The 55,221-nt window shown below is 32.7% G+C and carries 47 protein-coding genes and 1 pseudogene; 42 read left to right on the forward strand and 6 right to left on the reverse strand.

The genetic code is table 11. From position 1 onward, the window contains the following. Positions 1 to 621 precede the first annotated feature (621 nt). Positions 622 to 783 carry a hypothetical protein gene (locus tag HALSAC_RS17100; protein ID WP_156924134.1) on the forward strand — a complete coding sequence of 54 codons (162 nt, stop codon included), beginning with the start codon at positions 622 to 624 and terminating at the stop codon, positions 781 to 783. A gap of 282 nt (positions 784 to 1,065) precedes the next feature. Here the strand turns inward: HALSAC_RS17100 and HALSAC_RS0110330 are convergent, their stop codons facing one another. From HALSAC_RS0110330 to HALSAC_RS15665, 3 genes are all read right to left on the reverse strand, one after another. Continuing rightward, the gene (locus tag HALSAC_RS0110330) at positions 1,066 to 2,745 is read right to left on the reverse strand and encodes a recombinase family protein (protein ID WP_027340200.1); all 1,680 of its coding nucleotides are present in this window, start codon (positions 2,743 to 2,745) and stop codon (positions 1,066 to 1,068) included. Between the two features lie 243 nt (positions 2,746 to 2,988). Beyond that, positions 2,989 to 3,312: an ImmA/IrrE family metallo-endopeptidase gene (locus tag HALSAC_RS15660; RefSeq protein WP_051412183.1), complete on the reverse strand. Its 324-nt coding sequence runs from the start codon at positions 3,310 to 3,312 to the stop codon at positions 2,989 to 2,991. Continuing rightward, positions 3,302 to 3,742, reverse strand: coding sequence for a helix-turn-helix domain-containing protein (locus tag HALSAC_RS15665; protein WP_051412184.1), 441 nt, complete (start codon positions 3,740 to 3,742; stop codon positions 3,302 to 3,304). Before HALSAC_RS15665 ends, HALSAC_RS15660 begins: the two co-directional genes overlap by 11 nt. A 163-nt stretch (positions 3,743 to 3,905) precedes the next feature. Here HALSAC_RS15665 and HALSAC_RS0110345 point away from each other — a divergent pair, with 163 nt between their 5' ends. The 23 genes from HALSAC_RS0110345 (at position 3,906) to HALSAC_RS0110465 (ending at position 25,864) form a co-directional block, all read left to right on the forward strand. Beyond that, on the forward strand, positions 3,906 to 4,154 hold the full coding sequence (locus HALSAC_RS0110345; protein ID WP_027340201.1) for a helix-turn-helix domain-containing protein: 249 nt from the start codon (positions 3,906 to 3,908) through the stop codon (positions 4,152 to 4,154). A 73-nt stretch (positions 4,155 to 4,227) separates the two neighbouring features. Then, a complete protein-coding gene (locus HALSAC_RS16565; protein ID WP_156924176.1) occupies positions 4,228 to 5,130 on the forward strand; it encodes an ORF6N domain-containing protein in 903 nt (300 codons plus the stop codon). A 20-nt stretch (positions 5,131 to 5,150) separates the two neighbouring features. Continuing rightward, positions 5,151 to 5,411 (forward strand): hypothetical protein, encoded by a 261-nt coding sequence (locus tag HALSAC_RS0110355; RefSeq protein ID WP_027340202.1) that lies wholly within the window; start codon positions 5,151 to 5,153, stop codon positions 5,409 to 5,411. A 174-nt stretch (positions 5,412 to 5,585) separates the two neighbouring features. Next, the gene (locus HALSAC_RS0110365; protein ID WP_027340203.1) at positions 5,586 to 5,837 is read left to right on the forward strand and encodes a hypothetical protein; all 252 of its coding nucleotides are present in this window, start codon (positions 5,586 to 5,588) and stop codon (positions 5,835 to 5,837) included. Between the two features lie 42 nt (positions 5,838 to 5,879). Then, complete coding sequence (locus HALSAC_RS16570) at positions 5,880 to 6,782, forward strand: DnaD domain protein (protein WP_084804454.1); 903 nt, start codon at positions 5,880 to 5,882, stop codon at positions 6,780 to 6,782. Continuing rightward, on the forward strand, positions 6,691 to 7,503 hold the full coding sequence (locus tag HALSAC_RS0110375) for a DnaA ATPase domain-containing protein (RefSeq protein WP_169730092.1): 813 nt from the start codon (positions 6,691 to 6,693) through the stop codon (positions 7,501 to 7,503). The genes HALSAC_RS16570 and HALSAC_RS0110375 overlap by 92 nt, the downstream gene beginning before the upstream one ends. Positions 7,504 to 7,632: 129 nt before the next feature. Then, positions 7,633 to 8,055 (forward strand): ArpU family phage packaging/lysis transcriptional regulator, encoded by a 423-nt coding sequence (locus HALSAC_RS0110380; protein ID WP_027340206.1) that lies wholly within the window; start codon positions 7,633 to 7,635, stop codon positions 8,053 to 8,055. Positions 8,056 to 8,183: 128 nt separating this feature from the next. Next, positions 8,184 to 8,342, forward strand: coding sequence for an aspartyl-phosphate phosphatase Spo0E family protein (locus HALSAC_RS16885; protein ID WP_084804458.1), 159 nt, complete (start codon positions 8,184 to 8,186; stop codon positions 8,340 to 8,342). 305 nt (positions 8,343 to 8,647) lie between these two features. After that, on the forward strand, positions 8,648 to 9,220 hold the full coding sequence (locus HALSAC_RS0110395) for a GGDEF domain-containing protein (RefSeq protein ID WP_027340207.1): 573 nt from the start codon (positions 8,648 to 8,650) through the stop codon (positions 9,218 to 9,220). A gap of 289 nt (positions 9,221 to 9,509) precedes the next feature. After that, positions 9,510 to 10,421 carry a helix-turn-helix transcriptional regulator gene (locus tag HALSAC_RS0110400; RefSeq protein WP_245579463.1) on the forward strand — a complete coding sequence of 304 codons (912 nt, stop codon included), beginning with the start codon at positions 9,510 to 9,512 and terminating at the stop codon, positions 10,419 to 10,421. A gap of 175 nt (positions 10,422 to 10,596) precedes the next feature. Continuing rightward, positions 10,597 to 11,619, forward strand: coding sequence for a dynamin family protein (locus HALSAC_RS0110405; protein ID WP_027340209.1), 1,023 nt, complete (start codon positions 10,597 to 10,599; stop codon positions 11,617 to 11,619). A 51-nt stretch (positions 11,620 to 11,670) separates the two neighbouring features. After that, positions 11,671 to 11,847, forward strand: a complete 177-nt coding sequence (locus HALSAC_RS17105; RefSeq protein WP_156924177.1) for a hypothetical protein — start codon at positions 11,671 to 11,673, stop codon at positions 11,845 to 11,847. 79 nt (positions 11,848 to 11,926) lie between these two features. Continuing rightward, on the forward strand, positions 11,927 to 14,188 hold the full coding sequence (locus HALSAC_RS0110415) for a dynamin family protein (RefSeq protein ID WP_027340210.1): 2,262 nt from the start codon (positions 11,927 to 11,929) through the stop codon (positions 14,186 to 14,188). A 17-nt stretch (positions 14,189 to 14,205) separates the two neighbouring features. Then, positions 14,206 to 14,784, forward strand: coding sequence for a hypothetical protein (locus tag HALSAC_RS0110420; protein WP_027340211.1), 579 nt, complete (start codon positions 14,206 to 14,208; stop codon positions 14,782 to 14,784). 146 nt (positions 14,785 to 14,930) lie between these two features. Then, on the forward strand, positions 14,931 to 18,188 hold the full coding sequence (locus HALSAC_RS0110425; RefSeq protein ID WP_425402510.1) for an ATP-binding protein: 3,258 nt from the start codon (positions 14,931 to 14,933) through the stop codon (positions 18,186 to 18,188). After that, entirely contained in the window at positions 18,185 to 18,730 is a 546-nt protein-coding gene (locus HALSAC_RS0110430; protein ID WP_027340213.1) for an HNH endonuclease, read from the forward strand. The genes HALSAC_RS0110425 and HALSAC_RS0110430 overlap by 4 nt, the downstream gene beginning before the upstream one ends. A gap of 19 nt (positions 18,731 to 18,749) precedes the next feature. Next, a complete protein-coding gene (locus HALSAC_RS0110435; RefSeq protein ID WP_027340214.1) occupies positions 18,750 to 19,181 on the forward strand; it encodes an SMI1/KNR4 family protein in 432 nt (143 codons plus the stop codon). Positions 19,182 to 19,306: 125 nt separating this feature from the next. Next, positions 19,307 to 21,388 carry a UvrD-helicase domain-containing protein gene (locus HALSAC_RS0110440; RefSeq protein WP_027340215.1) on the forward strand — a complete coding sequence of 694 codons (2,082 nt, stop codon included), beginning with the start codon at positions 19,307 to 19,309 and terminating at the stop codon, positions 21,386 to 21,388. Between the two features lie 365 nt (positions 21,389 to 21,753). After that, positions 21,754 to 22,332, forward strand: coding sequence for a phBC6A51 family helix-turn-helix protein (locus HALSAC_RS15680; RefSeq protein ID WP_035571774.1), 579 nt, complete (start codon positions 21,754 to 21,756; stop codon positions 22,330 to 22,332). Between the two features lie 107 nt (positions 22,333 to 22,439). Further along, positions 22,440 to 23,879 (forward strand): phage terminase large subunit, encoded by a 1,440-nt coding sequence (gene terL, locus HALSAC_RS0110450; protein WP_027340216.1) that lies wholly within the window; start codon positions 22,440 to 22,442, stop codon positions 23,877 to 23,879. A 58-nt stretch (positions 23,880 to 23,937) separates the two neighbouring features. After that, the gene (locus HALSAC_RS0110455) at positions 23,938 to 24,183 is read left to right on the forward strand and encodes a hypothetical protein (RefSeq protein ID WP_027340217.1); all 246 of its coding nucleotides are present in this window, start codon (positions 23,938 to 23,940) and stop codon (positions 24,181 to 24,183) included. Between the two features lie 68 nt (positions 24,184 to 24,251). Then, positions 24,252 to 24,614: a hypothetical protein gene (locus tag HALSAC_RS0110460; RefSeq protein WP_027340218.1), complete on the forward strand. Its 363-nt coding sequence runs from the start codon at positions 24,252 to 24,254 to the stop codon at positions 24,612 to 24,614. Positions 24,615 to 24,727: 113 nt separating this feature from the next. Further along, positions 24,728 to 25,864 carry a phage portal protein gene (locus tag HALSAC_RS0110465; RefSeq protein WP_211231339.1) on the forward strand — a complete coding sequence of 379 codons (1,137 nt, stop codon included), beginning with the start codon at positions 24,728 to 24,730 and terminating at the stop codon, positions 25,862 to 25,864. A 129-nt stretch (positions 25,865 to 25,993) separates the two neighbouring features. Here the strand turns inward: HALSAC_RS0110465 and HALSAC_RS0110470 are convergent, their stop codons facing one another. Next, entirely contained in the window at positions 25,994 to 26,200 is a 207-nt protein-coding gene (locus tag HALSAC_RS0110470; protein ID WP_027340220.1) for a hypothetical protein, read from the reverse strand. Between the two features lie 1,051 nt (positions 26,201 to 27,251). Here HALSAC_RS0110470 and HALSAC_RS0110475 point away from each other — a divergent pair. The 18 genes from HALSAC_RS0110475 to HALSAC_RS0110560 all read left to right on the forward strand — a co-directional run bounded on the left by HALSAC_RS0110475 (position 27,252) and on the right by HALSAC_RS0110560 (position 53,834). Next, positions 27,252 to 27,782 (forward strand): hypothetical protein, encoded by a 531-nt coding sequence (locus tag HALSAC_RS0110475; protein ID WP_027340221.1) that lies wholly within the window; start codon positions 27,252 to 27,254, stop codon positions 27,780 to 27,782. Positions 27,783 to 27,958: 176 nt separating this feature from the next. After that, complete coding sequence (locus tag HALSAC_RS0110480) at positions 27,959 to 28,414, forward strand: hypothetical protein (RefSeq protein ID WP_027340222.1); 456 nt, start codon at positions 27,959 to 27,961, stop codon at positions 28,412 to 28,414. 320 nt (positions 28,415 to 28,734) lie between these two features. Beyond that, complete coding sequence (locus HALSAC_RS15685) at positions 28,735 to 29,331, forward strand: HK97 family phage prohead protease (RefSeq protein WP_051412186.1); 597 nt, start codon at positions 28,735 to 28,737, stop codon at positions 29,329 to 29,331. A 356-nt stretch (positions 29,332 to 29,687) separates the two neighbouring features. Then, positions 29,688 to 30,896 (forward strand): phage major capsid protein, encoded by a 1,209-nt coding sequence (locus HALSAC_RS0110490; protein ID WP_027340223.1) that lies wholly within the window; start codon positions 29,688 to 29,690, stop codon positions 30,894 to 30,896. Between the two features lie 380 nt (positions 30,897 to 31,276). Further along, positions 31,277 to 31,675, forward strand: coding sequence for a hypothetical protein (locus tag HALSAC_RS0110495; protein ID WP_027340224.1), 399 nt, complete (start codon positions 31,277 to 31,279; stop codon positions 31,673 to 31,675). Positions 31,676 to 31,922: 247 nt separating this feature from the next. Then, the gene (locus HALSAC_RS0110500) at positions 31,923 to 32,438 is read left to right on the forward strand and encodes a head-tail connector protein (RefSeq protein WP_027340225.1); all 516 of its coding nucleotides are present in this window, start codon (positions 31,923 to 31,925) and stop codon (positions 32,436 to 32,438) included. 122 nt (positions 32,439 to 32,560) lie between these two features. Continuing rightward, positions 32,561 to 32,926 carry a four helix bundle protein gene (locus tag HALSAC_RS0110505; RefSeq protein ID WP_027340226.1) on the forward strand — a complete coding sequence of 122 codons (366 nt, stop codon included), beginning with the start codon at positions 32,561 to 32,563 and terminating at the stop codon, positions 32,924 to 32,926. A gap of 169 nt (positions 32,927 to 33,095) precedes the next feature. Then, on the forward strand, positions 33,096 to 33,500 hold the full coding sequence (locus HALSAC_RS0110510) for a phage holin family protein (RefSeq protein ID WP_211231340.1): 405 nt from the start codon (positions 33,096 to 33,098) through the stop codon (positions 33,498 to 33,500). 106 nt (positions 33,501 to 33,606) lie between these two features. Further along, a complete protein-coding gene (locus tag HALSAC_RS0110515) occupies positions 33,607 to 34,125 on the forward strand; it encodes an N-acetylmuramoyl-L-alanine amidase family protein (RefSeq protein ID WP_027340228.1) in 519 nt (172 codons plus the stop codon). A 44-nt stretch (positions 34,126 to 34,169) separates the two neighbouring features. Further along, a complete protein-coding gene (locus HALSAC_RS0110520) occupies positions 34,170 to 34,544 on the forward strand; it encodes a hypothetical protein (protein WP_245579464.1) in 375 nt (124 codons plus the stop codon). Between the two features lie 407 nt (positions 34,545 to 34,951). After that, positions 34,952 to 36,832 carry a hypothetical protein gene (locus tag HALSAC_RS0110525; protein WP_027340230.1) on the forward strand — a complete coding sequence of 627 codons (1,881 nt, stop codon included), beginning with the start codon at positions 34,952 to 34,954 and terminating at the stop codon, positions 36,830 to 36,832. A gap of 12 nt (positions 36,833 to 36,844) precedes the next feature. Continuing rightward, the gene (gene dptG / locus HALSAC_RS0110530; protein WP_027340231.1) at positions 36,845 to 38,332 is read left to right on the forward strand and encodes a DNA phosphorothioation-dependent restriction protein DptG; all 1,488 of its coding nucleotides are present in this window, start codon (positions 36,845 to 36,847) and stop codon (positions 38,330 to 38,332) included. A gap of 13 nt (positions 38,333 to 38,345) precedes the next feature. After that, entirely contained in the window at positions 38,346 to 43,739 is a 5,394-nt protein-coding gene (locus tag HALSAC_RS0110535; RefSeq protein ID WP_027340232.1) for a type IV secretion system DNA-binding domain-containing protein, read from the forward strand. A 65-nt stretch (positions 43,740 to 43,804) separates the two neighbouring features. Next, positions 43,805 to 45,712, forward strand: a complete 1,908-nt coding sequence (locus tag HALSAC_RS15690; protein ID WP_051412187.1) for a phosphoadenosine phosphosulfate reductase domain-containing protein — start codon at positions 43,805 to 43,807, stop codon at positions 45,710 to 45,712. Positions 45,713 to 45,732: 20 nt separating this feature from the next. Further along, positions 45,733 to 46,602: a DUF4007 family protein gene (locus HALSAC_RS0110545; RefSeq protein ID WP_035571776.1), complete on the forward strand. Its 870-nt coding sequence runs from the start codon at positions 45,733 to 45,735 to the stop codon at positions 46,600 to 46,602. 14 nt (positions 46,603 to 46,616) lie between these two features. Continuing rightward, on the forward strand, positions 46,617 to 50,303 hold the full coding sequence (locus tag HALSAC_RS0110550; protein ID WP_027340234.1) for a hypothetical protein: 3,687 nt from the start codon (positions 46,617 to 46,619) through the stop codon (positions 50,301 to 50,303). Further along, positions 50,300 to 51,445, forward strand: a complete 1,146-nt coding sequence (locus HALSAC_RS0110555) for an aminotransferase class V-fold PLP-dependent enzyme (protein ID WP_027340235.1) — start codon at positions 50,300 to 50,302, stop codon at positions 51,443 to 51,445. The genes HALSAC_RS0110550 and HALSAC_RS0110555 overlap by 4 nt, the downstream gene beginning before the upstream one ends. 100 nt (positions 51,446 to 51,545) lie before the next feature. Beyond that, positions 51,546 to 53,834 carry a DUF262 domain-containing protein gene (locus HALSAC_RS0110560; RefSeq protein ID WP_027340236.1) on the forward strand — a complete coding sequence of 763 codons (2,289 nt, stop codon included), beginning with the start codon at positions 51,546 to 51,548 and terminating at the stop codon, positions 53,832 to 53,834. A 94-nt stretch (positions 53,835 to 53,928) separates the two neighbouring features. Here the strand turns inward: HALSAC_RS0110560 and HALSAC_RS15695 are convergent, their stop codons facing one another. After that, entirely contained in the window at positions 53,929 to 54,543 is a 615-nt protein-coding gene (locus tag HALSAC_RS15695) for a P-loop nucleotide/nucleoside kinase family protein (protein ID WP_051412188.1), read from the reverse strand. 429 nt (positions 54,544 to 54,972) lie between these two features. Next, positions 54,973 to 55,221 (reverse strand): annotated as a pseudogene (locus HALSAC_RS17525) (IS110 family transposase); the annotation flags it as partial.

A 55,221-nucleotide genomic window follows, 5' to 3' on the forward strand; every position in this document is an offset into this window, starting at 1 on the left:
GAAGAAAAGTAAATGGAGTTGGCTTATCTTAGGAGGGGTAGATGTGGGTCGTAAAATCTTAGGACGTTAGATGACCGTAAGGTGATAGAAAGAAAGGTAATAATAGAAGTGTTTTGAATATATTTATAAAATAAATTATTATTTCTTTAAATTGTTTGCCATCAATAAGGATATATTTTAGCCAATAAGGTTGGAATTAGTTGTGTACACTATACAAATATAGAATTGGGAAATAAATATATATCTTTTATGGTTTCAAAAAAATAAAAAGTTCTTTAGAAACTAATGAAGATGAAATTTTTTGATAAAGGCTGTTAGTATTTTGATATCTTTAAATATCAGATTAAGAGTGATGCGGTGACGATCTTTTGTAGTAACTGTAAGATTGAGGAGCTGCCCTATGATTATAGAATCAAGAGTAGGATTCAAAGAATGGCCGTATTGATTTAAGCACCAGAAGAGAGTGTAAGAGAGGATCTAGCCGAGAGGGAAAATAAGGAGATATTTGATAGCCTAATGACGGGATAAGAGATAAGGTGTATGAGAATGAAAGAGTAAGAGTAAGAGGTGGTGAACAGATAATAAATGAAAGTTTTATAAAGAAAAGGATGTGGTATGTTAATGGGCCAAATAATAACAATATCAATACAGATCTTTAACTTTTTAGTATGGGGAGGCTTAATTGTTGTTGGATTTAAATTTATTAAAAAGACCTTTGAAGCATTAGATGCTATTGTTGAGATAAAATATATTTTAGAAGAGATAAAGGAGAAGTTAGACTAAAAATTAAATATCTTAATAAGATTATATGAGGAGTATTGGTTATAGATTTTTTAAGTTTGCAATTTCTTTTTTCCTCAATATTACTTTTAAATACAAAAAATTATGTTATAATAATTACTGATGCATACAATAATATAGTTGATTTTAAGGAGGAAATATAAATGGTAGAAGATAAAGGTTTATACTTAATTAGAACCTACGGTTGTCCGTTTGCCATGGTAAATATGATTAAATCAACATAAATAAAAACCCCTCTAACTCCTTGGATTAGAGGGGTTTGCTTTACATTCTTCCTTTGAGTCCTTTAGCATCTTCTTCCCAAATAAACTTATGTTTAAGACCATTTATAAATTCTATCTCTGATACCTTCTTATCATCAATTACTACCTTTTTAAGTATAGTTCTCATGAAGTCTTTGACCAGATCTTTATTTTGAAGTACTAAGGCTTTATAATTCATCCCTTCTTCAAATACCTTCTTAGTTAAAAAATATTGAGGGAATTCACTGATGAAGCTTAGATCAAATATTGGATTCTGTCTTTCTTTATTTAAAGAGAAGAGTTCTTCATTAATTTCATCTATCTTATCTTTAATCTCTTTCTTCTTGATTAGATAATCTTTCTTGCTCATCGAATCATCAGAGTAGAGATATAGATCTTCAAGGCGACCAAAGGCTCTTTCGTATTTCTTCTTTTCTTTCTGTAATATTTCAATTTCCTTATTCTGAACTTGGTTGTTAGCAGAATCTTCGAAGGCTTTATTAGAGGACTGGGTTAGTATCTTGTAAGTCATAGCAAGGCTATTTGATTCTAGCCCAACTACCTCTTTAAAGTACTTGCCATCAATAAGGATATCTTGGAGTTGGCCCTCGGAAGTAATTTCCGTTTGCTTAGCTTTCTCTAAGTTAATAATATAGTCTAAGATGAAGGGACCTAAGTTGACTTCTCCAATCATATTATAGCATTTTTCATCTGAGCTCTTTGGAAAGTAATTGGCTTTGCAACGATAAGCAGAAGGTCTGTAGCCATCGCTTCTAGCTCTATCTAGATAGGCAAGGTAACTCTCTCCACAGTCACCGCATTTTAAAAGGCTAGAGAAGACATGGGTGTATTTCACCTCTGTATGCATACGATTGCGATTCTCATTTAGAATAGTGTTTACATCTTTAAATTGATCTTTAGAGATTATAGCAGGAAAGCAATCTTCAACAACTACCCATTCTTCCTCATCCTTTATATCTCCCCGGCCTGATTCTTTATAGTTATAGCGGTATGTACCTTTATAGATAGGGTTTCTTAATATTTGATTGAGTGTCTTGGTATGCCATTTTGAGTCGTTTTTAGATTTGATACCTTCTTTATTTAATATATCTTGTATTTTGAGTAGTGATTTATGTTGTTGATATAAATTAAAGATATATTTAACTCGTTGAGCCTCATCAGAGTTGATTATGAGCTTTTGAGTATCTGAATTATAGTCATAACCTAGTGGAGTAGGAGCTCCGTTCCAAAGACCTTTTTGAGCTCTATCAATCATAATAGAGGATACTCTTTCTGAAGCTAGCTTTCTTTCTAACTCAGCAAATACCAGGATAATCTTTAACATAGCCTCTCCCATAGCAGAACTGGTATCAAACTGTTCATTTTTAGAGATGAAGGCTACACTATATTCTTTTAACTCATCATACATCTTAGCAAAGTCAACCAAGTTTCTTGAGATACGATCTATCTTCCAAACGAGTAAGTGGGTAAATTCTCCAGCTTTTATCTTCTGCATCATTTCCTGATAACCAGGCCTATTAGTATTCTTTCCAGAGTATCCTGCATCGGTAAAAGTTTCATAGTCATCGATTCCTAAAGCATATTTAGAGTAATTCTCAAGCTCTTCTTTTTGAAATTTAAGTGAGTCTTTATCTATTTGATGGTGAGTGGACACCCTTATATAAAGTGCTGCTTTTTTCACTATAATCACTCCTTGGTCATAGTATATGGATTAGAAGATGAAGATATAGTATATAGTTTAAAAATTCAAATTAATATTTCCAGAAAAATATGTCTTAAATTTTCTAAATACTATTAATTATATAGTCAAGATATTATTATAATTAAAGTAATAAGTAAAAGACATATTTCGTCACTAGACGACATTTACATAAATGTTAAAAATATCTTCAACAGATAATAAAAAAAGACTACTTGTCTTAAGTTAAACTTGTATTGCAGCCATCATTTCAATAGCAAATTGATCTGCTTCCTCTTCAATGATTGTATGTTGCATATTTAAGCCTATAAAATAAGGTTGAGCAGGGGAATGCTTTAGAACATGGTGAATCTCATGGGCTAAAACCTTTCTTTGAAGCTCCAAAGATAAATTTTTATTGATGAGTATCAGATATGAGTCATAAGATGACTTATAGGTGTATCCCCATAGCTCTGGGCCAAGCTTAGCCAAGCGAGGATATATATCATAAGAGTTGGCCCAGGAGAGTAGTTCTTGCAAAGTCATATCAGCTTTAAACTTACCCTCCATAGCGTTCCCTTTCTTCTTCTTCAAAGATTTTTGAGATCTTCATTAATCGTTTAATTGTATTAGGGCTAAGCTGACTACATTGCTTGGCAAACATCTGTAAATCATCTCGCTTAGTCATCTCATCAAAAAATTCTAATAGTTCTGGCTCATCTGATAGAGCTTGTCTAATATCATCTTCAGGTTTCTTTTTATTACTATTTATTCCTGCTAAATATCCTGCTGCATCCATTAATTGTTCATATGTCACATTATTTTGGGCAACATTGGCTAAGTTTTTTAAAATTTCAGGGCTAGGAGGTTTTTCTAGACTTTCATTGATAGCTTGAGAAATGTAAGTTCTACTTACATTAGACTCTCTTGCATATTCTGAATTTGATCTATCTCCTCTAGCTTGTTCTATCAAACTTCTAAACTTACTAGCGTTAAACATTTTAACACCTCCTTATTAAATTATACTATATGTGTTAGTAATTTCAACAGCATAACTGTTTAATTTTTTTTCATTTTATTGTTTAAAATATTGACAAACATAAAATAATTGTTTATAATATTAACAGAAGCTGAAAGAGGGGGTGAGTAATATTAAAGCTAATATGAAAAAAATTGATAAGTTATTTAAAGAAAAATTCAATAGCAATGTAACTCAATTTGCTGATTCTATAGGGGTTAGTCGGACTACAGTGTCTCAAATAATTAATAGAAAACAACTGCCTAAAGATAAGTTCTTCTGTCAATTGATTAATTATTGTGAGAAAAATAATTTAGATTTTAGAGAGTATATTTTTTTAAAGAAAACCGTCAAAAAAATAAACAGTAATAAGGATAGAAATGTAGTTATATGATACCCAGAAATATAAATTTAATTTTATAGTTTACTTTAAGCAGAGGAAATAATTTTTGAGGGGGTTGATAGTGTTGAACAATTTAGAATTGCGAGGTACTACCAAAGTTGTTGGTCGAGAGGTTCCAGAGATAGGAGGAGGCTTTGGTCAAGGTAAAAGGAGTATGTTAGCTAAGGATATTGCCAAGTTTCATGGTAAGGAATTGAGATTTGTTAATCAAAATATCAACAGAAATAGAGAAAGGTTTAGAGATGAAGTAGATATCATTGATTTAAAGGAGAATAATTTCGTTGTCACTTTGAGCAACAGCGGAATTTTAACCCAAAACTCAATCAATGCTTCAAGCAATATATACCTACTAAGTGAAAGAGGTTATGCTAAGCTAATTAAAATCTTCAATGATGATCTAAGTTGGGAGATGTATGATAAATTACTTGATGAGTACTTTGAGATGAAAAATGGATTGAAGGCAGATGATGATATATCTATAGCCTTACAACTGAACAAACAGATTGGACTAGCTCTCCAAGAAATGGCAGCTAGTAAAGCTGAGATAGCAGAGGTTAAAGAAGATGTAAGGAGGTTATCTGATAAGGTTGAGTTTGAGATTAGGGATGAGGATGTAATAGCCAGTGATTTGGCCCATCATTTAGATTTAAGGACGGTAAGTGGTATAGCTCATAATCAATTAATTGGATCTATAGCCAAGAAGTTGGGCTTTAAGATTGGTTATAACCGTAGATATAGAGATGAGAATATCAAGATAGTTGAACAGGATGGAAATTGGTATCAAGTTTACTACACTCCTATAGGAGCAGATAAGATAGTAAATTGGTTTAATAATCATAAGGAAGCAATTTATTATGAAGATAGATATAGAAGAGACGGTAAGTATGGAAATGCTGGAGATTTGAAGGAGAAGGGTTATATTGTTAGAGGAACTAAGTATAAGGTCTTTGAGGCAAGAGTTAAATAAATTTAGAGGAGGAATAGAGAATGGCCAAAGATTATTCAGACTTTTCAAGGGCGAGAAATTTTGAACCAAGAGAGTTAGTTGATGAGGATGGTAATGAGATTATTGAGAGGAAGGCAGAGTATGGTATGTATATGCTTTATACTCACTTTGGAATTAAGGATATTGATGAGTTTCATCAAGAGATGGCTAAGATTCCAACTCTTGAGGAGCTTTCTGCGAGTATATTAGAAAGTGCCCTATTTGTGCATAAGGTCTTAAATGGAGAACTGGAAGTAAGTTAGTATATCTAAGATTTAAGATATTAGAGGATGTGATTAAGTTGGATCTTGTTCATCAAATTCAATACTTTGTAACTGGCGTGGTAATAACAGTTCTGGTACAACTGCTATACCACCCAGTCAAAGATATAGTAAAAAATCTCAAGTTCATTATATCAGAAAAGGGAAGGTAGTACAATGAGTGATTACTTTGATGCTACAGTAAGAAGAATACAGAAGAACTTTGATATATATAAGCAGACTAAGGTTAAGAAAGATAGAGAGAGTAGAGAGTTAGAAGAGTTGGGAGATTTAAGGGTTAGAGTAGGAAGAAATAGAGGGAGAAGGTTAAGGGAGTTGCCTTATAAGGATCTAGAGTGGTTAGCTACTAGATCCTTTGATCGTGAGCTTAGAAGGGCTGCTACCAGTTATTTGGCCCTTATCTATTAGTAGCTTTATTTCTATGGTAGTTAGATTCTCAAATCATAAGAGATGGGTGATAAGATGAGTAATTTATTATTAAACGAAGCACCTTTGATAATCCAACCTGGTTTGGCTGAGAAGGTGGGGATTAATAAAGCTATAGTCCTACAACAGATACATTACTTCTTACAAAGGAGTAAGCATATTCACCAGGGTAGGCCTTGGGTTTATAATACCTACAAAGAGTGGCAGAAGGAGCACTTTAAGTTTTGGAGTACTCGAACAGTAAGAAGGATAATCAATAGCTTAGAGGAAGATGGGTTACTTCTGTCAGCTAATTTTAATAAGAAGAGGTATGATGAGACTAAGTGGTATACGATTGACTATGATAGGTTGGAGGAGAAGGTAAGTGAAGGTTCAGATAAAGACCAAGAAAAAGAGAAAGAGAAACCCGCTGGACAGATTGACCACCACCCCCCTGGACAAAGTGACCAAGGGGTGGTGGACAAGTTGACCAACACTGGTGGACAATCTGACCAGACCTATACCATAGACTACACAGAGACTACTTACAAAGATAGTAGTAGTATAGGGGAAATTTACGAAAAAATCTTTGGAAGGACTATAACCAAGCATCATTTAGAGATATTAGATACCTTTATTGACGATCTAGGTGAGAAAGTAGTTATCTTTGGATTGGAGTATGCCAGTTCTCAAAATGCTAAAGCAATGTCTTATGTTCAGAGAGTGCTTAACGATTGGGTGAAGCAGAAGGTGAGTTCAGTAGAGGAAGCTAAGCATCAAATAAAGCAGTTCCAGAAGAAGAATAGGAAGGAGAGTAGAAGAGATGGAGAAGCTCCAGGAGATAATAACCCAAACAATGGAGAAGGTGGGCAGGACCAAAGCAGTAGACTTGCCCAAAAAGCAAGAAAGCTCCTTAGAGAAGGAAAGGTGTCCTTACCAGAGATGTAATGGTGATGGCTTTGAGGTGGTAGAAGAGGGTGGAAGGTTGATAGCTGTTGAATGTGATTGTCGGGAGTTAAGAACAATCAATACAAAGCTGGAGTTTGCTAGGATAGATCAAGAGTTCTGCGAAGCTACTATTAGCGATTATAGGATTAAAGGCTATTATAAGAAAGAGTCTGCAATCGAGAATGCTATGATCTGCAAGAAGTCGGCGAGTGAGTATGTGCGAAGATTTGATGAGATGAAGAAGAGAAAGAAGGGGCTTTACTTTCATTCAAAGAGAGCAGGGAGTGGTAAGACCTTGCTAGTATCGGCAATAGGTAATGAGCTGATTAGAAGGTATAAAGCCCAAGTTAGATTTGCAACTGCTGGTGAGCTACTTGATGCAATTAGGGCTACCTACAGTAAGGATTCTGAGCTTAAGACACACCAGTTGATAGAGGCAGCCAAGAAGGTAGAGGTCTTGATAATTGATGATCTAGGCCAACAGACGGTAAAAGCAGATACAAATGATCATCTCTTTGATATCTTCAACTATCGGATTAAAAGTGATGTGGTGACGATCTTTTCTAGTAACTGTAAGGTTGAAAATCTGCCTTATGATTATAGGATCAAGAGCAGGATTCAAAGGATGGCCGTACCTATTCAAGCACCAGAAGAGAGCGTAAGGCAGACTTTAGCCGAGAGGGAGAATGAGGAGATACTGGATAGCCTACTGACAGGATAAGGGCGGTGCAAGGAGTATCGAGTTAAAAAAAGAAAGGGTAACTCCGCCCACGGAGAGTTTTTTGGTTTTTAAAAACTCGGAGGGGGATAAGGGATGGCGTTTTACATTATTTTCCGAGGGGGTATTATAGTGAGTAAGCATAAGAGGTTGATTGGGGTTTTGCTTGAGTATAGGAAGTTGAAGCGGAGGGTGGAGGCTATTGATATACAGTTAGAGTATAATCAGCAGGCGATTGATTATGAAGTACCTAGAGTGCAAGGTGGAGGAAGTTGTGATCCAGTTTATGATGTGGTGGAGAGGAGATTGGACAGTAAGTTGGCCCGGGAAAAGGAGGAGAAGGAGAGGATTATTGACTTGATAGAGGTTGGCTTAGGAGTATTAGACAAGGAGGTAGAGCTACCTCTAATCGAGGCTAAATACCTTCAAGATAGTGTTGAAAGGGATAATATGATCTATAATAGCAGTAGCTTTCCTTATTCGGCTAGCCAGTACTATCGGGTGAAGAAGAGGGCCTTGGAGAAGTTGGAGGAGAGTATAGGCGATTTGATATAGAAGGTTAAGAGATAAAAGTTTATATTGTTAGACAATTATCTATCACACTAATACTTGAAATAGATTCCACAAGATTTTACAATAGTCAATGTTGATTTTATAAGTTGATTTTTGAAGAGGGTGGTTTTGTGAGAAATAATAACTGTATTAGAAAAGAGATTGAATTATTGAGAACTAAGATGGTTGAGGAGGTTAGAAATAATGCTTCAGTTAGTGAAGATGCTATTAAAATAAGCCAAGAATTAGATGAGAAGATCTTAAGTTATATGATAAATAATTTAGATTAAATTTCTAAATAAATATAAATTGTGAAGCTAAAGTCAAGGGTCAACGGCCTTTGACTTTTTTTGCTCTTAAAAAGTATTTGGGGAGAAGAAGGGGGAGTAAGTTGCCTGGGAGCAGGAGAGAGAATTTAATAAAGGTTGACTTAGAAGTCTTAGATAAAGAAGTAGAGTTAACTTTATTAGTTTAGAGTAAAGTTGTATGGCTTATGAATTTAAAAGATTTATTTTCTAGATAGACAACAACTGTCATACCTTAAATGCTATTATATTAATTAATAGGTTATAGCTAAAAAAATGGGGTGATTTTAATGTTCTACTATCTAATTCTAACAATAATTTTACTAGTAATCATTAATTTTAAATCAGCAAAGAAGGTTAATTATTATAAGCAAAGGGCAGAGAGAATGTATCAAAGGGCGATTAAAGATGGAATGACGGGGCTTTATAATTATGAATATTTCTTATCAGAGTTAGAAAAGAGCAATAGTCCCTACTCTCTGATTATGTTTGACATAGATAACTTTAAGCAAATCAATGACCAATATGGACACCAAGTAGGAGATCTGGTGATCAAGGATATAGCTGCTAAAGCAGAAGGGGTTATTCGAAAGACTGATTTACTTGCTAGATATGGAGGAGATGAATTTATAATGGCTCTATTTGACTGTTCGCCTAGGGAGACAAAAGTAGTATTAAATAAATTACATAGCCATATTAATAGAGCTTCTATTTTAGTGGAAGGAGAAGAGGTAAGTTTTGCAGTATCTATTGGGGTTTATGATCTAGATGATGGTATAAGAACAAAAGAGGCACTAAAAAGGGTGGATTTGGCCCTTTATAAAGCTAAAAGAGAGGGTAAAAATTGCACGGTCTGTTATTAAAAAATATCATGGGGGCTTATCTCTAGGGGTGAATGTTCTAGAATGAGAAGGATTTGCTTTGAAATAATTTATAGCCATTTCAAGGAGAGTATTAATTTAGAGATACAATGTTATTTTTTCAGTTAATTTCATTTAATGTAAAGGAGATTGGAGTTTTATATCGAATTTCTATTAAGATGTTCAATATTGGCATAAAGGATAAAAGAAGGTGGTTTTTATTAATAAAGGTGAACTATCCAAATCATTAAGGATAATCTCTATCTTTGAAAGGTTAAATAAGGGGAAAATCTTGAATAAGAAAGAGGAAGCGGATCGTTTTGGTGTGGATGAGAGAACTATTCAAAGGGATATAAAGACACTAAGGAACTACTTTGCTGGTTCTTATAACTATAATGATAAGATTAAGCTCTTTTATGATAGAAAGAAGAAGGGCTATCGATTGAATAGGGGAGATAGCAGTTGGCTAAATCAAGAGGAGATACTGGCTATGACCAAGGTCTTATTGGAGAGTCGTTCCTTTAATGAAAGGGAGATGAATCAACTACTGGATAAGCTGATTCTACAAGCAGAGCCTAAGGAGAAGAAGCATATCGAAGAGGTAATTGCTAATGAGCGTTTTCATTATAATCCGCTAAGCCATTGTAAGGATCTCTTTGAAATGATTTGGGACTTTAGCAAGGCTATTAGGGAGAAGAGGATATTGGAGGTAGATTATATTAAAGCTACTTCATCTGAGATCAACAGAAGGTGCTTAAAGCCTGTAGGGATTATCTTCTCTGAATTCTATTTCTATCTGATTGCTTATATAGATGGTTCAGATATAGACTTTCCTATAGTATATCGCTTAGATAGGGTTGAAGGCTACCAAGTTAAAGAGGAGAAGTTTAAAATCCCTTACAGTGAGCGCTTTGAAGAAGGGGAGTTTCGTAAGCGAGTACAATTTATGTATACTGGGAAGCTGATGAGGATTAAATTCAAGTTCTGGGGGAGGTCGATTGAGGCGATATTGGATAGGCTGCCTACAGCCCAGATAGTAGGTGAAGAAGGTGATAAGTATATTGTGGAAGCTGAGGTCTATGGTGAAGGGATTAAGATGTGGTTATTGAGTCAAGGGGAGTACTTAGAGGTAATAGAGCCAGCTAGTTTTCGTAATGAGATTAAGGGGACTGTGGAAAAGATGTTAGGTAATTATAGTCTATAATGGTATTGTGTAAGTAGTAAAATTTTAGTGCCAAAATTGAGTTATATAGAAATAATTATTTTTTCATATAGACGATTTATGTCCACCCTATTATATTATAATATATATAGTTATAAATAGATAAATAATACATTTAAATTTTTGACAAAAAATAATAAAGATAGGGAGTGGTTCAATGGAGAATAGTAGTACTATTAGATCTTTACTAAAAGGTAATGATTCGCAAGTAAATTATAATGTCCTAGTTTTAGCTACTATGAGTTCTGGAAAATCTACACTTATTAATTCAATAATAGGTAAGGATTTACTTCCAAGTGAGAATAGGGCTTGTACTTCTAAATTTATTAGAATAACCGAAGATAACGAAATAGAAAAATTTGAAGGATATGCATATTATAATGGTAAGAGTATTTTTGAAGATAATGAGATTAAACCAGATAAGGTCAAAGAATGGAATGAGGATAAGTCCATAGATACTATTCATTTAAAAGGTCCTTTACCTTTTATAAAAAATTCTTTTAGTAGGGTTAACTTAATTGATAGCCCTGGGCCTAATAATTCTAGAGACAGATTACATATGGAAAGAGTTGATGATATTTTGAGTCTTTCTAATCTAAATCTAATAATATATATTATTGATGTAAGTCAATTAGCTACTAGTGATGATAGAGAATTATTAGACAAATTGAATAACAAGCTAAAAGGTAATAAAAAAACTGATGTTTTATTTGTATTAAATAAAACAGACAAACTTGATATAGAAACAGGAGAAGATATAAAGGATATTGTATTAAAAGTAAAAAAATATCTAGCAGAATCAGGTTTTGAAGAACCTAATTTAATAGTTTTATCTGCTTATGCAGCTAATTTATTTAGGAAAGTTCTAAATGATGAAAGTTTATCAAGCAAAGAGAATATAGATTATCGTTTCTTTTATGATATATTTTCTGATCAGAGATATAATTTAAATAAATTTTCAATTCTAAATAATTTATTTGATAAAAAGATAAGAGAGGAGGCTCAAAACAAAAAATTAAAGGTTGGTTTTCTTTTCAATTTATTCAATAGCTTCCTGTCATCATTGGTAGCTAAGATAAGAGGAGAAAAGAACAGGAAAGAAATTATTTTTCGTCTAGAGAATACAGGAATATTTCAACTTGAAGGGTTTATAAATCAAAGTATAAAATTAAAAGAATAAAATTTCAAAATAGACTTTGAAAGTATAGAAACAAAAGAGGATAGAAGAGAGATGGGGAATATATATGTGGCAAAGCATTCTATAGAAGTGAATATGAAATATATTCTAGATCTTTTTAAGAAGGTCTTAGAAAAGCGGGAGACAATTGAGTATTGGCAAGGTGAGATGAATAAAAATAGTCAAAAAGATAAGAAGTTAATAGTCTCTGTCAAATGCTTTGGAAAATAACAATGCTTAAAATAATTAAATCTAAATTAGTTTAAAATCTGTTCTAAGTTAGATAATAATATAAAGGAGGAAATGAGTTATGGAAGTATTTATAAAGCATAATCCATTTACAATTGAGACTGAATTTAGAGTTGGTGGGAATGAAATTGCAAGTAATAGTAAGTTGTTTTCTTTTAAGAAAGAAAGACTGCAGTTTTGGATATCTGACTTAATTTCTATATTACATGAGGAATTAAATGAAGATTCTTTTAAAATTAAATTTCAAGGGAGAAGACTTGATTTTGAGGATGTAAGAGAAGAAGTAGAGTTTTATAATAAAGAGAAAAATTTCGAGATAAGTCTTGAATATATAGAAGGTGAGGGGAGTAGTGACAAGGAGAATGATCTGAGGGACTTATTTGAAGATATGCAAAATGGGCCATTTGAGGAGTTAAAATCTAAAGAGATTAAGAATAAATTTGAAAAGGCTCTAAGCTCAGAGTTTGCAATCAGTGTTATAGCAACAATGAGTTCAGGAAAATCTACCTTAATTAATGCCTTATTGGGTAGCGAGTTAATGCCTTCAAAGAATGAAGCTTGTACTGCAACTATAGTATCAATAAAGGATAATGGTCAAGGTCAATTTAAGGGTAAAGTTTATGACAAAGAGAATAGGTTGATAGAAGAGGTTGATGATGTTGATTATGAGAAGATGGAAGAGCTAAATTCTAATCCAGAGGTAAGTCTGATTGAATTAAAAGGTAACCTACCCTTTGTCTCTTCTGATAAAATAAATCTGGTATTGGTAGACACACCTGGCCCTAATAATGCAAGAAATTCTTCTCATAGAGACCATACTTATAGAATAATAAAAGAAGAGAGTAAGCCGATGGTCTTATATGTATTGAATGTTGCTCAATTTGCAACTAATGACGATTCAACATTATTAGAAGAGGTGGCTGAGCAGATGAAGGTAGGTGGAAAGCAATCGAAGGATCGTTTTATATTTGCAGTTAATAAGGTTGATTTGCTTGATCCAGAAAGAGGAGAAAGCATTGAAGAATCTTTAAATGAAGTCAGAAAATATCTGCAAGAAAAAGGAATAAAAAATCCCAATATATTCCCAGTCTCTGCGGAACTAGCAAAGGTTATTAGGCTCAATCAGCAAGGGAAAAATTTAAGCAGAAATCAGAAAAGAACTTTATATGGGATTGATTTATTTAATGATGAAGAAGAGATGCACCTTCTAAAATATGTTCCTTTAATCAATAGTTTAAAGAATGATTTATACGGGGAGATAGCAGCTGCTAGGGAAAGTAATGATGAAGAGTTAGAGGCTTTGCAACATTGTGGGATTACTGCTATCGAAGCAGCTATCAATGAATATATAGAGAAGTATGCTATAGCAGTTAAAATCAAACATGCTGTAGATTCTTTCAAGAAGGTGGTAGAACAGAAGAGAATGATGCAGAATCTACAGGATAAGATGAAGAAGGATAGTCAAAAAAGAGAAGAGATTCATAGAAGAATGAATATAATAGGTGAGGAGTTAGCTAAGGGAGAGCAGGCCAAAGAGTTTAAAGAGAAGATAATGAACCTTAATATTGATAAACAAGATAAAATCGCTCCTATTAGAGATAAAATTGAAAGAAAGATATATAATTTAAGTGAGAAATTTAAAAATAACAAAGTCACTATACCAGAAGCTAAGGCTTTGACAGATGCGGCAAGGGTAGAGATAAAGAGTTTGCAGAGTAATATCTTAACTGACTTAGAAAAGTTGGTACCAGAGGTGTTAAGAGTCCAGGCAACTGAATTATTAGCAGAGTATAAGGGGTATGTTGAAGGTCTAATCGATGTAGAGGATGAAGATATCAATTTAGGTGAGGAGGTTGAGCTATTCACAAAGAATCTACCCAATCCTAGCCAACTAGTAGAGAAGTATCAATATAGTCAAAAAAAGTGGGTGGGTGATAAGTGGGTTAAAAATCCTGATAGAAAGTGGTATAAGCCTTGGACATTCTTTACTGAGAATAAAGGGTGGAATAAAGGTGTATTTGAAGATCGCACATATGTCAATACAACTAAGTTAGCAGAAGAGTTTATTAAACCTGTAAAAAAGAACTTATATCAGAATATAGAAAATGCTAAAAATCATATCGATTATGAGGCAGAGAGCTTAAAAGATTATTTTTTAAATGAGATAGACAAATTAGATCAAGTATTAAAAGATAAGGTAAGTGAATTAAAGGAGTTATCATCGAATAAATCTAATTTGGAGGAGCGGTTAGCTGAAACTGAAGAGAAGAGAGAGTGGCTAGATAGATTTATATTAAAATTAGATAAGATATTAGAGGTTTAATTAAAGGAGGGATTATAGTGTGGAGACCAGATAGTTACTTAGAAGAAGCGGTGAATGAAGGTGATATGTTAAGCATAAAGGTAGCTTTAACGACTTATATGCAGAAGGATCCTGCAGCTAGAGATGATATAAGGAGGGCTTTGCAGTATATTAGGGATAATGTAGAAGGATTTAAGATGGACGAGCATGATGGGAGAAGTTTTAGAGCTAAAGAGGATTGGGATAAGGATTATATAGCGAAGTTAATTGGTCAATTTATGGATAACTTTTCACAAGAGCGTTTTGAACATCTGTTAGATGTGGGAGAGACTTTATACTCTAAACCCAAGGCAATTTCTAAAGGAAGTGTAAGTAATAGTAAGAGACATAACACTAGAAATAATAATAGAGTAACTATCAGCAAGAAAGAGGAAGGTGGTATAAAAAAGCTGATAAATCTTCTCTTGATAGGAGTAGGGATAATAGGGGGAGGAGTTCTTCTGTTAAAACTGGCAAGACCTCTAATCAATCTTATAAGGAACAACCCATTATTGATAGTTCTAGGGATGGGAATAATAATGCTAGTTATTTACCTGATTCAAAACCGGAGAAGATAGATGAGCTAAAATCTTTTAGTAGTAAGAAAAAATCGTCTTTAGATTCTGAAAATAAGAAACGAGAAGATGAAAAAATAGATTTAAATAGAGGACATGAAGAATTTTTTGAAAATCAACAAAAATTGCATGAAAATAAGAAAAGGTAGGTGACTAGATTGGAAAATCAAGTGTTAGAAGAAGGTAAGAACAGTTTGGATGTTAGAAAAGCTGAGGAACTTTTCTCAGCTTATAATCTGGTAGATAACTTTGTCAAAAAGAACTATTTAATTAACCTTGCTAGTAATGATATAGTCCCAGTTTCTGATAAGATTAAAAATTTGAAGGTTTCAGATTCTATTAGAATTTTTAAATTAAATAAGGTTGTCTATGATAGTAAAGAAGATAATTTAGATAAGTTGCTTAGTGTATATAATACTATTGAAACGATTGGAGGTTCTTTAATATTAATAATAGATAGTGATGGTAAGAAAACTGATTTTTATATAGGTATTAAGGTAGCTTCTAAAGATAGTGCCCCTTCTTCAGCACAAAATGCTCTAAAGAAGAGCTTGAGTGGAAACTTTGCTGGGACTGAAGTAGATAATTTAACTAACTCTAGGATAGAGGAGCTGACAGAAAGTCTGCTAAAAACTCCTTATAGAGAGAGTAATAGGGTAGTCTCATCAGTCTCTGGGATTCCCTCTTTGAAGGACCAAGATAAGGAGAAGTTTGTGCAAGGGATTGAGAAGTTAATCGATTCAATGAGTGGCGAGAAATTTTCAGCAATCTTTATAGCTGACCCCGTTGAAGATCAAAAGATTGAAGAAATTAGAAGGGGTTATGAAAATTTATATTCTCAGCTAATTCCTTTTGCTAAAACAGATTTAAACTTTTCTGAGAACGAGAGCAAAGCTATTACAGAAGGAGTTACTGAAGGATTTACCAAAACGGTTAACCATAGCTTAAGTCAGACCCAAAGTCATGCAGAAGGTACTTCAACTTCTGTTAATGAAAGTAGCAGCAAGGGAAAGACTAGAAATGCAGGAGGAGTTATAGGAGCAGCAGGAGCTGGAATTGGGTTTGCTTTTGGAGGCCCTCTTGGAGCTATAGCTGGAGGAGCAGTAGGTGGTGTTATAGGAGGTATGGTTGGAAGTTCAACTGATACGGAGACTACAGGACATACCCAGACTGCTAATACTTCTGATAGTAGTAGCAAAACTTTGCAAAGAGGGGAATCAACCTCCGATTCTGTGCAAAAGAATAACTCTGAAACTAATACTTTGGGAGGTTCAAGATCATTACAGATAAATTTAGAGAATAAGGTGGTTATGAACCTACTGGATGAGATTGAAGGGCAACTAGATAGGGTGAAAGAAGGGAAAGATTTTGGCATGTGGAATTCGGCATTCTATTTTATTGCTGATGATAGACAGACATCAGAAATAGCTGCTAGTACCTTTAAAGCAATAATCAGAGGAGAAAACTCTGCAATAGAGAGTTCATTTATAAATACTTGGGACAACAGTAATGACATAAATTTAATTGAAATGCAAAATTACTTAAGGAAGTTTCATCACCCTTTGATAGATTTAGATGTAGATAATAACTTTAATATTCCTTATGTTACTCCAGGGTCATTGTTGAGCGGTAGGGAATTGACTATTCCCTTTGGATTCCCAAAGAAATCGGTTAATGGACTATCGGTCATAGAGATGGCTGAGTTTGGTAGAAATATAATAAGCCATAATAACAGAGAGGGAAGAGCTAAAGTTGATATAGGCAATATATTTCATATGGGGAAAGCAGAAGATACTAGAGTGGAGATTGATGTGAATAGCTTAGCTATGCATACCTTTATAACCGGTTCTACGGGTTCAGGAAAGTCAAATACAATCTGTAATCTATTAGACAATCTTGATAAGAAGGGGATAAATTTCTTAGCTATTGAGCCTGCTAAAGGAGAGTATAAGAGTATCTTGGGTGGTCGAAATGATGTAAATGTATATGGTACAAATCCTAAATTTACTCCAATGCTCAAAATTAATCCCTTTAAATTTAGAGATTCGATACATGTATTAGAGCATATTGATAGATTAATAGAGATATTTAATGCTTGTTGGCCAATGTATGCTGCTATGCCTGCTGTTTTAAAAGAGGGTATTGAAAGGGTTTATGAGATGAAAGGATGGGATCTTGAATATTCACGCAGTTTTTCTGGTGTTGTAGAGTATCCTAGCTTTGAAGATTTGGCAAAGGTTTTACCGATGGTTATTCAAGAGTCAGGTTATTCTCAAGAACTTAAGAGCAATTATACAGGTGCATTAGTCACTAGGGTCAACTCTTTGACCAATGGTCTTGTTGGAAGGGTTTTTAGCAGTGATGAGATAGAAAACGAAAAATTATTTAAAGAGAATTGTATTGTAGATTTGAGTAGAATAGGGTCTGTTGAGACAAAATCCTTAATCATGGGAATATTATTTTTAAGATTACAAGAGGATAGGTATGCTGATTTTAGTGGAGAAAGTTCCGATTTGAAGCATGTTACTGTACTAGAAGAAGCTCATAATCTGCTTAGAAAGACCTCTTTAGACCAGAGTCAAGAAGGGGCCAACTTACAAGGAAAATCTGTTGAAATGATTTCTAATTCCATTGCGGAGATGAGAAGTTATGGAGAAGGGTTTATAATTGCCGATCAATCACCAAATTTATTAGACCAATCAGTTATTAAGAATACCAATACCAAGATTATATTGAGGCTACCAGATGAAGAAGATAGGCAACTAGTTGGAAGAGCGGCAGGATTAAACGAAGATCAAATTAGAGAATTGGCCAAGCTTAGAACAGGGGTAGCAGCAATTTATCAAAATGATTGGTTAGAGCCAATATTGGCAAAGATAGATAGGTATGAAGTAAAAGTTCCTTTTAGTCATATTAGCAACATTGAAGAGAAGGTTGCAGATGACAAAGAGATGCGTAGTCAGTTGATAAAGTTATTATTAAGATTTAATTTAGAAGAGGAGATAGATTTGAGTTATATAGATATAGAGAAACTAAAGAACTGGCTAACAGGAGAAAAGATTAAGAAGAAGATTAAAGAGGAGTTACTTGTTAATTTAGATAATTATAAGAGGTATGAAAATATGGAATTATGGGATAAGAGTAAGTTTGAAGAGGTATCTGAAATGATTTCAGAGTTCTTTGATACTAAGAGATTAGTAAGGTTTGCTTTTGATTCTAATGATTTTATAGATTGGACAGATAACTTTAAATTTGGGCTTAAGAATTATGTAGAAATTAATAATGTTGAATTAGAAAATATTTTAGTAAAACACCTATTAAATAATAAGGCTAAAGATGATGAAGGTTTTAAAGATTTTTATTTCAATTGGGTTGAAAGAGTAGAAAGAAAAGGGGGGATAATATGATAGAGTCCTTTATTTTAAAAGAAGTTGGAAAAGAGTTGGTTAAGGAGTCGTCGGAGATACCTAAATTTGCCAAAGGACTAAAACCTAAGGAGATTACTAGCTTTGAAGAAGCGAATAAAGATTATGAAAAAATAAAAACTCGTAATGAAGGTCTTGAAGGACTGAGGCATTCTGAAACAGGTGTTTCGTTTCAAAAGAAAGAGATTGATTTAGGTGAAAAAATTATAGAAGGTGTATTCCCTGAGTTTACAGCAGAATTTGAAATGGAATTAGACGAATCCTTACACTTAGAAAGTGATAGGAAGCAATTTCAAGCAGCTAATTCTGAATTATTAAAAGAGGTAGTTGAAAATCCAGAATTAAAAGAGAAGTTTAATTCAGAACAGCTAGAACAGATAATGGAAGGTGAAACGCCAGATGGTTATACATGGCATCATAGTGAACAGCCAGGAGTAATGCAATTAGTTGATGAAAAAACACACGCTCAAACTGGTCATACTGGCGGAAAAGCAATTTGGGGTGGAGGTCAAGGTAATAGATAATTATAGAGGAGGGAATTAAATGTCTAATCAAGTAATTTGGAAGTTTGCTAAAGAAGATGTAAAAGAGGATAGGGTTAATCAAATCGAGGAGAAATTGAATATTAAGTTTCCTAAAGATTATATTGAGTGCATTATGAATAATAATGGAGCTAGACCTAGACCTAATGCATTTGATATTAAAGAAAGAAGTGAGATTACAATTAAATCATTATTAAGAGTAGATGAAGAAGAAGGTAACTTATTAGATACTTATGAGTGGATAAAGGGTAGATTACCAGAAAATATATATCCATTTGCTAGTGATAACTTTGGAAATTATATCTGCTTTGATTATCGTGAAAATAAAGTGCCCAACGTTGTTTTTTGGGATCATGAAGAACCAGATAGTAATAATTCTATTAAATATATAGCTGAAAGTTTTAGTGATTTATTATTGAAATTATATAAATAAATCTAAAAAACCACTAGCATTTGCTGGTGGTTTTTGTCCTCTTATGAACTTTTTTGCAGGAAAACAATAGGATGCTGATGAAATAATTAATAGAAATAACTACTTACCAAAGGAGGGTGAAGAGAGTGGATAAAGCTATAGTTCTATCAGACTCTTATATAGATAGTTTTGATAGTTTAGATAAGCAATCAAGAAAGTTAATTAAAAAAAGCCTTAAGAAGTTTGCATTACAGGAGAAGGGAAATGGGTTCCAACTCCATGACCTACATAGAACAGATTGTGATTCAAGCTTTAAGAGTATCAGGATAAATAGAGATCTAAGGGCCATCCTCTCTCAAAAAGGGGACAAGTATATATTCTTATATGTGGACCACCATGATGATGCCTATGACTGGGCCAAAAATAAGTACCTCGACAAGAGTAGTTTCGGATCGGTATTTCTCTATGATGACTATAAGTTAAAGACCTATCAGGCTGAAGAGATGAGTGATGAGGAGATAAACCAATTCTTCGATAATAGACCTTCATTGTTAGAAGATCAAGGTGTTACTATCAAAGATTTACTCAAACTAGATATCAACCAGGTTCATGGTGAGTATCTGATGCAGATCAAAGATGAAGGTAAGTTCTTAGAGTTCATCTCCTTTATGCCTGAGGAGATACAGGAGGGACTAATAGATATCATTGCAGGTGAGAAGAGTGTTGCTCAGGTCTATAATATACTCATCGATAATCTCTTAGAAGAGGCCGACTCCATAGAAGAAGGGTTAGAGCATAAGGACTCTAAGAGGAGGTTCTATACTGTAGAGGATATAGAGGAGCTTGACCATATACTCGATGAGGGTATGGACCGATGGAAATTATTTCTCCACCCCAAACAGCAGGAGTATGTTAAGAAGGACTATAACGGGCCAACGCTGATAGAGGGTGGTCCAGGAACAGGGAAGACAGTGGTAGGTATGCACCGAGCTGTACACCTTGCTAAGAATATCTTTACCCAAGAGGATGAGAAGATACTCTTTTGTACCTTCAGCAAGAAGTTGGCTACCTATATTAAGGGTAATATGGAGGAGTTGGCAGAGCAGAAGGGAGTGAAAGGAAGGATAGAGGTCTGGGGTGTAGATAGCTTAATCTATCACCTTATGAAGGATTATAATCTGCCACGTCCTATCTTTGATTATAAGAAGCTTGAAGAGCTAATGGAGGAAATCTATCTGAAGATGGAGTTGCCAAGATCATTTTACTTCTATAAGAGTGAGTATAAGGAAGTAATACAGCGTAATAATATCAAAAGTTTAGTGGAGTATCTTAATGTAGATAGGATTGGCAGAGGAGAGCCTTTATATAAGAAGGAGCGAAGAAATGTGTGGACCTTCATGGAGAAGATTCTAGAGGAGAAGAGAATTAGGGGCTTAATAGATTATGAGGATCGAGCCGCTTTATTGGTAGAGGCTATGGAGAAAGGAGATGTTGGCCCGAGGTATAACTCGATTATAGTCGATGAGGCCCAGGATCTATCCCCAATGAAACTCAAGGTTTTGGGAGGTTTGGTCAAAGCAGGTAAGAATAATCTAATGTTACTTTCAGACCGCAACCAGAGAATATTCCAATTAAGTAGTTGGAAGAGGGATGCGGGAATAGATATAGTAGGTAGGGCCTATTATCTGACCTTAAATTATCGAACCACCGAGCAGATTAGAAGATATGCCGATAGTCAGCTTATAAGCTCTCAAGTAGATGCAGATTATATTAGAGAGTATAAGAGCCTATTTAGAGGACCAGAGCCTAGGGTGAGATCCTTTGATAACCATAAGGAACAGTATCGTTACATCGTATCACAGGTTAGAGAACTTCTTGACTCTGGAATTGAGGGTTATCAGATAGCAATTTTAACTCCTACCTCTGGCGACTTTAAGAAGATAGAAGGTATCTTAGAGTATGAAGGGATACCTCATACAATTTTAAAGAAGAGCAGATATCCAAAGGCGGGAGATGGGGTATCAGTCACCACATTACATGGTAGTAAGGGGCTAGAGTTTAGGGCAGTAATTATAGCCAACTATTCAGAGGTTGCTCAACGAGTAAGAAGGGAGATCCCTAAAGAGTTCTATGGTCAAAATGACTTAAAACAGATTGAATGTGTTAAGTATGTAGCCTGTACTCGAGCCAGAGAGGAGTTGTTTATAAATTACGTTAGCAAGAGTTAAGGGGAGCAAGAGATTAATGATAAAGATTATTTTTCTAAAATTTTATAAGAATAATGAAATATATTTTTAATGTCTTGTTAGGCAAGATACTTATTGATAAGATAATAACTTCTGAGAGGTAAGTAAAAGTGTGTCATCTAAACCATCTAAGTAGTAGGTATGAGTAAGTTGGTATAAATTTGGAAGATATAAGAGTTAAATTATTGATATAATATAAGGTGAAGAACTAACTTAAATTAGTTAAGAGTGCAAAGTAAGAGTTGGTTCAAAACATAAAAGAGTAATCAATAACCACAAAGAAGTCAAGGGCCAACGCCTTTGACTTTTTTAGTTACAAATTAAAAATAAGGGGGTGTTGTCAGTAAATGAATGATGAAGAGACCAAGATCATTAAATGTAGTGGAAAGAAAGGTGATGGTAGCAGGTGTAGTAGAAAGAATGAGGTCAACTCAGACTTTAAAGGTAATTGGTACTGCTGGCAACACAAAAAGAAGTCACAGAATGTCACAGATGTGGAGAGTAAGGAGTTAGACCAGAATCAGCTTAAGGCTATAGAACTTCTTATCTCAGGAGAGTTTACTAAAACCGAGATAGCCAAGAAGTGTGACATCAGTAGAAGGCAGTTGTATAGGTGGCTGGAGGATGAATTCTTTAAAGAGGTTTACTACCAAAGGCTAGATGAGATCAAGGATAAGTTCAATCCTAAGTTGCTGAATATGATTAATGGTATTATGGATTCTACTAAGGTGGAGGAGATAGAGGAAGAACTTGATAAGATTGATGCTTTGGAGAAGTTATTTAAGCTGTATCAGTTATTGAATGGTGAGGCAACTGATATTATTAAGGGGGATTTTAAGCATAAGGGAGATATGAACTATAGGATTGATTTATCTTATATGAGTGACGAGGAGTTAGAAAAAGAGCTGGAAAAGATTAAGGGATAATAAAGAACAGTTGATAATTGATAATTGAAAATTGAGAGTTAGAAAGCAATTAAGGATTAAGAATTGAAAGTCAAGAGCAAAGAAAAGAATAAAATTAATCATAGGTGATGGATATGGATAGAAGGGATAGGGAGCGATTGTTGGTTTTTGAGCGGGAGAGGAGGATTAGGAGGGCCAAGAAAAGCTTGTGGGAGTTTTGTAAGATGTTGGCCCCGGACTTTTATAGAGAGGGAAGGTGGCATTTAAAGTTGTTGTGCGATACCTTGCAAGCTCTTTATGAGGGTAGGTTGGTCAAGGAGGATGGGAGCCCTTATAAGAAGTTGATGATGAATATGCCACCACGCCATGGTAAGTCTAGGACTTTGATTAATTTCTGTATGTGGGCATTGGGTAGGGATAAGAGCAATAAGGTGATCACTTGTAGCTATAATGATGATGCAGCAAGTGATTTTTCTCGTTATACCAGAGATGGAATAGCCCAGGAGAAGACTTATCCTCATGAGATTGTTTATGGAGATATCTTCCCAGAGAGTAGGATCAAGAAGGGGAATGGTTCTTATCAGCAGTGGGCTTTGGAGGGTGAGTTCTTTAACTATAAGGGTGCTGGAATTGGAGGTAGTATTACCGGAAAGGGTTGTAATATCTCTATAGTTGATGATCCAGTAAAGGATGCAGAGACGGCTCTTAATGCTAGGGCCTTGGATAAGATATGGACCTGGTATAGTGGGACCTTTCTTTCTCGTAAGGAGGAAGGGGCAATTGAGATTATTAATATGACTAGGTGGGCCAAGAAGGATATCTGTGGTCGGATATTGGTTGGCCCGGAGGCAGATGATTGGTATCTATTGAAGTTAGAGGCTAAAGACCAGGAAGGGAAGATGCTATGTTCTGGCCTCCTCTCAGAGAAAAGTTATCAGAGTTTGAAGGTTAATATGGTGCCAGAGATATTTAAGGCCAACTATCACCAGGAGCCGATAGATCAGAAGGGTAAGCTTTATAGCCATTTTAGTACTTATAACTGTTTACCAGCTAATCAAGAAGGAAAAATGATTATCTCCTATATTGATACTGCTGATCAAGGAGATGATTACCTCTGTGCTATAGCAGGTTTAGAGTATGAAGGAGAAATTTATATAGTTGATGTTCTTTATACCAAAGCAGGAATGGAGGTTACTGAACCCCAGACAGCAGAGTTTTTGGTTAGAAATGGGGTTAATAAGGTTAAGATTGAGAGTAATAATGGTGGTAGAAGCTTTGCTAGGAATGTAGAGAGGATATTATGGGAGGAGTATAAGACAAGAAGGATTGACCTGCAATGGTTTCATCAGAGCAAGAATAAGAAGGCAAGGATTATATCTAATAGTAGCTTTGTGATGAATCATATTTATTATTCTGAGGATTGGAAGAATCGTTGGCCTAATTATTATGAGGCTATGAACTCTTATCAGAAATCAGGCAAAAATAGGAATGATGATGGGCCAGATGCTACGACAGGGTTGGCTGAGATGGTGAGTGAAGGGTTTGAGTTGATGATCGGACGGGTTTAAAATTAAGGGATAAGGGATAAGGGATAAGGGATAAGGGATAAGGGATAAGGGATAAGGAGTGATAATTATTCTTAAGTATTTTAGAGAAGTTTTGTTATGTTTGGCTTGGATGCTTGGGTGGGGGCTGGTTACTTGGGCTTTGGTTGATTTGTTTGGGAGTTGGGTAGTTAAGTTTAGTGTTGGAGTTTTGTTATTAGGATTGGTGGGGTATGGGTTTATTTTGAAGGTTTTTAGTTATGGGATTTATGCACTATTAATTGATGAGGAAAAGGCTATTGAAAATAAAGTTAATAATATTAACTAAAAAGGTATTAATTAACATTAAGTCAAGTATAATTAATTATATCAAATTAAAAATTAGGAGGAGATATAATGGATTCAAAAGAAATTAGAAATAGAGTTATGGAGTTTATGAATTCACAAAAAGAAGATATTAAAGAAGGAGCCTATCAAGAAGCAAAAGAAAAAATAGAGGAAGAGTTTTATGAGATACACTTAGATAAGACACTTTTTGAACTTTATATGGCTAAAAAATTTCATAATATAGAGCCAACTATTGAAGCTGTAGAAAATAGGCTTGAGCTTGATAAAGAATTTATTATGGATTTTATGAGTTATGCTGAAAGAAAAGGTTACATAAGTAAAAGGAAAGGTAATTTTGAAGGAGAGCCACTTCTTTTAACAGGGAAAGGAATAAAACATATTCAAATGATTATTGATAAGTCATTTGAATAGTATGTTAAATCTTTTAAAAGCGCCTAGACTCTATATTTATGATAGAGGTAGGTGCTTTTTATTTTAATATATCTTTATAAATTGGGGTGGTTATAATTAATATTTTTAAGAAGGTGGCTAAGGGGTTGAGGGTGGAGGCTAATGCAAATAGGCCGAGGCTGATACCTAGTTATAGAGGGGGTAAGCCGGAGTTTAAGGACTGGGATACTGGGAGGGCGATTAGGGAGGGGTTTAAGGCATCGAGTTATGTTTACGCTTGTGTTTATCGGATTATGAAGACGGTGGCAAGTGTACCCCTGAAGGTTTATGAGGATGGAGAGTATAGTCCAGAGCATCCATTACAGATTTTATTGGATGATCCTCATCCTTTTTATAGTATGCAGGATATTATGGAGAGGATGGCTGCTCATCTTTATTTGGGTGGGAATTCGATTATTAAAATTGTGAGATTGGAATCGAAGGGAGGACTACCAGTAGAGTTATTTCCTCTCGATCCAGATAAGGTTGGTCCAGTAGCAGACCAGGAGAGGTTTATTAGCCATTATGAGTATAATGTTGGAGATAGGGTGGAGAGGTTAGAGTTTGAGGATGTAATTCATGGGATGTTTACTGATCCTGCTAATCCATACTGGGGGATGAGTCCACTCCAAGCAGCAGCGGCTATTGTTGATACTGATGTAGAGGCGATTAAGTGGAATAAGGTTACTATGCAGAATCGAGCTATTACAGATGGGGTATTTGCTTTTAAACATGATTTGACTGGTCCTCAGTATAAGGAAGCTAAGGAGCATGTAAGGGAACAATATAGTGCTAAGGGGCGTGGTCCTTGGGTCTTGGGCAATCAGGTTGATTATATTCCAATGAGCTTATCTCCGACAGAGATGGACTTTATACAATCAAGGAAGATGACTAGAGAGGATATCTGTTCTATCTTTCAAGTACCACCTCCAATGGTTGGCCTTTATGAGAAGGCTACTCTTTCTAATATTGAGACTGCAAGGAAGATATTCTGGCTTGATGGGATTATACCTTATCTGAAGGATGTCTTGGATACCTTTAATAAGAGCTTATCGAAAGAGTTTGGTGAGAATGTAGAGATTAAGGCTGATACGAGTATGGTTAAGGCATTACAGGAGAACTTAAATGAGAAGGTGGAAGCAGCTTATAAGTTTAAGCAGATGGGTTGGTCTTTAGATGAGATTAATGAGCGATTGGATTTAGGGTTTAGCAATTCAAGGGATAAGGGATAAGGGCAGTGCAAGAAATATCGAGTTAAAAAAGAAAGGGTAACTCTGCCCACGGAGAGTTTTTTGGTTTTTAAAAACTCGGAGAGGGATAAGGCGTTGGTGAAAATTAGAAGAGGGTGTTTGCATCTGGGATTAGATGTAAATACCCTCTTTTTCTATTCGTTGTTTGATTTTGAGGAGTCTTCGCTTTTCAAAGTAGAGAGGAATTGTTTTTAGTGATCCTGCGGGATGTTGTCTGATCTCTTTATCTACTTCTTTCATCATTCTGTTAATCTTGTTTATGTAGTCTTCTGCTGTGGGTAGGTCAGAGGTTAAGGATAACTGTTGATGTTCTTTCATATTATTACAACTCCCTTAATTAAGTTATTGTCTTATATTTATATTTTTCCACTTTCATACTCAAAATATACAAAAAATTAACAGATAAGATAAAAAGATGGTAGAGTTTGAAGATGTGTATAACATAAGTTGGTTCTCAAAACATTCTCTCCCCACCCATAATCTTTTGTTGCTGGAAGGAGAAAAAGTCAAGGAGGAACGCAAGGATGAGTAGTCCTTTACTTTTTGGACTGGGAGCATAGAATGGGCAGTGGTGGTGGAGAGGGGTTTAAGTTTTTTAGTGATACCTAGGCATGATGGGGAGCTGGGCGTTGAGTGGTTTATGAACAGATTAGATTATATTTTGCGATACAATGTGATGTTAGAAATAATTTAAGCGAGCCATGATGCCTCTAACCCCCTACCTTGGTTTATTTAGATTGGAAGGGGGGCTGCTAGATAGTTCGGAGGGAAACGGAGAACTATTTTGCAGCATTAGCATATAGTATCGAGCTATAGCAGATAGGGTTTTATCTCCCGGAAGCAAGCTGAGGACAGATGAGAAACTGATGCGTCATTTCTCATCGCCTCAAATCGTTTCCCTCAATCTTCCCTCTCCCCCATTTTAGATGCAACCTTTTTGGCGAAGTGGTTTGTCGAGCCTGACCGGGAAGGGAGTTAAAGGGAGAGGGGGTTTGGGGGAGAGGGAATGAGGGAGACAATGGGGTTGCTGTAGGGAGATGCTCTTAGCCTGTCTGAAGGAGTGGAAGAGCTCAAAGATACCAGGTCCTACGCTAGTAGGTTGTAGCTTTGAGCTCAGGAAGGAGTGAAGAGAGGCGTTAGGATAGGGATTGTGATAGCAGGTGGTTGTGCTGCTATGACAATCCCTTACAGTAGTGTGTGGTTGTTTTTATAGTTAAGAACTTTATGTTTATGGATAATGTTGGAGGAATATATTTTTTTATCTAGAAAGAGAAAAGGTGTAATTATTAATATGTCTATGAATCATTTAATTAAGATTAGGTTATTCAACATAATATTGTACACTATCTACTTAAAAAAAGGAGAAAAAATGAAAGCAATTTTAGAAAACATAAAAAATATTTTCATTGGTTTGATAATATTAGTTGGTATAAGTATTATTCCAATGTTATTTATTGTGGGGCAAGCATGGGTAAGTGCAAGGATATTTCCATGGATTGTTAGTATTAATACTATAACTTTATTATGTACATATATAATTTTATTACCACTTTGTATATTTAAAAGAGCAAGGAAAATAGCAGGTTCAACTATGGTTTTAGCTTCTTATGTTTTTGGATTAATGATTTTGGTATGGAGTTTTTTAATAGTCTATTCTATGTGGGGATTAATAGGAATTATAATAGGAGCTTCAATTATAGGCGTTGGGACAATACCTATTGCTATAATTGTTTTAGTTATCGAAGGAGCCTGGGGAGCATTAGCGTATTTATTATTTCTTATAATTACTTTTATTGGTACCAGATTATTTGGGGGTTATTTAATTTCTGTTGAAGAAGAGAAAAGTAATACTATTTCTAAGCAATCTAAAGAGTTATTAGAAGAAGCACAAAAAAGTTAAACATAGTATTCGATAGATTATATTTGTTGATTGAAGAAGGCATAATTATAGAGAAAGATTTATCAAAAGAATCAGTTTTATTGAATGGGAAAAGAGTCCTTAAAAAAGAAGGATCAAATAAGAAAAGATATTTAAGGGGTAATTAAATCGTACTATTTATTAGGAAGGTGATAAGAATGGCAGGTTTAGATCTCTTTTTATTAGTTTTTGTAGTTTATTATACAATAAAATTTTTGAGACATTATTATAAGTTTAAGAAATATGGAGGAGAAAAATTAGACTCTTTTAGTAATAAGTTTGGTTCTAATATTTTTATGATAGGTTTCTTTGTGGTTTTTTCACTTCTGAATCTTTCTTGGAGTTCTAATTCTAGTAGAATACATCCGATATTATTTCAATTATTATTAATAGCTGAACTTATTGAGCATGTTGGCAGGGTACGTATATATAGTAATGGGATCTTTTATGGTGGAAAGTTTATTACATGGAGTGAGATTGATATCGTTAGAAAGTTGGATAGTAGGGTTCAGATTCAAATTAAGAATCGTTGGCTTGGTTTAATTGATTTTGGCAAGATGAAAAGGGAGAAGGAGCTATTAGATTTAATAGAAAGTAAGCTTGAAAAGGGTTAAGAAATTAGGAATTAAGGATAAGTTGAATTAATCTTGAGATGAAAATGATAGTTAAATAGTCAATATAGGTGATATAATTTAAGGTGAAGAGAAAATTCAATTAAGAGTTAAAAATTAAGAATTAAGAATGAAGGGCAAAAATAAAGAGATTAGAAGCAAAACAAAATTAATAGTTAAGAAGTGAAGTCACGGGCCAACGCCTTTGGCTTTTTTCTTTGCCATTATAAAAAGGAGGCGGTGGAAGAGCAAGGGATAGAGGATAAGGGATAAGGGATAAGAAACCTAAAAATCAAGATCATTAAAGATAAGAGGTGGTTTGTGTGCAATATAAGACTAAAAGAGTTCCCTTTGAGCTTAAAGATTTTGATCAGGAAACAGGTATCTTTACTGGTTATGCTGCTGTCTTTGGTAATGTGGATGCTGGTGGAGATTTGATTCAAGCTGGTGCCTTTAGCAAAACCTTAAAGGATGAAAAAGATAGAATCAAGATCTGTTGGCAGCATGATCCTTATAGTCCAATTGGGAAGCCAATTGAGATGAGTGAGGATAAGAAGGGGCTATTTGTCAAAGGCCAAATCAGTGATACTTCTTTGGGTAAGGATGTAAAGATACTGATGAAGGATGGGGTGATCAATGAGTTAAGCATTGGCTATGATACTGTTCAGAAGGAGTGGAAGGATGGTGTTAGGCATTTAAAGGAGGTTAAGCTATATGAGTTTAGCCCTGTTACTTGGGCCATGAATGATGAGGCTTTGATTACTTCTGTGAAGGGTAGTTGTGGGGTGAAGGATGTGCTTAATAGGGTTGTAGATGTTTTAGATAGATTATCAGAGAAGAGTGAGGTTAAGGAAGAAGATGAGGTTGCAAAGATGATGGAATCGATGGAAAGGTTGGAAAGAGCAGTTGATAAGGGATAGAGGATAAGGGATAAGGGACAGTTAAGAGCAGTTGAGAGTTGAAAATTGAGAATTGATAGTTAAAAATCAAGAACTTTTTAGCCACGAATTAACACGAATTAAGAGCAATTAAAAATTAAGGATTACGAAGAAAGATCAAAGAATAGAGAATAAGGGACAAAGAGAGATCAAAGTCAAAATCATATACGCAGACTAAGATCTGATAAGAGCCGACTAAGATCAGACAAGGTCATTAAGAAATTAATCTTTTAAAGGTTTATTGTTTTAGATTGGTGTGGATTCGAGAGATTTGTTGCAAAAAATTGTTTTGAATTAGTTTATAAAAATACAGTTGAATTTATAGGGGGTAATTTATTATGGAACTTAAGGATTTGAGTAGTAAGTTTGATAAGGTGACTGGGGATTTGCAGAGGTTGTTGGAGAAGCAGGAGGGGGAGATTAGGGAGTTTGGTGAGACTACTACTAAGACAGCCGGTTCTATAGCCAAGGTGGAGGGCCAAATTAAGGAGATCGGTGGTGAGATGAAGGAGTTGGAGTCTCGGGCCAACGAATTGGAGAAGAAGATGAGCCGACCAAACTTGGGCTTTGCTAGTCAAGGAGAGGTTAAGAGTTTTGGTCAGGCCTTTGTTGATTCGGAGTCTTATCAGAGGATGAGAAAGTCTAACTTAGATAGCTCTGATCCAGTTCATTTTAAAGGTCTCTTCTCTATGGGAAGGAAGGGATTAACTGGTGAAGGTGATATCCCAATACCGACTAGGGTACCAAATATTATTATGCCACCAGAGCAGGAGTTGAGTATTAGAGATCTGTTAAATGTACAGACGACAGATAGTAACTCGATTGAGTATGTTAGGGAGGTTGGCTATACCAATAATGCTAGTGCTATAGGTGTAGGTAGTCCTGCGCCAGAATCGAGTATTGAGTTTACTAAGGAATCGGTTAATGTAAGGGATATTTCTCACTATATACCTGTTCCTAATCAGGCTTTGGATGATGCTAAGCAGTTGAGGGGCTATATTGATAACCGTTTGATCTATGGTTTGAAGCAGGAGGATGAGCGACAGATTTTATATGGTGATGGTACCAGTCCTAACCTACAAGGGATTTTGACTGATCCAGATCGTCAGCAGTATAAGTGGTCTGAGGGGCAGAGTGGAGATACTAAGATAGATGCTTTAAGAAGGGCTATTACCATTGCCCGAATGACTGGGTTTCCTGTAACGGGAGTTGTGGTCAATCCGAGCGACTGGGAGGAGATAGAGTTACTTAAGGGCTCTGATGGCCATTATATCTGGGTGCAGGTGACTGAGGGAGGTCAGAAAAGAACTTGGTCTGTTCCTGTGGTAGAGACGATTCAGATTAATCCAGGAGAGGTTGCCCTTGGTGCTTGGGGAATGGGTGCTATCTTATGGGATAGGCAAGATGCTTTTATTAAGGTGCTAGACCAACATGCTGACTTTGGGATTAGGAATATGTCGGCTTTGATGGCTAATGAGAGGGTGGCGTTGACTACTATGTTGCCAGAGAGTTTTGTTCATGTGCTATTAGATCAAAAACCAGAGTAAAGATAAGGGGTAAGGGATAAGGGATAAGGGGTAAGGGATAAGGGATAAGGGATAAGGGATAAGGGATAAGGGATAAGGGATAGTTAAGGTCAAGGGATTTGAAACCACGAATGAACACGAATAGACACTAATCAAGGTCAAAATAATTAAAGATTAAGAATTAAAGATTTAAGAGTTAAGAATTAAAGATTAAGAGTTAAGAATTAAAGGTCAAAGTCGTTAAAGATCAAGGGCGTTGGAACCACGAATGGATACGAATGAACACTAATTAAGGTCAAAATAATTAAAGATTAAAAAATAAGAATTAAGAGTTAAAGGTCAAGAGCAAGAATAGAGTAATTAAAGAGCTAAAGATTTATGAAAGTAGAGGTGATGTTATTATGATTAGGATGAGGGCCCTTAGCACTTTTAAAGGTGCTGAGGGTTTTGTAGTTAGAGGGAGTGAGTTTGAGACTAGTGAGAGAAGGGCCAAGGTTTTAAAGAGGAGGAAATTGGCTGAGGAGGTTGTTGGCCCAGAAGAAGATAAGAGTGTTGGCCCAGGTGAGATGAAGGGAGATAATGAGGAAGTTGATGATTCTAAGGAGTTATTGGATGGGAAGAAGTTTAAGGTGGCTGATTTAGAAGAGGTAGCCAAGTTGTTGGAGATGAGTGGTGTTAGTGGATTGAATAAGGATGAGCTTATTAAACTGGTAAGTGAAGAGTTATCTGATATGGGGTTTGATAATTTGGGGCAGGTGACAAAGGAAGAGGTTGTTGAAGGGATAAGGGACAGGGGATAAGGGGTAAGGGGTAAGGGATAGTTAAGTTCAAAAGCATTAGAATCATAAAAAGTTAAGTAGGTTTATGTTTTTGGTTTTAAGGTTTTCTTATCCCTTCTCCCTCATAGTTTATAAAAAGAATAAAGCATTCGTGGAATTTTAATTTCAAAGGTCCCTTAAGAGTTTTTAAAGAGCAAAAACTCTCCGTGGAATTTTAATTTCAAAAGTCCCTCTATACCTTATACCTTAAAATAAAGGGGGTGATTGTGTGGTTTTGGAGTTGTTGGAGGCATCGGAGGTTACTGCGGTAAGTGTGGCTGAGGTTAAGGAGCATTTGGGGATTGATAATAATAGTGAAGATTCGTTGCTACATTCTTATATTAAGGCTGCTAGTAGTGCTGTGGAGAATATGACTGGGAGGGTGTTGCTTACTCAGAGGTGGAGGCAGTTGTTTGTTGGCCCTAAGCTACCTTTGATTTTGCTTAAGCGTCCTGTAGTGGAGGTTGTTGAAGTTAAGTACTTGGAAGATGGTCAAGAGGTTATTTGGGAGCCAGAGGAATATGGATTGTTAGGTTTTAAGATTGAGGGAGAAAGTTTACCTAGTAGGTATATCTATGTAGATTATAAGGCTGGCTTTGGTGTTGGCCCGGATGATGTGCCCGAGGATATTAAGCAGGTGATTAAGTTATTGGTTGCTTATTGGTACAATAATAGAAGTGAGGTTACTAAGGTTCCAGAAGGGTTTAAGGAGTTGCTTAGTAGTTATAGAACAATTTCTTTTTAAGGGATAAGGGATAAGGGATAAGGGATAAGGGATAAGGGATAAGGGATAAGGGATAAGGGATAGTATAAAATTTTCCATTCTGGGAATTGATAATTGTACTATCAATTCGTGAGGTGGAGGTTATGAGAAAAGATAAGAGCGCAGCTTACCAGAAGTCTTTTAAGTTTGCTGTTAGGGTGGTTAATCTTTATAAGTATTTGTGTGATGAGAAGAAGGAGTATGTATTAAGTAAGCAGGTATTGAGATCTGGAACTAGTATTGGGGCCAACATTAGAGAAGGGTTGGAGGGTCAGAGTGATAGGGATTTTATCTCTAAGTTTTCTATCTCTTTAAAAGAGGCTGTAGAGACAGAGTACTGGATTGAGTTGTTGTGTGCTACAGATTATTTGAATGTGAAGATGAAGGAGTCATTATTAAATGAGTTAGAAGAGATAATTAAAATACTGACCGCTTCAATAAAAACTGTAAAACAAAGAATGAGCAATTAGTTAAGTAATTAATATAAGTTTGTATTTTCATTAAGAAGACTTAGGTCTTCTTTTTTATTTGATTGTAGGTTTTCTTATCCCTTACCCCTTAGCCCTCAGGGTTTTAAAGAACAAAAACCCCTCGTGCGATTCCAAATCCAAAGGTGCCTCTATTCTCTGCTCTCAAGAGGTGATTAAATTAGATAAGTTAGTAGATTGTTTTCATTATAGTGTGGGTGTGTTGGGGGCTTTTGTAAGTTATGGGTTGGGTGGTTATGATGGGGCTTTGGAGGTTTTGCTGTGGATGGTGGTTCTTGATTATATTACGGGACTGCTGTCTGCTTTTGTTTTGAAGGAGTTGGATAGTAATGTTGGTCGGGGTGGTATTGCTAGGAAGGTGGGATTGTTCTTTACTGTAGCGATTGCTCATTTGGTAGATGGAGCCTTAGGAAGTGGTGGAATGGTAAGGCAGATGGCGATATGGTTTTATATCTCTAAGGAGGGGATTAGTGCTTTGGAGAATCTGGGCCAAGCTGGGGTGCCGATTCCTGAGTCTCTTAAGAAGTCACTTAAGCAAATAGAAAAACAAAAATAGGTCAAAGTCAAAAGATTAATTAACCACGAATGGACACTAATTTACACTAATAAAAGAATTAAAAAAGAGATCAAATAAAGAAATCTTTAAAGGTGGTGAGCAGTTAATGAAAATCATCATAGATGCTGGGCATGGGGGTAGTGATAGTGGTGCTGTCGGTGAGTTTTCTTGTGAGAAGGATATTACTTTGAAGTTGGCTAAGGTGGTTGGATTTTTGTTGGAGCATTTGGGTTATGAGGTGAGGTTGACTAGGGATGGGGATTATCTTCCTACTTGGGCTGAGAGGGTGGAGTCTAAGAAGGAGGATATTTTTATTTCTATTCATTGTAATGGAGCACCTAATCCTTCGGCGCAGGGGATTGAGACTTTTTATTATAAGGGGAGTGAGAAGGGTGAGGCGTTGGCCCGGTCTATTCAGGGTAGTTTGATTGAGGCTACTAAGGGGGTGGATAGGTTTGTTAAAGAGAACGATAATATGTATGTATTGAGGAGGACCAGGTGTCCTGCTGTGTTGGTGGAGGTTGGGTTTATCACTAACGAGTATGAGGAGAAGTTACTTAATTCGGCTGATTATCAGTTGAAGTTAGCGCTGGCAGTAGTGCAAGGGATAAGGGATAAGGGATAAGGGATAAGGCGGGAAATTTTGTTATTAGAAATTGGGGGGATAGGATGTTAGAAATGGTTATTGATTTGGTAGGGAGTTTGGTTGAGTGGTTGTCTCTGTTGAGTTTGGTGATTATGGTGTTGGTTAGGTGGAAGCCTGGGTTGGATCCTTATTTTAGGAAGGGTGCTGTGATCTTGGCTGAGGTTGATGATGTGATTGATGGTATTCTGTTGGAGTTCCCTGAGAACAAGTCACTTATGACTATTAATGACTTGGTGAGTGGAGTGTTGGAGAAATTAGAGAAGGCTGGTTATAAGGTTGATGATGAGGATAGGCAGAAGGTTGAGAATAGGTTGAAGGCTAAGGTTAAGAGGGAGGAAGGTTTGAGGTTGGAGAGGGGTGGTGGGGAGTATAGGTTAAGATATAGTGGGGAGTTTTAATTACAAGGGATAAGGTGTAGGAAAGCAATAGTTAAGAGCCAACTTTAATATTATAGTAGGATAAAAATAGGGTGCAGACTTAAGTTGCACCTTATTTTTTATTTTTTGGACAGTAAAAGATTATAAGATGAAGCATAAGTTGATTTTAGTTGTTTAGTATCAAATACCTTTAGAATTTTATATAGATGGATTGTCAAATTGAAGAGCATATATGATATTTATTTTTTAGTATTAAATGGCATCAAATGAAGGATTATTAAAATCTAACACGAAATTAAGAAGTGTATGGTATTAAATTAGGTTATCTAAAACACATACCGGTACTACCATTAATTTATTTTACATAATTATTATTCTAAAAATGGGTAATATAAACAAAGAGTCATTTTAATATCAGGAGGGGTTAAATGGATACTATAAGTTCAATCGATAATATTAGTAGGTTATTTTCCTTGCAAGCTTCATCAAAAAACTCTGTTGTATCAGAAGAAAAGTTATCAAGTCTACAAAGTAAGATGTATATTGAATCAAAATTAGATGCTTTTTTAAAGGAATATTGTATAAATGGCTTAGAAGATAACGAGACTAAGTTAGTTATTTTATCTGGAAATGCTGGAGATGGAAAATCGATGGCCTTAAGAAAGTTAAAAGATAATTTAAAAGGTGAAGGAATTAATAAGGAAAAAATATATGCTAATGCTGATGCTACTCAAACTGATTCTCCTAACCAGAATTTAAATGAAAAGTTAATAAGTTTTTTTAATAACTTCCTTAGAGATCATAAAAAAAACAACCCAAAGATTTATATCATAGCTATGAATGTTGGAATAGCTATAAAATTTTTTAATTCAATAAAGTTTAGAAAAGTTTGCGAGGAAGATAAGAGGTTTTGTTTTATAAAGAATTTTATATTCAATGAATTAAATATAAGAAAACTAGATGGATATTTAAAAGATAACTATGAGGAACTTCATAGTAATATACTAGTAGTTAATTTTGATTTAAGATGTTTAGTAAACCCTAATATTAATGGTGTAGGAAAGAATCAATTATCATTTTTTAGACAAATGATAGAAAGAATATATGAATTAGTAGATATGAATAAATGTAATAATTGTAAAAGCAATTCATGTCCTATTTATTTTAACTTAGTAGCGTTTCAATCATCTAAAATATTAGATAAAATAGAGAATATTTTGTTTAAAGTTTTTCTTTATAATAAAGTACACTTGACTCCCAGAAATGTTTGGGATTTTATATATATCGTTTTAACAGGTGGAGAACCTAAATATATAAATGCTACTTCAAGAATAAAAGAAGATTATAATAATCCATGTGATTTTTTCAACAAAAATAATAAGGATGATTATTTTAACTTTTTATTTTATAATAATATTTTTGATAATAATTCAGAGAATGCTATCTTTAAATTTATTAGGAGTTCTATTGAGAAGTTTGACCCTACATATATAGGTAATAAAGAACTAGAATTATTAAAAATATTAGCTAATTCTAACTCAGAACATTTTTTAGAGGTATTAAAGGAAAAAGCAAGTGATTTTAATATTAAAGGTTTAAATAGCAAAGAAAATTTAGAACTAATCTTTAAACCAATTATAAGAAGTCAAGATAACTTCAAATCTAAATTAATGAAGAATATTTGCAGATATATATACTTTTTCAATGATAATGATGAAAGTAAAATTCAAGATATATTAGTTACTGATTTTTCTCAAATATTAGATTCTAATTATTTTAATTCTTTTTATAAGTGTTTAAAAGCTGAAAGAGAAATGATGCTTAATAAAAGTAGAAGTAGTTTCGATACAAATGTTTTAAAGATGATAAGGAGTGTATTAGTAAGTACCTTTGGAAGTAAATTATCAGATCAAAGAATTATTCAGTTAGAGACTGTTACTACAAGAAGTAAAGGAAGACTATTAGGGAAAGTAAAAATTAAAATGGATACAAAACCCCATGTGCAATCTTATTGGCAGGATAGTAGTGTAGTAGAAGCGTTAGACTTTTTTCCTAATCAATTTACAGTAATGATTAATGAAAATTATTATTTAGAAGTAACTTTAGATTTATTTGAATTAATTGTCTTGGCTAATAGTGGATATAATATCTCAAGTATTGACTTAGAGAGGTTTAATCAGCTTGAAGTTTTAAGTAAAAAGCTTATGTCACAAGAAATATATAAAGATACTTCAATTTTTTATGAAATCAATCATGAGTATTATAAATTAGAGAAAGATATAGGTGTAGAATTTAGGAAGATAAAGTAAAGGAGGACAAGTATGGCTAGGTGGAATAAGTATATTAATGATTTTTACTATCCAGAGAATACTTCAGCAGACGCACCAGAAAAAATATTATATTTCTTTATTCGTAAAGGGTTATGTAGTAATATTGAAGATGTTGGGATAGCTAGAGGTAAAGAAGATGAATGGAGAAAGATTTTTGAAGAAATAGAATTTGAATCTAATATAAAAGGTTTAAAGAATGATTTTATAGATCATTATTTAATTCGTTTACAACAAGGCCGTAAAGGAGTTTTCCCTGTTCCTTTTCATGTAGATATTCCTTCTACTTTTAGACCATATAGTAGCAAGAGTGGTCGAAATATGACAAATAAAGGTTTTAGCAGTAAGTTTCTACTCACCTTTTTTTATAATGGCCAAGGAATTAATTATGAATTAATTCAAAAGTTATGGGATGTATTAGCTAATGAAGAAGGATTAAATTACTATGAACGTTTTTTATTAGAAGGGGTAAGAAAGTTAAAAAATGGAACTGAAATGTATAAGTTAAAATCTAAAGAGACAATAGAAAAAGAACTTAATAAAAAAATAGATAAGTTTAAATGTAAATATCAAACTAAACAATTTCAAAGAGATTTAAAGTATATACTGGATTTATCATTGCCTCGTGTAGAAAAGATTAATTGGATTCAAAACTTAATGTATTTTCATTTATCTACCTATATGTTAAGGATATTTTATATTATCAAAAAAGAAGAAGAAGATTTTTTAAATGCTGATATGGATTATTGTTCTAGGTGCAAAGGCTTAAATGAATGTCCATTTAAAAGTAGAGTTATTACAAAGTCTTCTCTTACAGGCAATAATAGAGAATTTAAATTCATTAAGCAAGAATATAAAATGTTAATGAATGATGTATTAATTAAAGGATATTATAGGTTTATTGCTTTTAATCAATTGATAGAGACCTATAAAAATTTAAATAATGGTAAAGAACCTGAAAATTCAAGAGATATTTCTAAATTATATAAAGAAAGACAAAAAGAGTTTATTGCAGTTACATATAGAAGGTTATCTAGTTATGATAAATTGATAGAACTAGTTGATCTTGAAGATTTTTCATTAGATTCAGTAGATAATAATATCTTTAATATTATTTATGAAATATATAAAAGGTACTATGAGGTTAAAGGATCTCGTAGTGCTAATAATGCTACTATTCAAGTTTATAACAAGTTAGCTGGAGATAAGATGGGTTGTAACTATCTTAGGTCTGGGGGGAGAGGAGATAATTATTATAGGTTAGATACAGAATTTTTATCTTTTATAACAAATATAATTATTGGTTCTGAGCACCAACAGATGTTATTAGAAGATTTTTGGAATGAACTTCAAATTAGAGGTTTTACGTATTCTTCTAAAAGAGAGAAAGAAAGTATAGAGAAGCAACTTTCTTTATTAGGACATTTAGATAGAAAATCAGATGCTGGTGAGAGTCAGTATGTTAAGAAGACAATAGGTTAAGGAGGGAAGTTTTGTGGTAGAGGTTAGCCCATTAGATGATTTTTTAGCAAGTAAAATCAAGAATAGATGTTTAGATTTATTATCTAAAGAACAAGATAAAGAGTATTTTCTGGTCTTTTCAGGTTTGTTAGAAACTTTAAGGTTTGAATATAATAAGGGCTTTATGAGTGAAGATGAAAATAGGGTTATTTCTTATGATCTTGATCAATTAGAGAGTAAAATTTATAATTCAATCTTTATTAAATTATTTGAAGATAATAATGCTCGTGAAAAGAAAGTGAAGGATGGAATAAATGCATTAACATATAATCACGAAGGGGAAGAATTAAGATTAATTCCTTATTTAGTTGATAACAAAACAGAAAATATAAACAATATTGGAAACAGAGGTTTTGCTGGTAAATTAAGAGATGACCAAGAACTTCGTAGTGATAATACTTGTATTATAATATTTGATATTAATCCTATTGAAACTTTACAAACGGCTTCTGATGGTAATATTTTAAAAGAGATTTTTAGCAAAGATAAATTAAAAGGAGATTTAAGAGATGAGAATTCTCCTAAATGGTACAACGAATTAGTTAAAACTTTCTTTAACGATAATTTTTTGCACAGCTTAAATATTATTGAAAGGTTAAATAAGCTATATGAGATAAAAAACAGTGGTTATAAAAAGTCACTTAATAATTATATTAAAGAATATAGGTTACCATTATTTTCAATAAAGAACGAAAAAGAATCAGAGAATGATATTATAAAAGATAACTATAAATTATATTGTAAAGTTAATAGTGAAATGATTGAGCCAGTAACTATGAACTTCAAGAAGAAAGTGTTAGACAAATTAAATTTTGCTTCTTTGCCAGAAGAAATTGATGAAAATTTAATTGAAGAAATTTTACGTAATGAGAGTTTGCATTTGTCACCTTTATATGAAATAGAAGAAATAAATTATAGCGTAGCGAAGAACCTTTTTGAGAATAAAGGTCCTTCAAAGGTAAAGGGAATTGAGGTTGAACCTAATAATAAAATTTATGAAGAAATTAAAAGTAACAAAAACAAAGTAGAGGGGTTTATAAATAAAGGTAATTTGAGGAGTTTAAAAGTAAAACTCAAAGGTGAGATTAATGATCAAGATAAGTTTTTTGTTCATTATTATTTTAATAATCAAAAGAAGGATCAAGTAAAAACAAAGAAAATAATTAGTGGAAAATGTGAAATAGAATTAGATGATATTAATAAATTTCAAACATTAAATATAGTAGTTAATCAAAATAAGAAAAAAATTACTAAAGCATTAATTAAAGGTAAGTTCATCTTACAAGAGGAAGCTAGTGAAATTATCATTCCAGAGATTGAGGGAAAGGTTGAGTTAGAAGAAGGAGAATTATATCCGACTTTAGTTATGAAAAATGCTGAAGAGATAAAAAACATCAGTTGTACGGTAGTTGGAGAATTAGGATCTAGAAGTAAAGAAAACTGTAAACTAACTAGAGATGAAGAACTAGAAGATGATAAAATTAAATACAATTTACTTTATAATGGCAAGGAAATTACAAAGGTAATAATTAGAGAAGAAGAAGATGAACCTTCTAGTTATAAGCATTTACTATCTTTTATAGCTGAAAAAGGAATAGAAACCATTACAGATATTAAATTTAAATCTGATGAATATACTACATTTACTTATAAAAACAAATTATACAACTGTGAAGTAGATGAAAAATTTAATGAATTATTGAAAAGATATGATTTAAGTAGCCTTAATGAGCTATATAGATTATTATTAAACAATCCTAATGAATATTATTTAGTTATTAATGAAGGGTTTAAAGAGTGTATTAGTTCACAAGCAGATGATGTATTAAAGATGCGAAGTGAAGTTTTAAAATCTTTCAAGTCTATTTATGATAGACGAGAAATTGACTTAAAAGAAGCTTTGGATGAACTTCATTATAAAATTAATTCTTATTTAAAACTTTTTAAGAAAAAAGTTAGAGAAATACCTGAGTTGGTTAAAGTAGATATTATAGAGATTGGAGATAAGCGTGTATTATCACCCTTTGCACCAATTAATCTGTCTTTTTACTTACTATGTTGGCATAATATATATGATGGAGCAAATATTGAATTATTAAAGAATGCTGACAACTCGGAAGTTTTTAAGTATATACAAGGTGAGGATAGTTGGTATGTGGCTCAAAGTAGTCCTGCATTTTTATGGCTATATTATACTCCAGAGAGTGCAGTTAACAGCTTTGGAGTTGAAAAATATTTAAGTTCAGTTATAAAGAATAAGATTAAGCATCTATCAGATATTTATCCTTATTTATTTAGTACAAATAACCAGACAATACATATTGGTTTTTTAAATCCAGGGGACTCTAGGTTTATTTTAGAGGGGATAGAGAGTTATTTAAAACACTTTAAAAGTAAAAGAGGGAATTTAGATGAAATCCCTCGATTTCATATTAGTTTGATATATGATGAATGTAAAAGAGATAACTATTGTACTTTAGATGATTTGTTTGAAAGAGGAGCTAATACATTCGTTGAAGAATTTTTTATTAATAAGATATCATATTCTAAAACTAATTTTAAAGATATAGATATGAATAAAAGTCATTTTTATCATTTGTTTTTTATTAAGGACCTTTTTGAAGTAGATAATAATTCTGTGAATATGTTTAATCAGGAAGAAAAATACCTCAATACTTATTTTGCTAATGGAGTTAATTGTTATCCATTAACTAAATCTGAGTATAAAGCAAATCATGTTACTTATACTGCATATTCTAATTATAAGTCATCATTAGAAAATAAAGATAAAAGTATTTTTGCAAACTTATTAGAAGTTACTAATGCTTTTTATCCACAAGCATTCATTGCTAATATAGCAACTAACAATCATAGATTGAGAACAGTTAATGTAACTCCGGAAAATATTCCTGATAACTTGATAAATCAATCTTTTATGGTTACTTTTTTAGATAGAGAAATAGATATTGATATTTTTAATAGTGAGAAGATGAAGAAGGTAGAAAGACCTTTCTTAGTTGATTACTCTAATTATTCTTCTGTTAAGAAAGGCGGGAATGAAGATGTTAAATTTCTTACTATTACTAATCAAAAAAAGCCCTTTGTTGAATTATTTAAACATGTATTGAAGGAGTATAATGCAATTGAAGATCTTGAGGGTGCTCTAGAAGGGTTATTTAACGATTTAAACTTATTAAATGGATTTTGGGTTTTAGATTTATTAGGTAACAGCAATAATCTTAATAAAATAAAAGGTATATTAGGAACTCTTGCTGCATTTAGAGTTTTAAAAAAATCACTCCAAGAGGACGAAGATAATTGGCATATAATTATAGGAATTGAAGAATTAATGGGCGTAGTCCCAGGTTATTCTAAACATATTGCGATGAGATTTGATGATGAAGCAGAAAATAATCGTTATTGCGATGATTTAGCTGTTATATCATTTCCTAAGAGTCTAAATAATAATATAGATTCTTCAGTACAAATTAGATTGGTTGAAGTTAAGAACTCTAAGACTTTAGGATATATTTGTAAGGGGTTTGAGCAATTAGAGCAAACAGAACGAAGATTAGAAAAATATTTTATAACTGAAGATGATAAATTAAATTCTTTTAGAAATAAAGAAATTGTAAATTGGATAGTTTATAATTTGAATAAATATAAGGTATTTGATAACGGAGGCAGATTTTTAAATGATAATTTAGACAGTGAATTTTCTAAGAGTCTTAAGTTATTAGTAGACGGATTAAATCATGGTAAAATAAATATCGAAATTGAAGAAGGGATTCTGATTAATGTTAATTCTACAAACGAAGTATTAGATGGAGTAGAGTTAAGAGCAACAAGGGATTACTTATTATTAAGTGAAGAGGATTTTATTGAGATAGTAAATGATGAAACAGATATCAGGTTTGACAAATTATTAGTTATGTTTAAAGGTGATAAAAATAGTCAAAGCAATAAAAATGCTAAATCAAATAAGAATAACCAAGAAATAGAGTCCAATCTTAAAACTAAATATAAAGATATCAATTCTGAAACAGAATTTAAAGAATTAGATGGAGGTGAATTAGTTTTAGATTCTAAATCAAATTATATTGACAAGAATTTCAAAACTTTTATAGGGCGTAAAAGCACTGCTTCGCAAGAACTAGTATTTTATGATCCAAAACGCCAAGGTGATAATTTGTCTAATATGAATGTAATGATCACAGGAAGTCCAGGAAGGGGAAAAACTCAGTTACTAAAGTCTATGATTTTACAGCAAAGAAAGCAAGGAGTTAACCTCCTAATATTTGATTTTAAAAATGATTTTGGTGATGAAGAGTTTTTAAAACAATCTGATTTAGAACATATAAGTTTAGAATTTGAAGGTTTACCATATAATCCATTAATTCCACCATGTAAAAAATCTAAAGGGAAAAGTTATCTGAATGGAGCATCCCACAGTATAGCCATAAGTGGTGTACTTAAATCAGTATATGGATTGGGAACCCAGCAAGAGGCAACATTGAAAGAGATAATAAGAGATGTCTATAATAAATATGGTATTAATGCTTATGGAGGTTCAATGGAGTATAATAATAGCTTAAAATTTCCAGTATTAAATGAAGTTGCAGCTACTTTACGAGAAGAAAACAAGAAAGCTTATGCTAGATTAGATACTATATTTAGTTATGGAATGTTTAAAGAAGAATTTAGAGATGTTTCTCTAGCTGATTTACTAGATGGATCTTATGTTTTTAATTTAAGTTCTATAGCTAATGATGAGGTTAAAAATGCAATAGCAAAAATATTGGTTGTAAGTGCACATCAATATCTAAATACATTACCTCATTCTCAAAATATAAATAATATATTTGTATTTGATGAAGCTCATAGATTTTTAGATGAACCAAAGTTAACATCACTAGTAAGAGAGTGTAGAGCTTATGGGTTAGCTGTTTGGTTATCTTCTCAGTTCCCGGATGATTATCCAAGTGAAATTTCTGGTGCTTTAGAAACTAAAATTATTCATGGCAATGGCACAGATGAGAAGAGAGTTAAAACTATTAAGAAACTAACTGGATTTGAGGGGCGAACAGATATTATTAAGGATTTAGGTCTTTTTGAAGCTATATTTGTTAATAAACATTATAGTCAAGCCTTAATCAATAACTTGACCTATCCACACGCTCTTATTTTGATTGAAGTATTCAAAAACAAATCAATGAGAGAAGATTCTAAAGTTCCTGGAGTACAGAGTGTTAGACAGAAAGAACTATTAAGTCATTTACTTGGTATGGGGCTTTTAGAGCTAGGTAATAAAGGTTATACTCTTACTGACGATGGAAAAATGATAGCTCAATACTTTTATGAAAACTAAAGATATGATAGAATGAATTAAAGGATAATTGTTTTTTATGTTGAATAATGAAATAGGTGATTATTATGCAAATATTTTGGTGTAAGGAATGTGAAACCCCAGTATTATTACAAGAATACAAGTCAAAGTCAGGTAATTATACTGAGAGGGCAGAGGGAAATTCATATTTAGATATTGAAGATGAAGTTGTGGAGTGGGTTTTCGATCATAATGGTAATGAAGGTAAATATAATAAATTTATGTTTTTAAAAGAAGATATAAAGAAGATGCTAGACAACAAGAACTCAAGTAAAAAGATTGAGGAAAAGATAGAAAGTGAATACAAAGAGTATCCAGAAGAAATTAAAGATTATGTTATTAGATATTTGAATATGAAGTTAGATAATCAAGATAAAAAGAATTTAAAGCACTATAGGTGTCCAAAATGTGATTCTAAAGTGAACTATATGAGTAGTGATCTTAGACCTGTATTTATGGAAGAGAGAATTCTTCTTAGTGTGCTCTTGGAGGAAGATTATACTGAAAAGAATATTTGGAATGGATCTGGGAATCGCTATATTATTGATGGTAAAAGCAGTAATATCGCAATAAGTGATATCTATAAAGTAGATAATTTAGATGAGAAAATAGAAATGATAAAAGAAAGAATAGAAGGAAATAATAAAAAAGTTGATTTTACTAATTTTATAGAAGTTAATAGAGAACACTTTAGTTACATAGATAATAATGCTAATGATTTTATTGAAAAAGTATCTAAAATATTTGACCAAAGAATGAGAGTAGTGTCCTTTAGTGGAGGAAAAGATTCTACAGTAGTTTCTGATCTTGTTAGGAGATCTTTGGGGACTCAAAATATTTTACATGTCTTTGGAGATACAACACTAGAGTTTCCTTTTACTTATGAATATATAGAGAGGATAAAAGAGGAGGTTAATAGACCTCCTTTTCTTCCTGTAGATAAGCCAAATCAATCCTTTAATGAGCTAGCAGAGCAGTTTGGCCCACCGAGTCGGGTTATGAGTTGGTGTTGTTCGATTTATAAGACAGGCCCTATTGGGTCTTTGTTTAGAGATATAGCTAAGCAACAAAAAATTCTTACTTTTTATGGAGTTAGAAGATCTGAGTCATCATCTAGGAGTAAGTATGATAAAATCTCTAATAGTCCTAAAATATCTCAACAACTAGTAGTATCTCCTATTGTTGATTGGCATGATGTAGATGTGTGGCTTTACTTATTAACACGAGGAATCGACTTTAATCAAGCATACAGACTAGGCTTTACTAGAGTGGGTTGTTGGTGTTGTCCAAATAATTCTGATTGGTCTGAGTTTTTATGTAAGATATTTATGTCTAATCGCTCAGAAGAATGGAGAGATTTTTTAGTTAATTTTGCTAAAAAAATAGGAAAGCCAGATGCTGAAGTTTATATTGATACTGGAAAATGGAAGGCTAGACAAGGTGGACAAGGTTTAAATACTAAAGATACTATTCTAGAAGCAAGTCCATGTGGGTTGGGAGATAATGCGAAGAGTTATGACTTAAATCGCCCAATTGATGATAGTTTATATGAATTTTTTAAACCCTTTGGAGAACTTAACAAAGATATAGGGGACCCTTTATTAGGAGAAGTCTATATATTAAATTATAAAACGGGTGCTATTGAATTTAGACTTCAAGGGATTAAAGGCAATAAAGAACTTAAGGTGATAGTAGATGATGAAGCTAAAAATATTCCGTTGTTATTCCAGCGTATTGAATGCCAACTGAGAAAATATCAATCATGTGTAGAATGTTCAGCTTGTATTAATGTTTGTCCTTATGATGCTATTACTGTAAAGAGTGAATATAAAATTGATAGATCTAAAAATGAATTTAAATATCAGATTGATGAAGAAAAATGTGTTCATTGTATGAAATGTATAGCACATTTCCATAGAGGTTGTCTTGTTACTAAAGCAATGATTGATTATTAGAAATGAGGTAGGTGTTAAAGTTGAGTTATAGTTTTGCTAAGCATGAGACTTTTCATATTAGAACTGGATGGCTGAGAAAAGGTTTAGATGCAATTGATGAAAACGGTCATATATTTCTTGAAAGAATAGCAGCAATGGATGAATTAGGGATTGGTAGTAATATGATTAAATCATTAAGATACTGGTTACAGGTTACCGGTTTGACTATAGAAGAATATAGTGGTGGGCAAAAAGTACAGGTTAAAGAAGAGTTAGCTAAAATCATCTTAGAGAACGACGAGTTTTTTGAAGATGTAGCTACTTTTTGGCTATTGCATTTTAATTTGAGTAAGAATAAAGAGGAAGCAACAACTTGGTATTGGTTCTTTAATCACTTTAATTATTTAGAGTTTGATAAGGACTTATTTATTGATCGACTAATTAATTATATTGAACGTAATGGAGAAGAACCTCCTGCTATTTCATCATTAGAAAAAGATTTTAATACATTAATTAGAATGTACTTATATGATCCAAAAGAAAATAATTCTCCAGAAGATTCTTTAGAATCTCCTTTTAAGGAATTGAAGTTAATTACTAAGACTGATAAAAACACTTATAAATTAAATAGACCTAATCTAGATAATTTACCTGTAAAAATATTTTTGTATTGTCTGTTAGATTCCTTAGAAGGAACTAAGTCTATTAATGTGGAAGAACTTTTAAATAAAGAAAATTCTATAGGTAGAATATTTAAGCTTAATATGAACTTATTATATGATTATATTGAAAGGTTAGAGGAACTAGATTATTTAAGGTTAGATAAGCATGCTGGACTAAATTCTATTCAGTTAAAGGTAGAATCTAAAGCAGGTATTTTAGAAAATTACTATAAATCTAAAACAATATAGGGAAAGTGATAATTATGAGTAAAAGAGATTTATCTTTTATAAAAACAGAAGATAGTTTTAAATATTCTGTTAATATAAGATTTGATATCGGGGATTTTAGCAAACTAGATACTTATGTGCCAACAGCTAAGAATATAAAGTTGTTTATGGAGCTATTTGAATCTTTTAGTAATAATGCGGTTAGTAGAGCACACCTTTTAACAGGATCTTATGGAACAGGTAAATCATTATTTGGAACAATATTAGGAACTTTATTATCTAACAAAGGTGAAATCCAAAGGTATAATAAATTCATTAAAAAGATAAAAAGGTTTAATAGTAATTTAGCAAATAAATTAAAAGAAGAGGTAGAAAACAAAGACCCTTATCTGCTTGTATTACCTTCAACAGGTAATGATAGTTTTAAGCAGAGTATGTTATTAGCATTACAACAATCTCTTGAAGAAAATGGGTTAGAAGATATTTTTCCTGCAACATATTTTAAAGCGATTATAGAGAAATTAGAGCAATGGGAGAAAGATTATAAAGATACTTATAAAGAATTTTCAAATTTATTGTTAAAAGAACGAGGAGAAAGAATAAAAGAATTTAGAGTAAAGGTGGAAAAGTTTGATCAAGAAAGTTATAACTTTTTTGTTAACAATTATCCTAAGTTAACTTCTGGGGGAAGCTTTAATCCTTTTTATGGTTGTAGCTTGACAGATGTTTATATCGGAGTTAATCGTGAAATTCGTAGTAAAGGATATCAAGGGATTTATATTATCTTTGATGAGTTTAATAAATTACTAGAAGATAATATAGATTCTTTTGATGGTAAGGAGCTGCAAGATTTTGCTGAATTAGCAACTCGAAGTGAAGAGAATGAAATTCATCTTTTACTAATTTCTCATAAGAATTTATTGCAATATACAAAGGACCTACCTCAAGAACAGATCAATGAGTGGAAAAAAGTCGAAGGTAGGTTTAAAAGCTTAGATGCCAGTCAATACTCTAGTCAGATTTATGAATTAATGTCGAATGTAATTCTTAAAGATAATGTTCAATGGGATAGATTTAAAATTGAGAATGAAGATATTTTTGAGTCTTATAAGGATAAATTAAGTGATTTAGATTTATGTCCAGACTATAATCAAAAAGAAAAAGAGAAATATTTATTAAAAGGCTGCTATCCTCTTCACCCATTATCGGCAGTATTGTTGCCTAAGTTATCTCAAAAAGTTGCCCAAAATGAGAGGACTATCTTTACTTTCTTATCAACTAAAGAAGATAATACTCTGGGTGACTTTATTAATGGAGAACATAGAAAAGAATTTCCTTTAATTCGTTTATCAATTATTTATGATTATTTTGAAGATTTAATGCAACAGGAATTGGATTATAGCCAAATGCATCAAGCTTGGTCAGACTCTCAACGTGCTTTGCAGAAGATTAGAGGGGTTGAAAGTTCTAAACTTGAGTTTATTAAGAGTCTAGGTGTTATTAACGCAGTTAATAACTTCACTGAGATTCCACCTTCTAAGCAGATACTAAGGTTTGCATTAGATTATTTAAGTGATGAAGAATTTGATGGTTTAATTGATGAGCTAATTAATGATAAGATTATTATTTATAGAAAGAGCTTGGGGCAGTTTAAGTTTTTTGAAGGTAGTGATCTTGATTTTAATACTAAGATTAATGAAAAAAAAGAAGAGCGAGAAGGCAGTTTTTCTGCTAGATACTTGTTAAAAGAGTATTTTACTCCACCTTTTGTATACCCTAAGGGTTACAATTATAAATATAAGATTAAAAGATATTTCGCTGGAGAATATTTAACAATACAAGAGGTTAAAGGAATTAAAGATTGGGATAAATTTTTAATAAAAAGCAATAAGAAAAAAAGGTATAACTCTAAAATTTATCAAGATGGAGTTATAGTCTATCTATTAGCAGAAAATAAAAGGCAAATTGAAGAGGCTAAAAAAATAGTAAAAGATATATTGCATAGGAGAATAATATTTGTAATACCTAAAAAGCCTCTGAAGATAGAAGGACTATTAAGAGAGTTAGATGCTCAAGATATATTAAAAAAAGATAAGTTATTTTTAGAACAAGATTCTTTAGCAGAAAAAGAATTGAATGCTTATATGGAAGAGACTAAACAGCTATTAGATAATAAGTTAACTAGGTTTATTGAACCATATTATAACAAGTCCTATTATTATAATTCTGGAAATCTTAAATCTAATATTAAATCTAGAAAGGACTTATCTAAAACTGTTACAGAGATTTGTATGGATTGTTTTAATAAAACACCTATAATTAATAATGAATTAATTGTTAGAGATAAAATTACTGGACAACAAAGAAAGGCTAGAAAAGAGATAGTTAATAGCATGATATTTGGAGAGTTAAAAGAGAGGTTAGGAATTGAAGGTTATGGTCCAGAGTTCTTGTTATATAGAACAATGTTTATTAAATCTAATCTTTTGGTAGAAGTAGATAACTCAGAACAGATGAAATTTAATCTAGAATTGGAAGATGATTCTAAAAGGGTTGATAGAAGATTAAAAGAAGTTCTTGAATTGATAGAAAAAGAAGTCTATTCTTCTGAAAAAGAAGTTAATCTTTCTCAGGTGTATAATAAGCTAAGAAAACCTCCTTATGGTTTAAGGTTGGGGATAATACCTATCTTATTAGTAGTAACTGGAAGATTAAATAATACTTTAAAGAATATTGTTATTAGGCATAATGGTGAAGAAAGAGAGATTAATGTGAAATTATTTGAAGATATAAATAGGTACCCATCTCGCTTCACTATTGAATTAACTAAATGGGATCAGGTTAAGGAAAATTATATATCATTTTTAGAAGAGCTATATATTGATAGGTTAGAAGGTAATAGTTCTAATGAAGTAAATCGATTAAAGAAGCTATATACTGCTATTAAAGGGTGGTATCAAGCTTTACCTAAGTATTCACGAGAGACAGGAGAAATTTCTAAGGAATCAATGATGTTAAGGAGAATTATCAGTCGAAGAAATAATGAGGCAAAGAAGCTACTGTTAGATATTATTCCTAAGAAGATATTAAAGTCAGAGCTTAATGGAGATAATATAGATAATTTAAGGAGTATTATACTTAATTTTGTTAAAGAGCATAACCAATCTTATAATTATCTATTAAATGATTTACAGATAAATATTATTGATTTATTTTCTAATACTAAATCAGCAACTTTCATGGACAGTCTTGTCTTATGGTATAATAATTTAGCTGATAAGGCTAAAAATTATACTTATGATAGGGAAGTTAATGCATTTTTGAATATATTAAGAAAGTTAAAAAATAGTGAAGTTTCTGATGGTAAATTATTAGAAGAGATAGGGATGATATTAACAGGTTTTGATATTAGAGATTGGAACGATAATACTACTAAGCAGTTTTTAGATCAACTTGAAAAGATTAAAGGAAAAGTAGAAGGACAGGAATTAGTAGAAGAGGTAGAGTCAGAAGATAGTTATGAATTTGTTCTAGTAGATAAGAGCGGTCAAAAGTATCAGAGAAACTTTGAAGAAGTTGAATTAGAAGGTTTAGCAAAGGTTTTAGAAAATAAGGTAAGTAGTAGCTTTAAAGATATGGGTAGTGTAGTATCTGATAAAGAGAAGCAACAGATTTTAATTAAGTTATTAAAGGATATGTTTAAGGAAGAGGGTATAGCATGATATACTTTGATAATGCTGCGACAACTTACCCTAAACCAGAGGCTGTCTATAATAAGATGGATCAGTTTTATAGGGAGTTTGGGGTTAATGCTGGAAGAGGGGCATATGAAAGGGCAAAAAAAGGAGCTAAGTTAATTGAAGATACAAGAAGTAAGGTAGCTTCTATTTTTAAAGCTGGAGGAGATAAGGAGGTTATCTTTACTCCTTCAGCAACTATAGCTATAAATTTAATTTTGCAAGGGTTAGATTGGAAAGATGGCGATGTTATCTATTATTCCCCCTTTGAGCATAATGCAGTTTTAAGAACTTTATATAAATTAGAAGAGAATTATAATTTAGTATTAAAAGAGATTCCAGTAAATAATCTTACTCTAGAATTTAATTTAGTAGATTTAGAGCAGATGTTTGCTAGTGAAAAGCCAAGATTAGTAGCTCTTTCTCATGTAAGTAATGTATGTGGGGTAATAGCTCCTGTAGAAGAAGTTGTTAAGTTGGCCCGTAAATATGGGGGCAGTATTCTTGTTGATGGTGCTCAAGGTGCTGGTTTAGTCCCAATTGATTTATCAGAGGTTGATTATTATGTTTGGACTGGCCATAAGACATTATATGGACCTTTTGGTATTGCCGGTGTTGTAGTTGATAAAAAAGCTACTAATCTAACACCATTAATCTATGGCGGAACGGGTAGTGCTTCTGAGGAAAGAGAAATGCCTATAGAAACACCAATTAGGTATGAGGCAGGCAGTAGTAACATTCAAGCTATAGCAGGCTTAAATGTTGCTCTTGATTGGTTAGAAGAGGTTGGTAGTAAAGAAGTATTTGAGCATGAAAAAAAGCTAACATTAAAGCTAATAGATATATTAGCTGAATTTATGGATATTAATTTATTCATACCTAAAGATTTAGATACTCATTTTAATGTGGTTGCTGCTAACTTTTCGGGTTATAAGCCACATGAAGTAGGAAAGATATTAGATGAGAAATTTGATATAGCAGTAAGAGCAGGGTTGCATTGCTCCCCCAGGGTTCATGAATTCTTAGGAACTATGCCTAATGGGTTGGTGAGGTTTAGTTTGGGATGTTTTAATACTGAAGAAGAGGTTGATAAGTTAAAAGGTGTATTAGATAGTTTTTTAATATAAAATTCGAAGACAAGATAAATATTATTTTTAAGGTAAATTCATGCATTTATGCAGGGGTTTACCTTTTTTTATATAATTACATAATAAAAGGAGGGGTTTGATGAAAGAGTATTTGAAAGAAGGATATAGTTTGGAAAATATATTAGAAAAGATTGTTGGTGAAAAAAATGATAGTGCAATATTAAATAACAATTTAGAAGCTGTTTTACCTAATTTTCAAAGAGAATATAAATGGGATCAAAAGCAGCAAAAGAAGTTATTAGCTTCATTTTTAGTTAATATTCCGATAGGAAGTTTTTTGTTTTTAAAAGGAAGAAAGGACACTTTTTCTGCTAAAGAAATTGGATATAGACAATTAGCTATAGATTCAGAAAGAATTGGAAATGATCATAATGAATGTTTGTATTTGTTAGATGGTCAACAAAGATTAACAGCTTTGTATACTATGTTTTTCGATTTTATAGGCTATCATATTAATTTAAAGAATAGTAAATCCTATATAACATATGAATCAGTTCCTAAATCTTTAAGAAACAGGTGGTTTTTGAATTTGAATCCAGATATAGATGGTGAAAAGAATGTTTTTGGATATGAATATTTAAAGTTCGATGAAACAATTTTCGAAGAAAAAGAACCGGAAGATATTTTGGATTATATCGTTTATAAGAATATAGTATTAAGTAAGGAAAAAGGTGAATGGTATCACCCTTCAAGTGAAGAAAAGAAATTTGATGATTTAAATTTTCATTCAGGTAATTTAATCATACCGATATATTATTTATATGAAAAAATAATAAAAGAACAAGAACCAAATACACTTATGCATAAAATGATTAGAAAAGTAGGTGAGGCTAGAAAAGAAGTTATAATAGATGAGATTATTAGATGCTGCAGAGAGGATGATGAAGAAAAACTAGAGGAAATATATATAAAAGTGTTGAAACCTTATGATATAGAAATAGAAGAAGTAAGAGAGTTTTATTTAAATAGTAAGAATGAAAATAAAATAGAAGATAGAATCAGAGATGCATTTAGTTTGCATATTAATAATTGGGTTAAAGATATTATTAGTTTTTTAAAAGCAAGGCTTAGGAATGATTTATCAGCATTTATATTGCCCGAAAAGGAAATCGGAAGAGCGATAACAATATTTGAAAATATGAATAGAGGTGGTGTAGAATTAGATACGTATGACTTAATCGTTGCTAAAGCTGCTAGAAAGCTAGATGAATCATTAACAAAATTAATAGAAGATAGAATAAATTTAAAAGTTCAAATACCTAAAGAAATTATTAAGATAGATAAGTCAAATATAAGTTCAAAGATTGAGGATAAAGTTAATATATATAATGATAGTAAATTAGAATTTAATTTTAATAATTTTGAAAAGGTTTATGACCATTCAGAACTTAACAATTCTCGAATAAAAAAACAGTTTTTAAATTTGTTATCTATTTTTAATTATGTAGATAAGAAAAAAGAATTATTAAAAACGGAACATTTAAGAAGAAAGAAGAAATTATCTTTAAATGCTTCTGATATTTCATTAAATTATGAAGAAGCAATAGATTCACTTATTAAAGGATATAGCTTTATGCATTATAGATTAGGAATCACTAAAGTTACTGATGTAAATTATAGGTTAATGGTTTTGCCTATTTCATATTGCTTTAGAAATGGTTGGTTTGAAAGTGATAAGGCCAAAGAAAAATATGATAAAATAGAATATTGGTACTGGGTATCACTATTTAGTGGTAGGTATGCAAATAGGCAGTCCCAGAGATGTGTAAGTGATATTATTGAATTAGAAAATTGGATACAAGGTAAAAGTGATGGAAGTTTCATAATAGATTTTGAAGAAAAAGTATTTAATTTTGAAGGCTATTCAGATGAAAGTTTACTAACTAGAAAGGATAATAAAATAGATATATCAACTGCAATTATAGATGGTATTAATCAATATATAATTTCTAATAGTCCAAAAGACTTATATAAACCAGATCAAAGAATATCCGCTTGGGATATTGCTAATAAAGAAATTGAAAAAGAAAATCATCATATAATACCTAAAAAGTCTCTTCCTGAAACATTAAGGGAGGATTCTGATATAAAAGAAAAGATAGAATCTCCTCTAAATAAAACTCCTATTTTAGGTAATACAAATAATAAGATTAGCAATTCTAAATTAGAGGAATATATTAAACCAATAGTAGAAAATGAAAATGCAGAAGGTCATATATTACGAGGACACTGTATTCCAGGCTATATAAATAATTTGATTGATGTAGATAACTTAGATGATTATGAAAATGTTATTGATACACTATTAGAAGAAAGATTTAAGGATTTAAGAAAAGGAGTTATATCTGAATTAAAAGAGCTTAGATAATAATTATTTTTTTCTTGATATAATCAATAAAATTACCAGGTTAGGCTAACCACTTTGTTAGAGAATGTTGGCCCGACCTGGTACTTATTACGATTTAGAGAAATTCCATTATCCCTTCTAATCTCTCCTTCATTACAGCTGAGCCTAAAAAGTTATCGTCTTTTACTTCCTTTTGGTTATAAAAGTTAAAGACCATCTCCTCTGGCCAACTCATACTTATCCCATCAATATCTTTACTATAGATATCCCAATTCTTCAACTTCCAGGTATCCCTTGGTGTATTCCTTTTAGTTAACCTTCTTTTTTCAGCTTCCCTACCGGCCAGTACATGTACTACCTTGATATCAATATCCTTCAAGTCCCGCTTACTTCTAACTTCCTCCTCAAGCCAGTTCTCATCCTGTATCTCCTTTAAGAAGGGTGCTGATAGGATCACATCATTACCAAGCTTTAGATTCTCTTCGGCTACATCCATAAGTATCTGATATTCGTAGGGCCTGATATTAGCTAGATAAAACTCCGACTCTCGATCCCAGGTTGGGAGGCCATTGACCTCCAGTAGCTTCTCGGTAAAGACCCGTGTCAGAGCATTCTTGTCAAGGTATGTATAATTTAATTTCTCTGCTAATACCTCACCAACTGTACTCTTACCTGATCCTGCAACCCCAACCATAAAGATTAGGGATGGATTATTATTTGCTTTATTCATCTTCTCACTCCCTCTATAAATTAAATTTATCTCACTCATGCTCACTTATTCTTAGAAATTTATTTTCTTATAAAAAAGTAATATGGATTTAATTATTAAAACCAATTAATATTTGGAATTGCAAGGATAAAGTAATCTAAAAACTTAACTATTATTTTTAAAAAATATGGTCGCTTATTGGAACTCCACATTTCCATGGTAGTTTAACCTCCCATATCTCTCAGGATCTATGTCCCTACATTCCTTCGTTCTACCTATCCATGGGTGGAGGCTGGATATGCTCCTCGACAGGGTCTATGCCCATATTGAAATAATTAATTCCAGCTCTTCCAGTCTTCCTTTTTCAAAGTACTTAATCTAAGAAAAACAAACATAAATAATTGATCTATATTATAAAATTTACATTCCAATAATTCATTTTAAATATCTTTAAGCAGCTCCCTGTAAATTTGAACGTTTGATATTTCTAAATAATTTTTCACCATCATACTTTTCTTTTTCTTCCATAAAGCAAACAATATTCTAATCAATTTGCAACATAGAGCTACTAGGGATTGTTTTTCTTAAGGGGTTTTTAGAGCGTGTTGTGTAGTATTGATGTAGCTCTTTAAATTCATTATTCTTTGCTACCAGAGGCAGCATCACCCTATACAATAAAGATCTCAATTTCGCTCTTCC

It is taken from the genome of Halonatronum saccharophilum DSM 13868 (genome assembly GCF_000517025.1).
Classification (GTDB): Bacteria; Bacillota; Halanaerobiia; order Halobacteroidales; family Halobacteroidaceae; genus Halonatronum; species Halonatronum saccharophilum.

Excerpts from the sequence above, each read along its gene's own strand:
- HALSAC_RS17100 (WP_156924134.1), top strand. The coding sequence starts at position 622 with ATGGGCCAAATAATAACAATATCAATACAGATCTTTAACTTTTTAGTA.
- HALSAC_RS15660 (WP_051412183.1), bottom strand. The coding sequence starts at position 3,312 with ATGGAGGGTAAGTTTAAAGCTGATATGACTTTGCAAGAACTACTCTCC.
- HALSAC_RS15665 (WP_051412184.1), bottom strand. The coding sequence starts at position 3,742 with ATGTTTAACGCTAGTAAGTTTAGAAGTTTGATAGAACAAGCTAGAGGA.
- HALSAC_RS0110345 (WP_027340201.1), top strand. The coding sequence starts at position 3,906 with ATGAAAAAAATTGATAAGTTATTTAAAGAAAAATTCAATAGCAATGTA.
- HALSAC_RS0110355 (WP_027340202.1), top strand. The coding sequence starts at position 5,151 with ATGGCCAAAGATTATTCAGACTTTTCAAGGGCGAGAAATTTTGAACCA.
- HALSAC_RS0110365 (WP_027340203.1), top strand. The coding sequence starts at position 5,586 with ATGAGTGATTACTTTGATGCTACAGTAAGAAGAATACAGAAGAACTTT.
- HALSAC_RS16570 (WP_084804454.1), top strand. The coding sequence starts at position 5,880 with ATGGGTGATAAGATGAGTAATTTATTATTAAACGAAGCACCTTTGATA.
- HALSAC_RS0110375 (WP_169730092.1), top strand. The coding sequence starts at position 6,691 with ATGGAGAAGGTGGGCAGGACCAAAGCAGTAGACTTGCCCAAAAAGCAA.
- HALSAC_RS0110395 (WP_027340207.1), top strand. The coding sequence starts at position 8,648 with ATGTTCTACTATCTAATTCTAACAATAATTTTACTAGTAATCATTAAT.
- HALSAC_RS0110405 (WP_027340209.1), top strand. The coding sequence starts at position 10,597 with ATGGAGAATAGTAGTACTATTAGATCTTTACTAAAAGGTAATGATTCG.
- HALSAC_RS17105 (WP_156924177.1), top strand. The coding sequence starts at position 11,671 with ATGGGGAATATATATGTGGCAAAGCATTCTATAGAAGTGAATATGAAA.
- HALSAC_RS0110415 (WP_027340210.1), top strand. The coding sequence starts at position 11,927 with ATGGAAGTATTTATAAAGCATAATCCATTTACAATTGAGACTGAATTT.
- HALSAC_RS0110430 (WP_027340213.1), top strand. The coding sequence starts at position 18,185 with ATGATAGAGTCCTTTATTTTAAAAGAAGTTGGAAAAGAGTTGGTTAAG.
- HALSAC_RS0110435 (WP_027340214.1), top strand. The coding sequence starts at position 18,750 with ATGTCTAATCAAGTAATTTGGAAGTTTGCTAAAGAAGATGTAAAAGAG.
- HALSAC_RS15680 (WP_035571774.1), top strand. The coding sequence starts at position 21,754 with ATGAATGATGAAGAGACCAAGATCATTAAATGTAGTGGAAAGAAAGGT.
- terL (WP_027340216.1), top strand. The coding sequence starts at position 22,440 with ATGGATATGGATAGAAGGGATAGGGAGCGATTGTTGGTTTTTGAGCGG.
- HALSAC_RS0110460 (WP_027340218.1), top strand. The coding sequence starts at position 24,252 with ATGGATTCAAAAGAAATTAGAAATAGAGTTATGGAGTTTATGAATTCA.
- HALSAC_RS0110470 (WP_027340220.1), bottom strand. The coding sequence starts at position 26,200 with ATGAAAGAACATCAACAGTTATCCTTAACCTCTGACCTACCCACAGCA.
- HALSAC_RS0110475 (WP_027340221.1), top strand. The coding sequence starts at position 27,252 with ATGAAAGCAATTTTAGAAAACATAAAAAATATTTTCATTGGTTTGATA.
- HALSAC_RS0110480 (WP_027340222.1), top strand. The coding sequence starts at position 27,959 with ATGGCAGGTTTAGATCTCTTTTTATTAGTTTTTGTAGTTTATTATACA.
- HALSAC_RS0110490 (WP_027340223.1), top strand. The coding sequence starts at position 29,688 with ATGGAACTTAAGGATTTGAGTAGTAAGTTTGATAAGGTGACTGGGGAT.
- HALSAC_RS0110495 (WP_027340224.1), top strand. The coding sequence starts at position 31,277 with ATGATTAGGATGAGGGCCCTTAGCACTTTTAAAGGTGCTGAGGGTTTT.
- HALSAC_RS0110505 (WP_027340226.1), top strand. The coding sequence starts at position 32,561 with ATGAGAAAAGATAAGAGCGCAGCTTACCAGAAGTCTTTTAAGTTTGCT.
- HALSAC_RS0110515 (WP_027340228.1), top strand. The coding sequence starts at position 33,607 with ATGAAAATCATCATAGATGCTGGGCATGGGGGTAGTGATAGTGGTGCT.
- HALSAC_RS0110520 (WP_245579464.1), top strand. The coding sequence starts at position 34,170 with ATGTTAGAAATGGTTATTGATTTGGTAGGGAGTTTGGTTGAGTGGTTG.
- HALSAC_RS0110525 (WP_027340230.1), top strand. The coding sequence starts at position 34,952 with ATGGATACTATAAGTTCAATCGATAATATTAGTAGGTTATTTTCCTTG.
- dptG (WP_027340231.1), top strand. The coding sequence starts at position 36,845 with ATGGCTAGGTGGAATAAGTATATTAATGATTTTTACTATCCAGAGAAT.
- HALSAC_RS15690 (WP_051412187.1), top strand. The coding sequence starts at position 43,805 with ATGCAAATATTTTGGTGTAAGGAATGTGAAACCCCAGTATTATTACAA.
- HALSAC_RS0110550 (WP_027340234.1), top strand. The coding sequence starts at position 46,617 with ATGAGTAAAAGAGATTTATCTTTTATAAAAACAGAAGATAGTTTTAAA.
- HALSAC_RS0110555 (WP_027340235.1), top strand. The coding sequence starts at position 50,300 with ATGATATACTTTGATAATGCTGCGACAACTTACCCTAAACCAGAGGCT.
- HALSAC_RS0110560 (WP_027340236.1), top strand. The coding sequence starts at position 51,546 with ATGAAAGAGTATTTGAAAGAAGGATATAGTTTGGAAAATATATTAGAA.
- HALSAC_RS15695 (WP_051412188.1), bottom strand. The coding sequence starts at position 54,543 with ATGAATAAAGCAAATAATAATCCATCCCTAATCTTTATGGTTGGGGTT.